48 protein-coding genes and 1 pseudogene (2 of these 49 cut by a window edge) are annotated in these 57,671 nt (G+C 43.4%); 20 read left to right on the top strand and 29 right to left on the bottom strand.

The window, feature by feature from the left end:
- Both glnL and glnG read left to right on the top strand, forming a co-directional pair.
- A protein-coding gene (gene glnL, locus QR722_RS16550) for a nitrogen regulation protein NR(II) (protein WP_286284053.1) crosses the window boundary here: on the top strand, positions 1 to 439 show its end. The gene continues 632 nt to the left of window position 1, outside the view; 439 of the gene's 1,071 nt are visible here — the last part of the coding sequence; its start codon lies beyond the left edge, outside the window; it ends in the stop codon at positions 437 to 439.
- Positions 436 to 1,842, top strand: a complete 1,407-nt coding sequence (gene glnG / locus QR722_RS16545) for a nitrogen regulation protein NR(I) (protein ID WP_286284052.1) — start codon at positions 436 to 438, stop codon at positions 1,840 to 1,842. The genes glnL and glnG overlap by 4 nt, the downstream gene beginning before the upstream one ends.
- A 347-nt stretch (positions 1,843 to 2,189) precedes the next feature.
- Here the strand turns inward: glnG and QR722_RS16540 are convergent, their stop codons facing one another.
- From QR722_RS16540 to QR722_RS16520, 5 genes are all read right to left on the bottom strand, one after another.
- Positions 2,190 to 3,143 (bottom strand): transposase, encoded by a 954-nt coding sequence (locus QR722_RS16540; protein ID WP_286284051.1) that lies wholly within the window; start codon positions 3,141 to 3,143, stop codon positions 2,190 to 2,192.
- 331 nt (positions 3,144 to 3,474) lie between these two features.
- Positions 3,475 to 4,029 carry a GTP cyclohydrolase I FolE gene (folE, locus tag QR722_RS16535; RefSeq protein ID WP_286284050.1) on the bottom strand — a complete coding sequence of 185 codons (555 nt, stop codon included), beginning with the start codon at positions 4,027 to 4,029 and terminating at the stop codon, positions 3,475 to 3,477.
- Between the two features lie 368 nt (positions 4,030 to 4,397).
- On the bottom strand, positions 4,398 to 4,580 hold the full coding sequence (locus QR722_RS16530) for a hypothetical protein (RefSeq protein ID WP_286284049.1): 183 nt from the start codon (positions 4,578 to 4,580) through the stop codon (positions 4,398 to 4,400).
- 107 nt (positions 4,581 to 4,687) lie between these two features.
- Positions 4,688 to 5,116, bottom strand: coding sequence for a CopD family protein (locus tag QR722_RS16525; RefSeq protein WP_286284047.1), 429 nt, complete (start codon positions 5,114 to 5,116; stop codon positions 4,688 to 4,690).
- 11 nt (positions 5,117 to 5,127) lie between these two features.
- Positions 5,128 to 6,804 (bottom strand): chloride channel protein, encoded by a 1,677-nt coding sequence (locus QR722_RS16520; RefSeq protein ID WP_286284045.1) that lies wholly within the window; start codon positions 6,802 to 6,804, stop codon positions 5,128 to 5,130.
- Positions 6,805 to 6,935: 131 nt separating this feature from the next.
- Between QR722_RS16520 and QR722_RS16515 the strand changes: the two genes are divergently transcribed.
- The 6 genes from QR722_RS16515 to QR722_RS16490 all read left to right on the top strand — a co-directional run bounded on the left by QR722_RS16515 (position 6,936) and on the right by QR722_RS16490 (position 14,612).
- The gene (locus tag QR722_RS16515) at positions 6,936 to 7,661 is read left to right on the top strand and encodes a DUF6776 family protein (protein WP_286284044.1); all 726 of its coding nucleotides are present in this window, start codon (positions 6,936 to 6,938) and stop codon (positions 7,659 to 7,661) included.
- Positions 7,662 to 7,739: 78 nt separating this feature from the next.
- Complete coding sequence (erpA, locus tag QR722_RS16510) at positions 7,740 to 8,084, top strand: iron-sulfur cluster insertion protein ErpA (RefSeq protein WP_286284043.1); 345 nt, start codon at positions 7,740 to 7,742, stop codon at positions 8,082 to 8,084.
- A 159-nt stretch (positions 8,085 to 8,243) separates the two neighbouring features.
- The gene (locus tag QR722_RS16505) at positions 8,244 to 9,341 is read left to right on the top strand and encodes an efflux RND transporter periplasmic adaptor subunit (RefSeq protein ID WP_286284041.1); all 1,098 of its coding nucleotides are present in this window, start codon (positions 8,244 to 8,246) and stop codon (positions 9,339 to 9,341) included.
- 5 nt (positions 9,342 to 9,346) lie between these two features.
- Positions 9,347 to 12,457, top strand: a complete 3,111-nt coding sequence (locus tag QR722_RS16500; protein ID WP_286284040.1) for an efflux RND transporter permease subunit — start codon at positions 9,347 to 9,349, stop codon at positions 12,455 to 12,457.
- Positions 12,458 to 12,477: 20 nt separating this feature from the next.
- The gene (locus tag QR722_RS16495; RefSeq protein WP_286284039.1) at positions 12,478 to 13,938 is read left to right on the top strand and encodes a transporter substrate-binding domain-containing protein; all 1,461 of its coding nucleotides are present in this window, start codon (positions 12,478 to 12,480) and stop codon (positions 13,936 to 13,938) included.
- A 95-nt stretch (positions 13,939 to 14,033) separates the two neighbouring features.
- A complete protein-coding gene (locus QR722_RS16490; protein ID WP_286284038.1) occupies positions 14,034 to 14,612 on the top strand; it encodes a glutathione S-transferase family protein in 579 nt (192 codons plus the stop codon).
- Between the two features lie 108 nt (positions 14,613 to 14,720).
- On the opposite strand, the gene QR722_RS16485 is transcribed toward QR722_RS16490, so the two are convergent.
- Positions 14,721 to 16,937, bottom strand: coding sequence for a TonB-dependent receptor family protein (locus QR722_RS16485; protein WP_286284037.1), 2,217 nt, complete (start codon positions 16,935 to 16,937; stop codon positions 14,721 to 14,723).
- 406 nt (positions 16,938 to 17,343) lie between these two features.
- On the opposite strand from QR722_RS16485, the gene QR722_RS16480 reads away from it, so the two are divergent.
- The 5 genes and pseudogenes from QR722_RS16480 to rsgA all read left to right on the top strand — a co-directional run bounded on the left by QR722_RS16480 (position 17,344) and on the right by rsgA (position 23,832).
- Complete coding sequence (locus QR722_RS16480) at positions 17,344 to 20,490, top strand: MHYT domain-containing protein (RefSeq protein ID WP_286284036.1); 3,147 nt, start codon at positions 17,344 to 17,346, stop codon at positions 20,488 to 20,490.
- A gap of 96 nt (positions 20,491 to 20,586) precedes the next feature.
- Positions 20,587 to 21,586, top strand: a pseudogene (locus QR722_RS16475) (HD domain-containing phosphohydrolase).
- 230 nt (positions 21,587 to 21,816) lie between these two features.
- A complete protein-coding gene (locus QR722_RS16470; protein ID WP_286284035.1) occupies positions 21,817 to 22,032 on the top strand; it encodes a hypothetical protein in 216 nt (71 codons plus the stop codon).
- A gap of 78 nt (positions 22,033 to 22,110) precedes the next feature.
- A complete protein-coding gene (locus QR722_RS16465; protein ID WP_286284034.1) occupies positions 22,111 to 22,527 on the top strand; it encodes a hypothetical protein in 417 nt (138 codons plus the stop codon).
- Positions 22,528 to 22,776: 249 nt separating this feature from the next.
- On the top strand, positions 22,777 to 23,832 hold the full coding sequence (gene rsgA / locus QR722_RS16460; RefSeq protein ID WP_286284033.1) for a ribosome small subunit-dependent GTPase A: 1,056 nt from the start codon (positions 22,777 to 22,779) through the stop codon (positions 23,830 to 23,832).
- A gap of 36 nt (positions 23,833 to 23,868) precedes the next feature.
- Here the strand turns inward: rsgA and glpT are convergent, their stop codons facing one another.
- On the bottom strand, positions 23,869 to 25,221 hold the full coding sequence (gene glpT, locus QR722_RS16455; RefSeq protein WP_286284032.1) for a glycerol-3-phosphate transporter: 1,353 nt from the start codon (positions 25,219 to 25,221) through the stop codon (positions 23,869 to 23,871).
- 266 nt (positions 25,222 to 25,487) lie between these two features.
- Between glpT and QR722_RS16450 the strand changes: the two genes are divergently transcribed.
- Complete coding sequence (locus QR722_RS16450; protein WP_286284030.1) at positions 25,488 to 26,678, top strand: IS4 family transposase; 1,191 nt, start codon at positions 25,488 to 25,490, stop codon at positions 26,676 to 26,678.
- Positions 26,679 to 26,791: 113 nt separating this feature from the next.
- Here QR722_RS16450 and QR722_RS16445 read toward each other — a convergent pair whose 3' ends face one another.
- From QR722_RS16445 to QR722_RS16425, 5 genes are all read right to left on the bottom strand, one after another.
- Positions 26,792 to 27,367, bottom strand: coding sequence for a hypothetical protein (locus QR722_RS16445; protein WP_286284029.1), 576 nt, complete (start codon positions 27,365 to 27,367; stop codon positions 26,792 to 26,794).
- 9 nt (positions 27,368 to 27,376) lie between these two features.
- Positions 27,377 to 27,856 (bottom strand): RNA polymerase sigma factor, encoded by a 480-nt coding sequence (locus tag QR722_RS16440; RefSeq protein WP_286284028.1) that lies wholly within the window; start codon positions 27,854 to 27,856, stop codon positions 27,377 to 27,379.
- A gap of 38 nt (positions 27,857 to 27,894) precedes the next feature.
- Positions 27,895 to 28,584: a hypothetical protein gene (locus QR722_RS16435; RefSeq protein ID WP_286284027.1), complete on the bottom strand. Its 690-nt coding sequence runs from the start codon at positions 28,582 to 28,584 to the stop codon at positions 27,895 to 27,897.
- A gap of 333 nt (positions 28,585 to 28,917) precedes the next feature.
- The gene (locus QR722_RS16430) at positions 28,918 to 30,348 is read right to left on the bottom strand and encodes a serine hydrolase domain-containing protein (RefSeq protein WP_286284026.1); all 1,431 of its coding nucleotides are present in this window, start codon (positions 30,346 to 30,348) and stop codon (positions 28,918 to 28,920) included.
- 222 nt (positions 30,349 to 30,570) lie between these two features.
- Complete coding sequence (locus QR722_RS16425; protein ID WP_286287713.1) at positions 30,571 to 33,126, bottom strand: excinuclease ABC subunit UvrA; 2,556 nt, start codon at positions 33,124 to 33,126, stop codon at positions 30,571 to 30,573.
- Between the two features lie 237 nt (positions 33,127 to 33,363).
- Here QR722_RS16425 and QR722_RS16420 point away from each other — a divergent pair, with 237 nt between their 5' ends.
- Positions 33,364 to 34,179, top strand: coding sequence for a DUF2071 domain-containing protein (locus QR722_RS16420; protein WP_502872483.1), 816 nt, complete (start codon positions 33,364 to 33,366; stop codon positions 34,177 to 34,179).
- A 170-nt stretch (positions 34,180 to 34,349) separates the two neighbouring features.
- On the opposite strand, the gene QR722_RS16415 is transcribed toward QR722_RS16420, so the two are convergent.
- The 3 genes from QR722_RS16415 to QR722_RS16405 all read right to left on the bottom strand — a co-directional run bounded on the left by QR722_RS16415 (position 34,350) and on the right by QR722_RS16405 (position 37,906).
- Complete coding sequence (locus QR722_RS16415) at positions 34,350 to 34,730, bottom strand: DUF2750 domain-containing protein (protein WP_286284024.1); 381 nt, start codon at positions 34,728 to 34,730, stop codon at positions 34,350 to 34,352.
- A gap of 1,121 nt (positions 34,731 to 35,851) precedes the next feature.
- A complete protein-coding gene (locus QR722_RS16410) occupies positions 35,852 to 36,835 on the bottom strand; it encodes a GGDEF domain-containing protein (RefSeq protein WP_286284023.1) in 984 nt (327 codons plus the stop codon).
- A 135-nt stretch (positions 36,836 to 36,970) separates the two neighbouring features.
- On the bottom strand, positions 36,971 to 37,906 hold the full coding sequence (locus QR722_RS16405; protein WP_286284022.1) for a D-2-hydroxyacid dehydrogenase: 936 nt from the start codon (positions 37,904 to 37,906) through the stop codon (positions 36,971 to 36,973).
- Positions 37,907 to 38,057: 151 nt separating this feature from the next.
- Between QR722_RS16405 and QR722_RS16400 the strand changes: the two genes are divergently transcribed.
- The gene (locus QR722_RS16400; RefSeq protein ID WP_286284021.1) at positions 38,058 to 39,848 is read left to right on the top strand and encodes a trans-sulfuration enzyme family protein; all 1,791 of its coding nucleotides are present in this window, start codon (positions 38,058 to 38,060) and stop codon (positions 39,846 to 39,848) included.
- A 36-nt stretch (positions 39,849 to 39,884) separates the two neighbouring features.
- Here the strand turns inward: QR722_RS16400 and QR722_RS16395 are convergent, their stop codons facing one another.
- Genes QR722_RS16395 through QR722_RS16380 form a run of 4 tightly spaced genes read right to left on the bottom strand, consistent with a single transcriptional unit; the run spans position 39,885 to position 43,450 of the window.
- Positions 39,885 to 40,475, bottom strand: a complete 591-nt coding sequence (locus QR722_RS16395; RefSeq protein ID WP_286284020.1) for a hypothetical protein — start codon at positions 40,473 to 40,475, stop codon at positions 39,885 to 39,887.
- A 38-nt stretch (positions 40,476 to 40,513) separates the two neighbouring features.
- Positions 40,514 to 40,990 (bottom strand): Lrp/AsnC family transcriptional regulator, encoded by a 477-nt coding sequence (locus tag QR722_RS16390; protein ID WP_286284019.1) that lies wholly within the window; start codon positions 40,988 to 40,990, stop codon positions 40,514 to 40,516.
- Between the two features lie 44 nt (positions 40,991 to 41,034).
- Positions 41,035 to 42,147, bottom strand: coding sequence for an anhydro-N-acetylmuramic acid kinase (locus QR722_RS16385; RefSeq protein ID WP_286284017.1), 1,113 nt, complete (start codon positions 42,145 to 42,147; stop codon positions 41,035 to 41,037).
- Positions 42,148 to 42,157: 10 nt separating this feature from the next.
- A complete protein-coding gene (locus QR722_RS16380) occupies positions 42,158 to 43,450 on the bottom strand; it encodes a peptidoglycan DD-metalloendopeptidase family protein (protein WP_286284015.1) in 1,293 nt (430 codons plus the stop codon).
- 212 nt (positions 43,451 to 43,662) lie between these two features.
- On the opposite strand from QR722_RS16380, the gene tyrS reads away from it, so the two are divergent.
- Positions 43,663 to 44,862, top strand: a complete 1,200-nt coding sequence (tyrS, locus tag QR722_RS16375) for a tyrosine--tRNA ligase (RefSeq protein WP_286284014.1) — start codon at positions 43,663 to 43,665, stop codon at positions 44,860 to 44,862.
- A 28-nt stretch (positions 44,863 to 44,890) separates the two neighbouring features.
- Here tyrS and QR722_RS16370 read toward each other — a convergent pair whose 3' ends face one another.
- The 7 genes from QR722_RS16370 to QR722_RS16340 all read right to left on the bottom strand — a co-directional run bounded on the left by QR722_RS16370 (position 44,891) and on the right by QR722_RS16340 (position 50,416).
- Positions 44,891 to 46,222: an NAD(P)/FAD-dependent oxidoreductase gene (locus QR722_RS16370; protein ID WP_286284013.1), complete on the bottom strand. Its 1,332-nt coding sequence runs from the start codon at positions 46,220 to 46,222 to the stop codon at positions 44,891 to 44,893.
- Positions 46,223 to 46,240: 18 nt separating this feature from the next.
- Positions 46,241 to 46,825 (bottom strand): GNAT family N-acetyltransferase, encoded by a 585-nt coding sequence (locus tag QR722_RS16365; RefSeq protein WP_286284012.1) that lies wholly within the window; start codon positions 46,823 to 46,825, stop codon positions 46,241 to 46,243.
- Positions 46,826 to 46,944: 119 nt separating this feature from the next.
- Entirely contained in the window at positions 46,945 to 47,400 is a 456-nt protein-coding gene (locus QR722_RS16360; protein WP_286284011.1) for a hypothetical protein, read from the bottom strand.
- Positions 47,397 to 47,807 (bottom strand): rhodanese-like domain-containing protein, encoded by a 411-nt coding sequence (locus QR722_RS16355; RefSeq protein WP_286284010.1) that lies wholly within the window; start codon positions 47,805 to 47,807, stop codon positions 47,397 to 47,399. Before QR722_RS16355 ends, QR722_RS16360 begins: the two co-directional genes overlap by 4 nt.
- 194 nt (positions 47,808 to 48,001) lie before the next feature.
- A complete protein-coding gene (locus QR722_RS16350) occupies positions 48,002 to 48,967 on the bottom strand; it encodes a cobalamin biosynthesis protein CobD/CbiB (RefSeq protein ID WP_286284009.1) in 966 nt (321 codons plus the stop codon).
- A gap of 7 nt (positions 48,968 to 48,974) precedes the next feature.
- A complete protein-coding gene (locus tag QR722_RS16345) occupies positions 48,975 to 49,682 on the bottom strand; it encodes a 5'-methylthioadenosine/adenosylhomocysteine nucleosidase (protein ID WP_286284008.1) in 708 nt (235 codons plus the stop codon).
- 140 nt (positions 49,683 to 49,822) lie between these two features.
- Positions 49,823 to 50,416 (bottom strand): DUF2726 domain-containing protein, encoded by a 594-nt coding sequence (locus QR722_RS16340; protein WP_286284007.1) that lies wholly within the window; start codon positions 50,414 to 50,416, stop codon positions 49,823 to 49,825.
- Positions 50,417 to 50,622: 206 nt separating this feature from the next.
- On the opposite strand from QR722_RS16340, the gene QR722_RS16335 reads away from it, so the two are divergent.
- Positions 50,623 to 50,940: a Bor family protein gene (locus tag QR722_RS16335; RefSeq protein WP_286284006.1), complete on the top strand. Its 318-nt coding sequence runs from the start codon at positions 50,623 to 50,625 to the stop codon at positions 50,938 to 50,940.
- A 21-nt stretch (positions 50,941 to 50,961) separates the two neighbouring features.
- On the opposite strand, the gene QR722_RS16330 is transcribed toward QR722_RS16335, so the two are convergent.
- On the bottom strand, positions 50,962 to 51,345 hold the full coding sequence (locus QR722_RS16330; protein WP_286284005.1) for a hypothetical protein: 384 nt from the start codon (positions 51,343 to 51,345) through the stop codon (positions 50,962 to 50,964).
- A gap of 106 nt (positions 51,346 to 51,451) precedes the next feature.
- Here QR722_RS16330 and QR722_RS16325 point away from each other — a divergent pair, with 106 nt between their 5' ends.
- Together QR722_RS16325 and QR722_RS16320 are read left to right on the top strand one after the other, a co-directional pair.
- Positions 51,452 to 51,982, top strand: a complete 531-nt coding sequence (locus QR722_RS16325; protein WP_286284003.1) for a DUF2937 family protein — start codon at positions 51,452 to 51,454, stop codon at positions 51,980 to 51,982.
- A 57-nt stretch (positions 51,983 to 52,039) separates the two neighbouring features.
- Positions 52,040 to 52,696, top strand: coding sequence for a DsbA family oxidoreductase (locus tag QR722_RS16320; RefSeq protein ID WP_286284002.1), 657 nt, complete (start codon positions 52,040 to 52,042; stop codon positions 52,694 to 52,696).
- An 87-nt stretch (positions 52,697 to 52,783) separates the two neighbouring features.
- On the opposite strand, the gene QR722_RS16315 is transcribed toward QR722_RS16320, so the two are convergent.
- Both QR722_RS16315 and gltB read right to left on the bottom strand, forming a co-directional pair.
- Positions 52,784 to 54,199, bottom strand: a complete 1,416-nt coding sequence (locus QR722_RS16315) for a glutamate synthase small subunit GltD family protein (RefSeq protein ID WP_286284001.1) — start codon at positions 54,197 to 54,199, stop codon at positions 52,784 to 52,786.
- A 16-nt stretch (positions 54,200 to 54,215) separates the two neighbouring features.
- Positions 54,216 to 57,671: the 3' portion of a glutamate synthase large subunit gene (gene gltB / locus QR722_RS16310; protein WP_286284000.1), read on the bottom strand. It continues 1,011 nt past the right edge of the window; 3,456 of the gene's 4,467 nt are visible here — the last part of the coding sequence; its start codon lies beyond the right edge, outside the window — the gene reads right to left on this strand; it ends in the stop codon at positions 54,216 to 54,218.

Raw genomic sequence — 57,671 nt, 5'->3', positions numbered from 1 at the left:
ACTTGATTCAGCCTACAATATTGAAATACAAAGAGATTACGACCCAAGTATTCCGGATATGAAGATTGATCAAGATATGCTTCAGCAAGCGGTGTTGAATATGGTCCGCAATAGTGTGCAAGTCTTGTCTGAGCAAACTTATCCAGGTGAGATTTTAATTAAAAGCCGGATAAAGCGGCAACTGACCATTCATGGCGTTAAACATCCATTAGTTGCCCAAATCAAAGTAATTGATAACGGACCAGGCATTCCCGAAGAAATAAAGGACACCTTGTTTTACCCCATGGTCACTGGCAAATCAAATGGCACAGGATTAGGACTATCAATCGCGCAAACTCTTATTGATCATCACAGGGGGAAGATTGACGTGGAAAGCTGGCCTGGTCATACCGAATTCAAAATATATTTACCAATAGATAAAAAGGAATCTACTTCATGAGTGCTGAACCAGTTTGGGTCGTGGATGACGACAGTTCAATTCGTTGGGTTTTACAAAAGGCGCTGCAATCGGCACAGATTTCATGTTTTAGTTTCGAGAACCCAGAAGATCTTTTACTGCAGTTGCGCTCTGGACAAACACCCGAAGTAATAGTGTCGGATATTCGAATGCCACAAATGGATGGGATGACTTTACTCAAAGAAGTGCATAAGGACTATCCAGATATTCCGATCATCATCATGACAGCTCATTCTGATTTAGACAGTGCGGTCAACGCCTACCAAAGCGGCGCATTTGAGTACTTACCTAAGCCATTCGATATCGATGAGGCGGTTAGTTTAGTTCAGCGAGCATTGGCTCATTCTCGAGAGAAATCTTCAGTCACTCCGCAACAGCCAGAGCTAAAAGATACCGAAATTATTGGTGAAGCGCCGGCCATGCAGGAAGTTTTCAGGGCAATTGGCCGTTTGTCACGTTCGAGTATTAGTGTGTTGATCAATGGTCAATCAGGCACAGGTAAAGAATTGGTAGCCCAAGCGCTTCACCGTCATAGCCCCCGCAAAAATCAAACTTTTATAGCCTTAAATATGGCCGCTATTCCGGCTGATTTAATTGAATCAGAATTATTTGGCCATGAAAAAGGCGCTTTCACCGGTGCCCAAGCTGCCCGACAAGGACGATTTGAACAGGCAGATGGCGGCACTTTATTTTTGGACGAAATCGGTGATATGCCCCTTGATGTCCAGACTCGTTTATTACGAGTATTAGCCGATGGGCAATTCTATCGTGTTGGTGGACATAATCCAGTCAAAGTCGACGTGCGTATAATCGCCGCCACACACCAAAATTTAGAGCAGCGTGTCGCAGAAGGCAAATTCCGTGAAGATCTCTATCATCGATTAAATGTCATTAAGATTCATATCCCCCAATTAAGTGAACGCCGAGAAGATATCCCCATCCTAGCAAGACACTTTTTACAGCGCGCGGCGAAAGAGTTGGACGTCGAAGCCAAATCTTTAAGTAAAGAAGCAGCCAGTATCCTGATGCATCTGCCTTGGCATGGCAATGTTAGGCAACTGGAAAATATGTGTCGTTGGTTAACGGTAATGGCCAGTGGACAAGAGGTTTTAGTTGACGATTTACCGCCTGAGATTAATGCTCTGCCAACCACAGCTCAAAGTATTAATGCAGAAGGGGATTGGCAAACGCTGTTAGCAACTTGGGCAGATAAACAACTTATGTTGGGCCGCTCGAATATATTGGAGCAAGCGACTCATGATTTTGAAAAAATCATGCTTGAGCGAGCACTGCAGTATACTAATGGGCATAAGCAAGAAGCGGCTAAAAAGCTAGGTTGGGGGCGTAATACACTGACACGAAAACTCAAAGAGCTAGATATGTAGGTGCGAATGCTGGAATGAACTATAGGGCGATAGTTTAGCATTAAATAAAAATACAATGGACAGGCATCTTTTAAGGTAGTGAAAATTGAGGCCTATAATTTTTACTGTAGGCTGATGAAAAGTATAAAAATACAATGGACAGGCATCTTTTAAGGTAGTGAAAATTGAGGCCTATAATTTTTACTGTAGGCTGATGAAAAGTATTAATGCATTCGTAATTTAGGTAAATACCTATGCAATCATCGTTTTCTGGCGAATGAGAGTTATTGAGAAGAATTTAGTGTGGGATTAGGCTTGCCTCTTGTAAAAAGAAACGATTGAAATGAAAAGTGATTTTAGGAGAGACGTTAGCCTAATGAATTCTTTTGCCGACGTTTTCGCTTGTATCGTTTCAAGGTGTCTGATTGCCCAGCAGCCACGCTAAACGTGGTTTCAAACTCTAAAAACATATTTTGCCAAGTGTGTTCATCTAGCCCTAAGCGCTGCAATATGGGCGATTCATAAATATCAATTGCGCCTCGTTTGTTAGGTGCAATACTGCGACCAGATAGGTCAACCAATTTCATATAGTCGATTAAATCGAACATTAACCCTTGCGGTTGTGGCTGCCTAGGGTTGCCGACAAAGGGCATTAACGTAGATGGTTGATAACCTTTCTTAAAATCGTTTATACGGCGTTTCACACTGGTGTGTTTAGATGACTCTGGGGTGGTTGCCATCTTCGCTCGTATAGGGTTTAAATCTACGTACACCATACAAGCTGCCAATGCATGTTCATCTAACAGAGCTTGTGATTTGAATCGTCCTTCCCAGAAGTGACCGGTACAGTTATCTTCTTGATTGGCTTGCCGGGCTATAGGCTCATTCAATTCTCGCATGAACCAACTAATATCGGTTAATCGACTTCGATAAACCGACAAGGTTGAATGGAGTGTAATTTTTTCAGCGTCGGTGAACACTGATGCTTGCTTATTTGCTAGGGTTTGTGAGAGCAAGGTACCCTTGTGAAGCATGTGCCAGCGCTGCGCAATCTCTTTATCCGACCAGAGTTTTGCTTTGTCACAATTAACATGCAATACCACATGGGTATGATTGCTCATGACAGCATAAGCACACACTTCGATTGCAAAGGCTGTAGTCAAGAACAACAACCTGTCTTCTACCCACTGGCGACGATGCTCATAGGTTTTCCCCGTCAGTTCATCTTCCCCACACAAAAAGGCACGTCGAACACAGCGAGATACACAGTGATAGTAAGATGTGTCTGAGAGACTGATTTGGCGCTTCCTTGCCAGTGGCATAATTCACTCCTTGAAACAGAATACTAAAGCATAGCTGATTTGGTATTCTTAGGAGTCTAGTTTGTGGCTGTCCATGTATACTGGTTTGTGGCTGTCCATGTATACTGCAGTGCAGAGAACAGTTATATAGATCACGGCATCAGCAAGCAATTTCAAGCTGATTCAGTTGCACAGTGGCTTTTTAACTCAAAGTGCTGCACAAGGTGGAAGGCGAATAACCGCCTTCAACACAGTGTTCATTGCTACTAAACTGGGGCCGCTACTTAGGCTGCTTTGGTGGGGCCGGACTATCCATTATGCTCGCTGCACCATCTAAGTTAATCTCAGAGGTTTACTTGCCAATCAAGCGCAAAAATTCAGTTCGGGTGGCATTGGATGTTCTAAACGAACCTAACATAACTGAGGTAATCATTGATGAGTTCTGCTTTTGAACACCACGCATCATCATACACATATGTTTACCTTCCATTACCACACCCACACCAGTCGCTCCGGTGACTTCTTGAACTGCATCAGCAATTTGCTTGGTTAACCCTTCTTGGATTTGTAATCGTCTGGCATACATATCTACAATACGTGCGAACTTAGATAGCCCGAGTACCTTTCCATTGGGCAAATAAGCGATGTGACAACGACCAATAAAAGGCAGTACATGATGCTCACACAGTGAGTAATATTCGATATCTTGGATGATAACCATTTCATCGGTATCAGCTTCAAAAATAGCACCATTTACTACATCATGGATATTCTTCTGATATCCATCCGTTAGAAACTGCATGGCTTTTGCAGCACGTTTTGGGGTATCAACTAATCCGCCTCTATTCACATCCTCTCCGAGGATAGTGAGTATTTCTGAGTAGTGCCCCTGCAATTTGTCTGACATATAATCTCGTTCTCTTGGGTGAAACGATCCAATCTAGTGGACCACCAATTTAGGTTAAACAGCGAGATATTATAACATTGAGTCCCGCTTAATAAAAATTTTGTAGCTATAACATCATTAACGTATCTCTCACGCCTGTCGGTATATTTTCTTGTAGAAGTTGCTGCAGAAAAAAGATCCTCTCCACTGTATATCTCAACGATTAGGTAATCTTGGTAACCGGCAGTAAGTGATGGGCACTTAATCACCGAGCTTTATACATCCGATGGGACAAAAGCGATCAGTTAATGAAATTAATTACGATTATCTGGTCATGAGGCAGCTAGTCATTGTACGGACTGTATAAATGCGGAGACGGGTGAGCTAACTTAGAAGTCTTTATAACGTTTTTTCAAGTCCTCACGCATGTTGCATAGGTAAAAATCTAGCTCTTGTTTTGCGCTTTCGTAGGCGGAGTTTAAGGCAATAGAGCCTGGCTCTTGCATAAGTTGCTTAAAAGCCTGGTCGGTTTTATCGAGTAACTTGGTTAGTTCACGGTTGCTGACATCCATATCCTGTTTAAATAAATTCCAATTTGATTATTACACTGACGTAATAGTGGTCAAAAAAACTTCACTTAGCAAATAAATTATACGAATTAAATTTAAATAAATATTCCTTACCAGGTTTTGGTGATCGCAAGGGCAATAACTGCCAACAACAGGAATACCGGCGCCTCATTAATGAAGCGATATACTTTGGTTGGATAGGGGGGATCGTCTCTGGCAAATTTTCGAACTAGTACAAAAAGATAGCCATGGTATACATAAAGACAAAGTACCAATGGAATTTTCACATGTAACCACTTAGATACTAGAAACCATTCCTTGCCGTACATATATATCAAAATCAAACCCAATATCAGGGTTAGCAATGCGAAAGGCGTGACAAAATACCACAGTCGCCGTTCCATGATTTTGAATTGGTCTCGTACTTGTTGATTATCTGTTTGAGAGTGGTAGACAAATAAACGAGGCAGATAAAAAATGCCCGCCATCCAGGCAACCATGAAAAACACATGAAATACTTTGACCCACAAAATAGCCATCTAAATCCTTATTAATAATTTTCTTTGTGTAAATAGCTGCGAAGATTATTCCACGTAATTACACCAATGATACTTGATGGAGATGTTTCATACACATAAACCGCTCCATCTCGATTGGCTTGCAATATTTCATAAGCTTCGGCAAGTGTGGCTTGTGATGAGACCCCTTCCATATCAAAAAATGCCAGCGGCGCGCTATTGTGATTAAGACTTAATTCATATTGTACGAGCGAATATTTAACATCAATCTCAAATGATGAGCGCAATACTACAGGATGAGTTGGCGCGGTTTCTAAAAAGCTCAAAATGTACTTATCGGGTGCATCTACTAGCAATTTGTATTCGCTGTCCATTACCGCCAGTACCCCTATTTTCTGCAGTGTTTCTCGAATAGGTGAAATGGTATAAGACAGTTTTTGATATTCCAATTGACGGATGAATATAGAGCGATTACCCAGAAATTGAGTTGAAGTAACATAGGCTGGCACAATAACCAACATGGCTGGCAATATGACCGACGGATTATGGGCTAGCTCCATCACCGACGATAACGCTGCTAAGGGTGCATGCAAGACGGCGGTCAGCAATCCTGCAATACCCAGTAGTGCGAAATTGTTGGTGTAATCGACGGAATCGGCGATGGCGTATCCCAGGGGGATCGCCAACACCGCACCACTGAGCATACCAATTACATAGACTGGACCTATCACGCCCCCGGGCACGCCTAAGCCAATAGCAACTAAAGCTAAAATGAATTTTGCTATCAAAATGGCAAATAAAATCGCTAGGCTTTCGCCACTAATTATCGAATGGGTGACATCTAATCCAGCACTCAAAGATTCAGGTAAAAAATAGCCAAATACCGAGGTTATCAGCGCGGCAATCAAAATCCGCCAAACCATTTTCAATGGACGAAATAGCTTGATGACGTTCATTAATTGATTGTTAAACAAGGTGGCGATAAAACCTAAAATAATGCCAAACAAGATTAGGTAGGGGTAGTACCACTGGCTTATATCTTGGAAAGTTAAAAATGATAGCTCATGTACTTGACCAAACACCGCTCGCGTCATTAACGACCCACATGCGGCTGCCAGCATGACGGGAATAAAGATATGAATACGATATTCCCGCAACACCACTTCCATGACAAAGATCACTGCTGCAAATGGGGTGTTGAACGAGGCTGATATACCCGCGGCAATGCCGCAGCCAGATAGAATACGAATACTGTTGTACGGTAGTTTTAACCCATGCCCGATAAAGCTACTGCCTGCAGCGCCTAAATGCACAGATGGCCCTTCACGACCCACTACAAAGCCAGATGCTAAGGCAACCATTCCGCCAAAAAATTGATTGATGGTAGTGCGAAATGGAATGTGTCCGTAACGCTGCTTAAGGCGATGAATAACAAAAGGAATACCTAAACGGTAATGCTTAAACCCAGTTAGAAAGGCAAACAGGATAATTAATAATCCGCCACCAAGGGGCAGCAAAAGACGCGTTAGCGGTTGCAGGGTGTTAAACTGATTGAGCTCCTCAAGAAATGATAGTTGTAACCATTCAACACATAACCTAAAAATAATGATCAGCGAAGCGGCACTCATGCCACCAGCTATGCCAAGAATACATAACTGTAAGGACGTGCGAGGATTCGCTAATTCTTGTCTAAAAGATTTTAATGTCATTTTCTGTTGGGTATAAACTATCAGTGAGTGATAATAGCAAATAAAGATTAAGGTAATAACACTACCCAGTTTGGTAGCTTACCACAAGTGCTTGTAAATCATGGTGAAAACTATTTAAGGAAACCCCCTAGGTGATACCCGAAGATATTCGCAAAACTTGGAGTGCATTTAAGTTTTATACTCTGCTATTAATAGTGATTGCAGTGGTAGCTTACCTTGCATTTCACTATGGCAATACCCATTACACACAGCAGCAGCAGAAAATTAATACCTTAGGGCAAACTGTGCAGAATCTGTCGGCTGACAATCAACGCTTAACCACTCAACTGAACATTCTGGGAGTTGAGATAGAGGTGCAACGATTAGCGGCGCAGAAATCTCAGGAAACCATTACGAATGGGTTGAATAGAGAAGCGCAACTTAGACAAGAGCTATTGTTTTATCAGCGAGTCATGGCGCCGGAGTTACAGCAAGAAGGCTTTATAATTGAAGCCTTTGAACTGAAAAAATCGTTAAGTGATAACGCTTACCGATTTGAACTGGTGTTGATGCAGCAAGAAAAAATTAAAAATTTGGTCAAAGGCACTATCGAAGTGACAATTGTCGGCAGTGAAAATGGCAAGCCGCAACAATACAATTTAGCTGACTTATTAACGCATAGCTCTGTTGGACTAAATTTCAGCTTTAAGTATTTTCAGATATTAGAAGGAGAATTAATTGTTCCTAAAAGCTTTTCACCGGAAAAAGTACAGGTTAAGGCACAGGTTTATCAATTTAAACGCAAACGTGGTGAATTAGAAAAATCCTTCGACTGGAATATAGATCAATTGCCATTGAGCGAAGTTAGTACAGAATAGTTGATTAGATTACTCAGGTATTAGATAATTGCCGTCATAAGGGTAATTGCCCATGATAGTTTATTGTAGAGGTGGAATATGTCGGTAGAAACAGCGGTACCAATCGAATTTTCGGAAGCCGCATCCGTTAAAGTACGGACATTAATTGAAGAAGAAGAAAATCCGAATTTAAAATTGCGGGTATATGTTACCGGTGGCGGTTGTTCAGGTTTTCAGTATGGCTTTACATTCGATGAAAAGGTCAATGATGGGGACACCACCATTGACAAGAACGAAGTGACGCTAGTGGTTGACCCCATGAGTTTACAGTATCTTGTCGGTGGCACAGTTGACTACACTGAGGGGCTGGAAGGTTCGCGCTTCTTGGTTAACAATCCAAATGCAACCACTACTTGTGGGTGTGGTTCTTCTTTTAGCGTGTAGAGCGCAATTCGTATTAAAAAAGCCGGCAATTGCCGGCTTTTTTGTAAGTGCAAAACTATCTCGTTTAGTTAGAAACACCTGTTCACATTTGAGTTGATATTTTGTAAGGCGTTGGTGCTGAAAACATAGTACATTTGAGCATCAATCTAAGGGGTGAACATGTCTAATTTTATAGTCAAAATGCGTCAACAACCCGCGTGGATAGCGCTATTTATCTTTGTCGCATTATGCCTTTGGGTCGCATCAGGTCATCTAACCGCGCAACAAGCTGAAGACAAGTCTAAACATTCTGCAATTCAGTTGACGAAAGTCAAAGTCGAAACCTTCAACGCTGAAATGGTCAGTCGGGAAATCAATTTATATGGGCGAACCGAGCCGGATCGGATTACGAGCCTGCGTTCAGAGGTGCAAGGGCAAGTCACCGCAGTATTTGTAAATGAAGGTCAGCAGGTCAAGCAAGGCCAAAAAATACTGAGTTTGGATGCCAATGACTTGAGCGCCAAAATTCGCTCTGCTAAAGCGATACTCAAACAACGGCAGATTGAATTAACTGCCGCAAAAGCATTAAGCGAGAAGGGATTTCAATCTCAATCTCAGCTAGCTTTAGCCGAGGCGAATGTGGAGTATGCGTTAGCGGAAATCCAAGGGCTAGAGTTAGGCCTGTCTAAAACAAGCATTTTCGCCCCCTTCGATGGGGTATTAAATAAACGCCATGTCGAAATCGGTGACTTGCTCAGAGAAGGAGATGCTGTTGCGACTATAGTTGATTTAGACCCGTTAATAATAAAGGCCGATGTGACCGAGAACTGGATACAAAGCATTAAAACGGGTCAGGTAGCAAAGGGCCGACTCACCACCGGAGAAAATGTTGAGGGTGTTATTCGATATATCTCCAGTGTGTCCAATGTGGGGACTAATACATTTACATTGGAAGTCGCTGTCCCCAATCCAAAGGCGGTGCTGCTGGCTGGCATGAGCACCGAGTTGAGCATACCCTTGGCACAAGAGTGGGCTATCAAAATTACCCCAGCGGTGATGGGGCTTGATGAAGACGGTAGTTTAGGGGTTAAAACTGTAGAGCAGGGTACAGTACGTTTTATCCCCATTGATATTGTCAAAAGTGACAGTGAAGGGGTCTGGTTAAGCGGGTTGGGACAACAAGCTGAGGTGATTACTCGTGGCCAAGGTTTTGTACGTCACGGTGATAAAGTTGAGGCTATCGCTGAGTCGCCCGACAACGAATCGGCCAAGCGCTAAATCCTATGACAAATATAATCTCAGCTTCCTTAGCGCACACCCGTACGGTTTTGATGATTTTTGTGTTGTTGATAGTCTCTGGGGCAATCACTTACTTAACCATTCCCAAAGAATCCAATCCAGATGTGCCTATTCCATTTATCTATGTTTCAATCATACATGACGGCATAGCCCCCGAAGATGCAGAGCGGATGCTGATCAAGCCGATGGAACGAGAACTGCGCTCCATCGACGGTATCAAAGAGATGAAAGCCACTGCCGGGGAAGGTTTTGCGAATATCACTATGGAATTTATTGCGGGTTTCGATTCAAAAGATGCCTTAGCTGACGTCAGGGATAAAGTCACAGTCGCGCGAGCTAAGCTACCAGCGGAGACGGAAGAACCCACTATCCATGAAATTACTATGGCAGGACAGCAAGCTGTGGTTACGGTGGTGCTGGCCGGTCCAGTATCACAGCGGGCTTTGGTGTCAGTAGCTCGAGAATTGCAGAATGCACTTGAAGGACTGCCAGAGATACTTGAAGTTGAAATTGGTGGAGACCGTGAAGATATTGTCGAAATCATAGTTGATCCGCTGTTAATGGAGTCATATCGGCTAGATCAGAATGATATTTTTAACCTACTGTCACGGAACAACCGCTTAGTCCCCGCAGGAACCATGGATACCGGGAAGGGGAGCTTTGCGGTTAAGGTGCCCTCGGTTTTTGAAACGGTAAAAGATGTGATGGAGCAACCGGTTAAAGTAGAAGGTGATCAGGTGATAACCTTTCAAGACGTAGCTGAGGTTCGCCGCTCGTACAAAGATCCCAGCAGTTATGCGCGGCTCAATACCAATCCTTCGCTTTCACTGGAGATTAAAAAACGGCCCGGCGAAAACTTATTATTCACGGTGGAAAAAACCAAAGCCGTCGTTGAAGCTGCCAAGCAATCTCCGTTGTGGCCCAACAGCGTTACGGTAACTTATACCGGTGATCAATCTGTTGATGTGAATATGATGCTCAGTGATTTGCAGAATAATGTCTCAAGTGCTGTGGTGTTGGTGGCCATCGTTATTGTTGCTGTCTTAGGGGTAAGAACCGCTATTTTAGTTGGTGTATCCATCCCCGGTTCATTCCTAACCGGTATCTTACTCATATCTCTGTTTGGTTACACCTTGAATATGGTGGTGCTGTTTTCGCTGATTATGGCGGTTGGGATGCTGGTGGATGGGGCCATAGTGGTGACCGAATATGCCGACCGCTGTATGGGAGAGGGGCAAGACAAAACCACCGCATACCGCAACGCTGCTCACCGCATGGCTTGGCCGATTATTGCGTCTACCGCTACCACTCTTGCAGCTTTTGCTCCCTTGATGTTTTGGCCCGGGATGGTGGGAGAATTTATGAAGTTCCTGCCTTTTACGCTAATTGCGGTTTTATCGGCATCACTTCTAATGGCATTGATTTTCGTGCCTACACTAGGGGCTGTGTTTGGCAAACAAAGGTATATCAGCGAGCAAGATAGGCGTCAATTGATCCAAGCTGAATCTGGTGATATAGGTAGTTTGCAAGGGTTTACTGGCAAATATATACGCTTCTTAGCGGTGGCGATTAAGCACCCACTCAAGAGTCTGCTGGTGGCGGTAATTGTTGGCATTATTTCAATCAGTGGTTACTACGCTTCAGGGCTTGGAATGGAGTTCTTCCCCCATGTCGATAGCACAGGTATTAATGTAACCGTTCGTTCAACGGGTGATTTCTCGATTAATGAAAAAGATGACATTGTCAAAGAAGTCGAAGCACGGCTTATTGACATGCCAGAGATCAAAACCCTTTATGCCCGCTCCGGTGGACGAGATCAGGTGGGTTACCTGCGTTTGAATCTGGTTGATTGGCATTTGCGACCCCACTCAGATGAGGTGCTCAAAGATGTGCAACTAAGGTTAGGCGCTATGCCGGGCTTAGATATTGAAATCACGCCGGACCAAAACGGTCCGCAGGCCGGTAAGGATTTGCAAATTCAAGTATCCTCCAGGTTTCCGGAGTTACTTAATAATGCGGCCTTAAAGTTGCGCCAAGCGCTGGATCAAAATGATAAGTTTACCTCGGTGGGAGACACCGCTTCCAAACCGGGCATCGAATGGCAGCTTAAAGTCGACCGTGCAGATGCCGCTCGCTTTGGCGCAGATGCTGCGCTGGTGGGCAGTACAGTGCAGTTTGTCACCAATGGATTGAAGATTGGCGAATACCGCCCTGATGATGTAGACGATGAGTTGGATATACGGGTTCGTTTTGGTCAGCAAGATAGAAATATTGGAAAACTTGATGAGCTGCGTTTGAAAACCGTAAATGGATTAGTCCCTATCAGCAACTTTGTGGAACGCCTTGCGCAACCTAAAACTGACTTGATTAGACATGTAGATAGTAGGCGCGTACTTACCGTTGAAGCGAATATGGCTACCGGGGAGTTACTTAGTAAAGCCTTGCCAGAATTTATGCAGAAACTGCCTTCTTTGAATATAGACCCCCGTGTAGAGATAGTCGTAAAAGGTCAAAATGAACAACAAGAAGAGTCACAAACCTTCTTGTTGAATGCCTTCATGGTCGCGCTGTTTGTGATGGCGATTATTCTAGTGACGCAATTCAATAGCTTTTATCAAGCTTTTTTGATTTTAAGTGCCGTGCTATTTTCTATCGTGGGTGTTTTTTTAGGATTGCTGATCTTCCAGAAACCCTTTGGTACCATTATGTCTGGTGTGGGGGTGATAGCCTTGGCTGGTATAGTAGTAAATAATAACATTGTGTTAATCGACACCTATAATATTCTGCGCAAAGAGGGTCTCAATGCAACAGAAGCTATTTTACGCACAGGTGCGCAACGGTTAAGGCCAGTGATGTTGACCACAGTGACGACCATTTTAGGCTTGCTGCCCATGGTGATGGAAATCAATATTGACTTTATAGGACGTAATGTTGACGTGGGAGGGCCATCTACCCAATGGTGGTCACAATTAGCTACTGCAGTCGCTGGCGGATTAGCCTTTGCGACCTTGCTTACACTCGTTCTCACCCCTTGTATGTTAGCGCTCAAAGTTACAGCAGACGATTATTGGCTGCGACGAAAAACAGCAGTATAAATTTGTAGAGGAGAATAGCATTGTTGCCCAGCAATAAGCCGGCGTTTTTTTATCTCACCACATTTGGCAAGATCCTTATCCTGTGGTTAGGCCTGCTTGCCAGTGCCAGTGGCCAACATAAAACCATTGAACTACCTACCACACTAATATTAGATGGCCCAAGTGAAACTCCCGAGGCATTGTACGTCCAGCGGGTGCTTGAAACAGCCTATGCGCAAATTGGTTATACTGTAACTTATGGGAACGTACCCCTTGCACGAAGTTACATAGAGGCCAATGCAGGTCGTCTGGACGGCCTGCGTGCAAGGGTTGACGGCGCAGTAGAAAATTACAGCAACCTAATGAAGGTGCCATTTGAGATATTAAATTTTGAAATGGTACTGATCGCAAATCGCAGTAAATGTGGAGCATGTTCATTATCAAATATCGGTAAAGTAGCCGTAGCGCGAGGTTTCAAAGCATTTGAGGATTATCGACAAAGTCAGCGTTTTCCCATCGACGTTCTTTATCTCACCACGCCGGAACAAGCCTTTAATTTATTGATCAGCGGAAAAGTAAATGGCGTAATAATGAGCACCACCAATTTACCGAAAGCTTATGACTCGTTAGATCAAAATTGGATTAAAACCACCTTGAGTACACTCCCAGACTTTCACTATTTGCATAAAAAGCGTCGCACTTTGATCCCCCAACTGCTTGGTGTACTAAAGCAAATGGATGCATCTGGGCAATTATTGCAGTTACAACAAAAATACCAAGTCAATTCACCGTCGCTCCAAAGGGAAACGCCAGAATTTGGCACTATAGGTTTGGTGACTGACAGTTGGGGAGGATACACCGATACCCCTGAATCCACTTACATTAAAGCAGTGCGACAAGTCTACTCAACAACGGCGCAGGGAGTGACAACTAAACGGGTTAATTGGAAAAGAGCAAAGCAGCTTTTCTACGATCAAAAGGCTGATATATTGGTCGGCGCTTATGCATTCGAAGAAGGCGAAAATGGGCGCCGTTCAGATATCCATATTGACTATGAATACCCTGTGATTGCCTTTGCCAAGCAACCCCAAAGATTGGCAAAATTACTCGCCGGAGACGGCACTGGTACTGCGTGTTATTTATTGGGCTATGGTCTGGATTCAGTTTTGCCCGATAATATTATCAGCTATGAAGTTGGGCAACCGGCTGATTGTCTGCGCTTGCTTGAAAATGACCGAATCGATATGATTTTGAACTACGAAGTTGACTTGCCTGCGCAACTTGTTCAGCAATACGCTAAGCAGCAGGTTCTTGATGCTCAACCATTGTTCGTTGTATTTCACAATACACCTAGGGGGCAAGCACTCAAATCTGTGTTTGAAACAGGTTTCCGAAAGTTGATTAACTCTGGCCAGCTACGGACCTATTTTCCCAGCAATAATGAGTATGATAACGCAAATTTTGAGATATCGACCGCCGAACAAATAACCAATAAAAAATAAGTTGGAAATAGCGTTAGCCTTGCAAATTTTGCTAGATAATCTAAAAACTAAATAGCATAGAGTGAATACACCGGTTCAGTAATATGGAATTTAAAATGATAAAACTTTACGGCTCAACAACTTCTCCATTTGTGCGTCGCCTCAGAATGTGGATGGCAAATATGGACCACGAGTTCATAAATTTGCAAATTTTTACTGGTAAAGATAGAGAAACGTTAGCCAATCGCAATCCCACCTTAAAAATACCTATGATTGAATGCGAGGGCGACGTTATTTTCGACTCGCGGGTTATCTATCGTTATTTGACTGAAAAGTTTGACTACCCAAAGCCCAGTTGGGAGCAGGAAAATCAGTTAACCCTGATTGATGCTGCGACCGATTCGCTGGTACAGATGTTATTGTTGGATCGCTCTGAAATCGACACTTCTGAAGATAAAATGTACTTCAAATTACAGCGTGAAAGGGTTAATTCAACCCTGAGTCATTTGAACATGTTGGTCGACACAGGAAGCTTCAGTGATTGGAATTACCCGGCTATTTGCTTATTTAGCTTAATTGATTGGATTGAATTTCGTCGACTTCATGACTTAAATGATTTGGCAGGTCTGCTTAGTTTCCATGAAGATAATGCACAAAGGATTGAAGTGACGGCTACCGATCCAAGAAAAGGCTAATAAGGATTATGACAGCAAGTTAGCCTCAAAATTAAACAAGGATCTGCATAACAGATCCTTGTTTACACGACCGTGCGTTAGTGGTCGTTTTTCAGACTTCCACTTTGCTTAAAAGCGGTATTGCGCACCGACAGAAAAAGTACGGGACTTATTAGGTCTTGCCCCGTAAGGTTGACGTCCAAGAATATCTTGTTCGTCAGTTAAGTTCTCAACACGAGCAATCAGCCGAAGGGCGTCATTTACCGAGTAAGAACCTGATAAATCGATAGTGAAATTACTATCTGTTTTTTCAAACTCAGCGCAAGAACCACGGCTGCAGACTTCATCTAGGTATACACCATTCAAGTAAGCGTTCCAATTATTGCCTTCCAGACCAATGGAAATCTGACCTTGGTTTTCAGCAATATATGGAATGGGATCACCGGCGCTAACATCACCGAAAAATTCAGTATCGGCAATATCAGTATCAAATTCGCTATCTATGAAGGTATAGGTGATGTTAAGCGGTACAGCAATACCATTAAATTCAGCCAACTGAGTTTGCAACACAAATTCGACTCCCTGAACGGTTGCCGCATCGCCATTGAAGGCATCGCCTATTTCGCAATTACTACCAGATGACGAAGTGCATTCGCCGATAATATTTTTGTAGTCGCTCAAGAAGTAAATGACTTCAGCATTTAGACCGTTGTTTGCGTACCTGAAACCAAATTCATAATTGACCGCTTCTTCCTCTTTCGCACCAGGTGAATTGCTCGGTGCGGTAAAACCTTTATGCACACCTGCAACTAGAGTGGTGGTTTCGCTGATTTTATAAAGCGCGCCAATGCCAGGTAAAACTACATTGGTTTTATTCTCACGATCATCACGGAAAACCCGCTGCGCGCCATCAGTGTAACGAGTTCGTTTCTGATCAATATCTTCAAATCTGACCCCAGGGGTGAATGTCCAGTCGCCTAACTCAATGCGGTCATAAATGTGTACTGCCATGGCTTGGGCTTCTTGCACGCGATTTCCGGCATTACCGAGGATCCCGAGGTCGTTCAATACCAAGCTACCATTTAACTGTTGATAATTGCTATTGCGCTGCAAACGGTCTTCTTCGTCTTCATGGAAGCGCACTCCCACTTCTACATTATGTTTTGTATCACCGACTTGCGTTTTCCATTGCATTCCAAACTGAATGCCACGAGAAAAGTATTCTCTGGCGTTTGAACGCAGTTGGATACTGCCTTCTGGTGTATCAACTGTGCCTTCGAGTATACCTTGTAGTTGTGCCACAGAAACGTCGCTGATGGCAGTACCACTATTTACGGCGCTGATCACACTAGACCAACTGGTGCCAGCGAATGACTCGGCATTATCACTGCCGCTAAAATCAATTGCCTCGGTCTTGAACCAATTTCTTTCATGTTGGTTGTTGTAGACAACAGCTGTAAACGACAAGTCTTTATTCACTTCAAAGCCATAACGAAGGATCATCTGGCTGTGGTCTGTCTCAATGTTATCTAGCTCAGATAAACCGTAGCGTCGGTTCGGGTCTTTACGGAAGTCTGCATCGGTTAGCCCTAAATAACTTTGATTTGATTGTTGATCAGCAAATTGCAATTTTAGTTCAACACTATGGGCTGAACCCTTTGGCGCGTAGGCTAATTTCAAGGTGTAGTCAGTGACATCCAGCCCAGTATCTTTATCGCTTCTATCGATATGCTGAAAACCATCAGATTGCCACTGATGAGCTTCTAGCAGGTAGCCAAAGCCGTTCTCTTGCTTATCACCGAAGGTGCCGTGAATGCGGTAAGTTGCGTCTTCACCGACTTCAGCGGTAATCTGTCCACTTTGAGCATCAGGAATCGGTGTAGATATCATATTCAAGGCCCCACCAATAGTGTAAGGCCCCTGTGTAATGGCTGCGGGTCCTTTTACCACCTCAAAGGCGCTCATTCTTGCCGCAGTTGGAAAGTAATAAGCCGACGGCGCTGAGTAGGGAGCAGGCGCAATAAGTACGTTGTCTTCCAGCAGGGTAATGCGACCACTTCGCTCCGTTGCCACACCGCGAATACTGATATTTGGACGCAGGCCGTAACCGTCTTCAATTTGAATCGATACGCCAGGGACTTGCCGAATGATCCGCTGAATATCTGCATAAGCGAACTTTTCTAAATCAGCTTCGCCGATATACTGTGCCGCTCCAGTTACGCCTTCAGCTTGAGTCTGATTTGCATAAATAGTGACAGTTTCTACTGCTTTTTGTAGCGGCTCTGCGTATGCGTTTAAATTACAAAATGCTAGCGCCACAGCGGCTGATGCTATACTTTTTTTCATCTTAAATAAGACCTTAAAAATTCCGTCAGTGAACCTGAATGTTCTGAATATTTATCTAGGCGCAATTTTACCCATCCTTAATAGCTAATGCAAATCATTATCAATTGGATTGTCAATTAGTATTAGATTGTAAAGTTAACGCACAATTAGAAAAGTTTGGATAGCTATATTTATCGCTGATGTAGCTCAAGTTCCTTGGCAGTCATAGAGTATTGATAAATCACTAGGTAAAATAACCAGAAAATGCGTTGCAACAATTGACCTAATTGCAATAGTTATGCTGTAGTTCACCCATGTGGTTTAATAAGTTGTTTCAATGTTAAATTGGATTTATACGCAATTCTCAATCTCTCCAGAAAGTGTTCTATTGTAAGGTGAATACAGTCCTTGGCTGACAGTGCTGTCGGTGTCCATCGCTATCTTCGCATCATTTATGGGGCTGCAAGTTGCGTCACAGGCATCCCAAAGCACTTCCCACCGACGCAATCAGTTAAGTCTGCTTATCGGCAGTGTCGCACTTGGATGCGGCATTTGGTCGATGCATTTTATCGGGATGTTGGCGTTTGATTTATGTACACCTGTAGAGTATGCACTAGGCTTGACGTTGCTGTCTTTACTGCCAGGTATTGCAGCCTCTTGGGTAGCATTAAATTATATCGTCCACAATCGCAAAGAGCCGCTAACATTATTGGTTGGCGGCGTGTTGGTTGGCGCTGGAATCGGTACTATGCATTACATGGGCATGGCGGCCATGCAAATGGGACCAATACTGCGCTATGACCTTGGCATGTTTTTATTGTCGATTATGGTAGCCGTTGGCTTTGCGGTATTGTCTTTATGGGTGCGTTTTGGTTTAACCAACCTGAAACATCATCCATTTTCCAGCTGGCAAGTAAATGGTATTTCGAGTCTGGTTATGGGCTTGGCCATTTCAGGGATGCATTATACCGGTATGGCCGCTGCGCGATTTGCGCGTCCGCCCGGATTTGAGACCAGTGCTCAAACCGAATTCACCACCTTGTATCTGGCAACCGGCGTATCCATTGCCACTATTACTATTATTGTGCTGGTGATGGGGTTAACCCTTATTTTTAAATACAAGGACATTTCGGCTAAAGCGGCCGAGGGAGAGCGACGTGTGCGGGCGATGATGGATACGTCAATTGATGGCATCATTATCATCAATGCCAGCGGAAAAGTTGTTACCGCCAATAAAGCCACCGAGTCTGTTCTAGGGTGGTCACCAGATGAAATTATGGGTGAAAATGTCAACCTGCTGATGCCTGGTCCTTTGTCAGCAGAGCATGACGGCTTCTTAATGGATTACTTGCTCACCAAAGAAGCAAAAATTATCGGTAAAGGAAGAGAAGTAGAAGCTGTGCATCGAAATGGCAGAATGGTTTCGGTGCGCCTTGTGATAGGGCATTTGAGCATAAATCGGCAGGACTATTTTGTTGGTTTTATTTCCGATATCAGTCAGCGATTAGAAATGGAACAAGCTATCAAGGACAGTGAGTCTAAATTCCGCTCGTTGATCGGTAATATTCCAGGCATAGCCTATCGCTGTGCTACTCAACCCCCATGGCCCATGCTGTTTATCAGTGACGCTGTGGAAGAGATAACCGGCTATCCAGCCAGTGACTTCACCTTACCCCATCCTAAACGCAGTTTTTTAGATCTGATTCACCCTGAGGATCGTGAAAAAGCCATAAATTTAAGCTCCAGCAATAAAGATTTCAATTTGGAATATAGAATCTTTAATCGAGAGGGGCAGACACTGTGGATGATGGAATATGGTCGTCATTATACCGACGAACAAAATGGAGAGGTTTGGTTAGATGGTTTTATCATGGATATTACTGCAAGAAGAGCAATGGAAGAGGAGCTAAGGCTTGCAAAGGATACCGCAGAGCAGGCAGCTTCTGCACGGGCCGCGTTTTTAGCCAATATGAGTCATGAAATCAGAACGCCAATGAATGCTATCATCGGTTTTAGCGATATTTTGTTAGAAAGTCATATGGATGAAGAGCAGTGTCGGCATCTCAATACCATCATTAATTCTGCAAAATCGCTGCTGCATTTACTTAATGATGTGCTTGATAGTGCTAAGTTGGACAAAGGCAAGCTTAATTTGGAGATGCGCGAATTTTCGCTTATTCAAGAAGTCGATGCGGTCATATCAACGCTGTGGATCCAAGCCCGAAAAAAAGGCCTAGATCTTCGCTCTGAGATTCCTGACCAATTGGCTGAAGATTATATCGGCGCGCCAGATAGGATCAGGCAAGTACTAACCAATTTAGTTGGTAATGCGGTCAAGTTTACCCAAAGGGGTTACGTCAAAGTTAAAGTTCGTGCAATTGACTCACAGCATATTGAATTTATCATTGAAGATAGTGGTATTGGTATGACGCCAGAACATTTGGATAAAGTGTTTGATGCTTTTACCCAAGCCGATGCATCGATGAGCCGTAAATTCGGAGGTACGGGTTTAGGTACAACGATTAGTAAGCAATTAGTAGAATTGATGGGCGGCAAAATTGAAGTCTCAAGTGAAGTGGACAAAGGGACTGTTTTTCAGTTTGTGTTGCCCCTAGAACGAGCGACCAAGGTAAAGCGCATTGCGGCAAACTTGAGTATTAGTTTACCGCCATTAACTATTTTAGTGGTGGACGATATTCAGCAAAATATAGATTTACTCACCCTCTTACTTCGCCGCAATGGACATAAGGTCATCACCGCTAGGGATGGACAGCAAGCGTTAATTCGCATGGCGGCAAAAGAGCCCATAGATATTGTGTTGATGGATATTCAGATGCCAATTATGGATGGTCTCAGTGCTACCGTCGAAAGACGTAACTATGAAAAACAGCATGATTTATCGCCTATGCCAATAGTTGCCCTAACAGCCAGTGTACTGCAGGAAGATCGAGCTGCTGCTGAGAATGCTGGCATGCAAGGCTTTGCGAACAAGCCGATTGACTTCAACGTTCTCAACGCTGAAATAGCAAAGGTCATGGGGTTATCGTTGGCAACGCAGCAAAGTTCGGAAAGTGAAACCTCGGTTGAGCTACTTTTAGATGTAGATAAAGGAGTCGAGATTTGGGGAAGTCGCGAAGCTTACTTTCAACAAGTTAAAAACCTTCTCGATGCTCAGCAGGACGCAATGGCAGAAGCGGTAAGAGATTGTCAATCAAGTGATTGGCAAGCACTGAAAGCCTACTCCCATAAAATGAGAGGGGTTTGCGGCAACTTGAGTATCAACTTGCTGGCAAGTCACTTTGAAAAATTAGAAGTACTGGCAGGTGATAACAATGGGCAATGCCGAGTTGTACTAGCAGCCATTAGTGACTGTATTCAAACTGTTTATTCAATTGTTAAACAAAAAACTGGCACGTCAAAATCTTCTGAAGTAGAGGTTGCAATTGATATCAGCAAGCTGACTGATCTGCTGCAAAATATATTGACTTCAGCCGAGCAAAATGAAGTCGATGAAACTATGTTAAGCCAACTCTTAGCCTTCAAAAAAGTGAGTTTGCTGCATCAATTGAAATGATTTATGAAGCGTTAAAAGACTTTGAGTTTGTCCAGGCTCAAACCTACATAAGCGAGCTTCTACAAACAATAAATAATCATCAGCGGGGTGAACAAAATGGGTGAAGCGCAAGCAACGCTATTATTGGTAGATGACGAGCCCGCCAATTTAAGAGTGTTGAAGCAAATATTACAAGACAGCTACAGGTTGATGTTTGCAAAGGGGGGGGAGTGAAGCGCTGCGTTTGGCCAAAGCGCACAGCCCTGACTTGATTTTGCTGGATATCATGATGCCAGATATGACAGGTTTAGAAGCCTGCAAGCGACTTAAAAGTGATCAAACTACAGCAGCAATTCCAATTATATTCGTTACCGCCTTGAGTGATGCAACCGATGAAGCCCAAGGATTTATGGCGGGTGCGGTAGATTATATTAGTAAGCCCGTGTCGGCGGCAGTTGTCAAAGCCCGGGTAAAGACACATTTGTCTTTGGTACAGGCTGACGAACTCCGACGAACAAGGCTACAAGTGATTCAGCGACTTGGTAGAGCGGCTGAATATAAAGATAATGAAACCGGCATGCATGTGGTACGCATGAGTCATTATTCTAAAGTTGTTGCTTTGGCCTATGGTTTTACTGAAACCCAGGCTGATAACTTGTTTCATGCTGCGCCTATGCATGATTTGGGTAAAATAGGTATTCCAGACAATATTATGCTCAAGGCGGGAAAACTCACTGACGAGGAATTTGAGGTGATGAAGAGTCATCCGCAAATTGGCGCTGAAATACTCGGAGAAGATGATTCAGATTTAATTCGCTTAGCAAAAATAGTTGCATTAACCCATCATGAGAAATGGGATGGTAGTGGTTATCCCAGAGGTTTACAAGGAGAGGAAATACCCATAGAAGGTCGTATAGTCGCGCTAGCCGATGTGTTTGACGCTTTGACAAGTATCAGACCATACAAAAAGGCATGGACGGTAGATGAGTCCGTAGCTTACATACGAGCGCAAAGTGGCAAGCACTTTGACCCAAAATTAGTTGAGCTATTTGAGCAGCAACTACTGCAAATACTTGAAATTAAAAGCCGTTGGAAAGACGAATATAACCAGTTTTAATGAAAATTATGAACGAGCACTGAGTGCGTTACTCGCCCGCTAAATTGTCCGCTAGATTTATTCAGAAAAATTCAGCTTGTCACTTGGACTCGTTGGATATGGTTCGGGAGTGGTAAAATTAATTCCCGTAATAATTCCTAATCAATAGTTTATTGGTTAACATATCAAAATTGATTACTGAAGATGTCTAGGTTGATGGTGGCGTTTTCATAAAATAAGGACTTTAAATAATGGATCTAAATGCCACACTTTTCGGCGAATTTATAATGATATTGGCTGTGTTTATGGCCGCTTTTAGTTTCTATTTAGGTAAGCGCAAAACTGAAACTCCAATACTCACGTCCGTTATTGGTTTTTTTACGGCAATAATTCCTCCTGTAGCGATTATCTTTCTAATCGTTTTAGTATTCAAACGGGATATTGAGCCAGTCCAAGCAAAGGGCTAACCAATCAACTTTTAGACAGCCACTCGTGCTAAAACACTCGCAAAGGCGCCTAATTGGAGCGCTTAGCTACGGAGGAGTATGCGCAATTATTTACTGATTTGGCTAACTGTGTTTAGTTGCGTTCTCATACCAGCAACTATGTTTCATCTGATTTATGTGTATTTTTACCATCATTGCGATCCTAAGTTTGGCTGCTTTGCCACTTTAGAATTATTAACCCTAGTAAATGTCATCTATGCTTTATTAGCTTCAATTTCCGCATTGTTCGCTTTCAAAATGGCTGATTATTCAAAGCAGGTTAACTTTCAAAAATCGTTGTTCCTAGGTTTGATTTTCTTCAGCGGTTTAACTGCCCTTATCTCCAGTGCTTTCGGTCTAAAATTAGCTGAAACGTTCGGCATTCCAACGGCAGTTATTGTGTGGTTAGCCTTAACTTTTCTAATCTCGCTATGGATATTAAAAGTGGTCAAGAAACAGAACATGACGGGAGCTTGATATTCAAAAATTAGTGCATCTGAAGTTATCAGGCTAGCAACGGATTCCTTACTAACTAAATTAGAATTTATCTCTGATGAATCCCATTCCATTCATTAGAAGAACACGTGAATATGAGATCGGCAAAATTGAAAACTGCTGGTTTTCAAGGCACAGTAGACATAGACATAAACTGATGGAAGTGCGGGAAATGCGTAAAAAAAGCTGCCCTTTAGTGCAAAATGGTCATTAAAATTGTGAGTGATTACTATGAGTGAAGGGTTAAATAAAATAGGGCTTGTACCATTTTTCACTCAACAACTACTTGATTCGAGTATCTCACACAATCAACTTGGTCGGGTTACCTCTGTGCAACGCTCGAAATGGACAGTTGTCTGTAATACCGGTGAAAAGGAAGTTGCACTTTCACCCACCTTGAGAGAGTCAGCCGCAATTGAACGGCCAACCGTAGGTGATTGGGTTGTGCTGGATGAATCACTTGTGAGAATCGAAAAGGTGCTAGATAGAAAGAGTTTATTTAAACGCTTAGGCGCAGGCAGCAGTGCTGACGTCCAACCAATCGCGGCAAATATAGACACGCTGTTCATCGTCACATCCTGCAATGAAGAGTTTAAAGAGTCTCGCATAGAGCGTTACCTTGCACTGTGCGCAGAAGCCGGGGCAATGCCAGTTATTGTTCTTACCAAAACCGACCTTACCGATGATACAGATATATATGTGGCTCGTGCTCGCAGCCTTCAAGCTGGTGTGCCCGTAGAAACCGCTAACGCTCTTGACCCCTCGACTCTCGAAGGGCTCAGAGCTTGGATCGACCAGACCTCTACCGTTGCGCTGGTGGGTTCTTCAGGCGTTGGTAAGTCTTCACTGTTAAATGCCCTTGCTGGTCATTCAATGGCTGCGACCAGCGATATTCGTCAGCAAGATAAAAAGGGGCGGCATACAACCACCCATCGACAACTGCACCTGTTGTCCTCAGGTGGCTTGATAATTGACGTTCCGGGTATGCGAGAGCTTAGAGTGGCTGAAGTAGAACAATCATTAGGAACTGTGTTTGCTGACATTGAGGTATTGGCGCAGCAATGTCAGTTCGCTGATTGTAACCACGAGGCTGAGCCTGGGTGTGCAGTTTTGCAAGCCATTGAAGACGGCAAAATAGACAGCCGCAGGTTGGCAAATTACCAGAAATTGCTGCGCGAGAATGCTGTGGCAACAGCCACGCTAGCTGAGAAACGTGCCAAGGGGCGTGATTTCGCAAAAATGGTCAAGCAGGTTAAGCGGCTGAAGGATCAAAAAGGGTCGGAATGAGTATTGGAATATTCAATCCGACCCCGTTTTGTTTTTCTAAGATGTAACGCGCTGATGACTCTCGTGGGCTACTTCATGTTTCAGGGTCAGTGCAATAAGCAATATCGCGCCTATACAGCCGCCAACAAGCAAGATGAATCCGCCGTCCCAACCGAAGTAATCAACCGTATAACCCAGCGCAATGTTCGCCACCACCGCGCCGCCTAAGTAGCCAAATAGGCCTGTTAAGCCAGCTGCTGTGCCAGCGGCTTTTTTAGGAACAAGTTCAAGGGCAAATAAACCTATCAACATAACGGGGCCGTATATGAGAAAACCAATTGCCATAAGCGCGGCAATATCCACTCCGGGGTTACCGGCAGGATTCATCCAATACACTATGACGGCCAACAAAACTAACACCATATATAGAATGGCAGCTGGAGCACGGCGACCTTTAAACCAACGATCACTTATCCAACCGCATAGTAGTGTGCCTGGGATCCCCGCCCACTCATAGAGAAAGTATGCCCAAGAGCTTTTGTCGAATGAGAAGTCTTTAACTTCATACAAATAGGTTGGAGCCCAATCCAGCACTCCATACCGAATTAAATACACAAACGCATTGGCCACAGCAATAAACCAAAGCAGTTTATTATTCAGCACATACTGCATGAAAATTTGCTTCGCGGTTAGTTCTTCTTCGTGGGCTTTGGAATACTGTGCAGGGTAGTCATTGCGGTACTCTTCAATAGGCGGTAAGCCGCAAGATTGCGGTGTATCTTTCATGGTGAAATAAATGAAAACGGCAATCAAGGTCGCGGCAGCAGCTGGTAGGTAAAAAGCACTGTGCCAGTCGTTAAACCATGCCATACCAAGAATGAAAAGGGGTCCAATTAAGCCTCCTCCAACATTATGAGCAATATTCCAAAAGGATACGGTTTGGCCCCTTTCATTGCCAGAATACCAATGCACCATAGTGCGGCCACAGGCCGGCCAACCTATTCCTTGTGCCCATCCGTTGATAAATAGCAGCACGAAGATAGTGGCAACACTTTGGGTCGCCCAATCGGTAAAGCCAAACAAAAACATAACGCCAGATGAAATCAGCAAACCCGTCATCAAAAAATAACGGGGATTACTGCGGTCTGACACGCTGCCCATCAGAAATTTACTCAAACCATAGGCAATAGATACCGCTGATAAAGCAACACCAAGCTGACCTTTGCTAAAGCCTTGCTCCTCGATTAGAAATGGCATGGCCAGTGAAAAGTTTTTTCGCACCAGGTAATAACCAGCGTAACCAACAAAAATGCCAATGAACACCTGCCAACGCAGAACTTTATACTCATGGGCTATTTCTTTTTCGGGCAGCCGAGGTTGATGAGGGGCGGGTTTAAAAATACCGAACATAGAATACTTGCTACCACTTTTAGTTTTATTAATTAAAACAGATATTAAAGGTTAATGGTATGTTAACGGTGTGACAATTTGCTTGAGGTTATTTGGGGTCAGAGTAAAATAGTCTATGAGGGACAGCTTTGGTGGCTGTGTTTGTATTTTACTCTGACCCTGAGGTATCCCCACGAAATAAACAGAGAAGTAATTTAAAATAATTTGGAACATTCACGGTACTTGGTGATCAGATCAATCGCCAAACATCACTAAAGACCAATACCATGAATGAAGTTGTTATTTTGAAGAAGTTCCTTAGAGCTGTCACGCCCAAAATGCATAAAGTTAGACGAGCGTCATTAACGAGTTGTGTGAGCAGTTTGCTAAATGGAGCTAAAGCCAGTGTTACCAGCATGGGACGCGGTATTTCATCTTCAGCATATGAAAAACATCGCATTAAACAAGCGGACCGCTTGTTGTCTAATAAACACATTATTAATGAACAATTACCTATCTATCAAGCCATCTATACGCAATATACGAATGCTTCATCACGCCCTATTATTCTGATTGACTGGTCTGACTTAGATACGCATAAAGGCTGTTTTTTGCTAAGGGCTTCGGTAGCTTTTAATGGCCGAGGAGTGGCTATTTATCAAGAAGTTCATGATATGAGCACGAAAGAAAAACGGTGCACGCACAAGGCGTTTTTAGCAAAATTAAAGACGATTATCGATGACGATGCTAAACCGATAATTGTGACAGATGCTGGCTATAAAACCCCTTGGTTTAAAGAGGTCATTGCTCTGGGGTGGGACTTTGCAGGAAGAGTCCGCAAGCCTATGATGTATGTTAATCAAAAAGAAGACTGGGAGCATACCTCTGAGTTATATAAGCGAGCTACCAGTCAACCTATAGGGTTTACTAGCCATATTTGCCGCAGCCAACCTTTAGCATGTACCTTGGTGTTATTTAAAGGAAAAAGCAAAGGCCGACATAGCTTAACGCAACATAACATTGCCCGCCAATCTAAGTGTTCCAAGGTCCATGCAAGAGGTGCTACAGACCCTTGGTTAATTGCCACATCACTTCCTCGCACCAAAAGTTTAGGTAAAAAAATAGTCGCTATTTATCGACTGCGTATGCAAATTGAAGAAGAGTTTAGAGATATCAAAAGCAGTTTATTTGGATTGGGTTTTGAACACCATAAAAGCCGATGTATACACCGCATTGCAGTACTCATCCTTATCGCTACACTTGCCAGTATTCTGGCCAACATTATAGGTCTAGCAATGTTCACGGCTGGTTTACACCGTCGCTATCAAGCGAACACAGTTAAGGTTAGACGAGTATTATCGTTTCACTATTTAGGATTGAGAGGCTTCGTAGATAAGCATTTCAAATTGCTCAGCGAGCAATTTGAAACTGCGGTATTAAATATCAGAACTATGATAGCAGACAATTTTAATGATTGAATATTCGTGGGGATCCCTCAGGGTCAGAGTAAAATAGTCTATGAGGGACAGCTTTGGTGGCTGTGGTTGTATTTTACTCTGACCCCAGAGTTCGCGGTTCCTTTGCTTGTATTTTACTCTGCCCCCCGAGTCCCTTCTAGCAATGCTGCAATGTCGTTTGAACGTTGCTCGAATTTGCTGTTTAAATAAGAGAAGCGAGCGACTGTGGCAGCTAGCACCACTGCATTGACGCACACAATTACGAGCCATTGGCTGCCATTATCAAAATAAGCATAATCAAACACTGCGAACACCAACAATGCCAACCATAACCCGCTAACGATAGCCGCATTCACTCGCCAGTAACGCAGTTGAGTGTGCAATTGTTGGCGTTTTATAGCTAATAATTGGTTAACGTCGACACTTTGCTGTTGCCAATTATTTTGTTTTAGTTTGAAAGACCAGAGACTAAAGCCTATTGGTACTGCGCTAAGAGCAACAAATAGCGCTGAACTGAGCAGACTAGCAGCGAATACTAGCGCAACATAAATGCAGTACAGACTAACTCCTGCGCCCAAAACTAGTTCTAACCATGCTTTTGTTTGCTCTTTTTTTTGCGCTTTGGATACTTGTTTAATCAGCGCGCTAGTATCTACATCAGGTGTGCTTTGTTGGTACTGCTGCTGCCAATTTTTAAATTTTTGGTCCATGATATTTCTCTACAAAAGTGATTCTAACTGCTGGCGAGCGCGACTTGCACGTTTTGCTACTGCCGTTTCATTGATACCTAGCACATCGCCTATCTCTGCTTGGGTCAAGCCTTCTAGTTGCATGGTTATCACTTGACGATGACCCAAAGGCAAGCGATACAAGGCAGACATAAAATCTAATTGCCTTTCGTTGTTTGCTTGAGTGTTGTGGCTAGGTAATTCGTCAATAGATTGCTGATCATTGATGGCCTCATGGCGGCGAGTTTCTCGCAACACATGATCAACCCCTCGATTATGTGCAATACGGGCGATAAAGGTTTTAATGCTGGCTTCCTGTCTATAACCTTCTAAGGCTCTCCATACCGCTAGACTAATATCTTGCAGTAAGTCTTCTCTTAATGATGGATTAACTTCGTGGGTAGCTGCTATCCGCGCCAAAAAAGGCGCGTACTCGGTTAACAGGCTTTCAATATTGAAGGATTGAGTCACATAGCGTCCTTGCTGTTAATACTATAAAAGTGCATTGATTAGTGATTGCGTAAAGATTGATAAGCACAATAATTTATGCAAATTAACAATGGGGTTAGAAATACCGCACTTAATGCGAAGGTGTAGGGTGCCAAAAATAGTATCACTGCATTTATTATCACAAATAATAGCATTGGCTGCCAAGCGTTCAAAACCATTTTTAGGCCTTTTATCAATGCGTTAGTTGGTGATTCTTGATTGAGCATTAACAAAGCAGGAACAAACATTAATAGCACCAACAATGGAGCGGAGGAGGCGAAAATACTAGCCACTTGTAGCGGTGTGATTGCGGCTATTTCGCCGAATATAATTAAATTAAAACCATCATTACCTAGCATTGCAGTTGCTACTCCAACTTGGAAAACGAAAGGTAACATTAGGACCAACGCGATAGTGGGTACATATTTCCAGCCCGAATAAGCTGATAAGCCTTTAAATGAAAAACGACCGCTGGTAGCTAGCTGATCTAATATTGGCCAAAGTAGCGCAGCGAAGCAGGCTCCAACCCACTTTGAAATTAATAGACCATATGGCGCAGGCAGCACTTGGAATAGGCCAGCGACTATCATCATAGCCAGTAAGCCAAAAAATAATTTAATCGGAGCGTGTAAAAATAGCTTCCAACCGCTGGAAACCCATTGGGTAAATAAAGTGGTGTTTGTCTGATTAGATAAAGTAATAGTTGTCATGGAAATAGTCTCTTTGTTGTTTGCTTACCTCCTTAGTCGATGAGTATTTAGAAAACCTGACAAATTAATTTAAATTTTTTTGTGGTGTCAATCTCAGTATCAATACAAGGCTATCCTTGAGCGCAGATGACAACCAGAATGAAACTCAGATCCTCCGGTCATTTTTAGCGGCTGCGTTAAAAATAAGCGGCTAGATGCAGTGCTGATATGGTTCAACGTATATGGCTGCGCCTACAGTAGTTGGTCCTGTATACCCGTTAGGATTACCCTAAGTTGCAACCACTCTGATAGACGTGGCTAGTTAAGCTTGCAAGCATCATATAATTCACTCGACTAACTATCCGGTACACGAACAGCAGTGATCCCGCGCCAATTTAAAATTTCAGGTTGTCCGTCTACAAGTGTGAAAGTTAAATCTATGCCGTTTTGCTGTTCAAAAAACACAGATGAGCTCTCTGGTAATATTTGCATTGCGTATTCATAATCCACTGCAAAGATAGATAACCTGCTTTCAGACAGGGAAATTTGAAAAGTCCCGCTCTCTTCTGAATGGTAGTTTCCAACAAACTTTTTCAATTCATCGACGGGCAATTCAACCAAGTTTTTAATGGTAGGCTCAACCCCTGGTAAATTATATTCGGTCGCAATTGCCTGAATTATTTCTCTGATAATGGCCCCGTTGTCCGAATTCACCATAACCACAGCAGTATAGGGAACATCCTTCCATACCATCAATGATGCACGGAAGCCTTCATCCGCCCCTCCATGGTTAAAGAAATGCTCTTTAACAACTGGCCCTAAGCCGTGATCATTGTCGCCTGCGGTAAGCATCTCAATAGCAGTTGCATATTTTATAATGCCATCTTGCTTTGATCTGAGAAGCCGTTGTATTTCAATGCCGTATTGGACTAGTTCCTCAGGGGTTGTCCACAATCCTGCCGCTGCCATCTCTGGGTAGATAGGCCATTTTCCTTCTACTTCTTCGCCAGACTCACGATACCCCGTAGCTGCAAGTGTATGGTAATGAGATGGCAGGGGATTTTGGTAAGTGCTTTTGTCCATATTGATAGGCTTGAGAACATTTTGCTGCATACTTTCAGCAAAACTGAGTTTTTCGATATTCTCGATCGCAAGTTGCATAATCGTATAACCACCACCTGAATACTGCCAGTCTGCACCTGGCGTTTTATGCACTCTAACTGGGTCAGTGTTGCCTTTACCCTCCAAAACTTCAATTACTGAAGGGATATCATCGCCTTTGTCATAACCAGGAAATCCCCATACCGTTAGGCCCGCTGTGTGATTAAGAATTCGCCGTAGAGTCACCTTTTCGGTTTTAGTAAACTCGTTATCCGGCAGGGTCCACGACGTTAAGTAAGTATTGATGTTCTCATCAAGTAAAAAACGCCCTTGATCGTGTAATTGCAGTGCTCGAAGGGCTGCCAAAGGTTTACTAATGGAGCCAGCAAGTAACATAGTGTTGGTAGACATCGCCCTAGACTGTGCAATATCAGCCATGCCGTAAGCTTTGCGCCAAAGTACCTTACCTTCATAGGCTACTGCCACGCTAACGCCGGGCACATTATAGTGTTTGAGCCGAGACTTAATGCTGTAAGCCGGATTTTTTTTACCAACAATTTGCAGAACTTCCGTTAATCCATTTTCAATACGCACTATACCTTTTTCGGTATCGTTAGCTGTCTTTTGGAATGAAGTACAGGCTGAAATTAGGGTACAAAAGAGCAAAAACATGACAGTTTTCATCGAGGATTTCCCTATTTTTATTTTTATCCGTTAACAAATATAGCGTTAATATACTGGCAATTAACCACAATTACCTGGCTTTAAATAATATTACCAAGATTCGGAAAGCGTGCCGTTGATCAGTGGCAAGGAGAGAATCAAGGGGCGAGAAAAGGTAGAGCAAGCATAAATTGGTTTAAACGCCCTATACTTGCAGCTCCTCTTGTCCCGTGATCAACTAAGTTACTCTGACCCTCTTGAAACTTTTTCTGGTGAGACGATTAAGTGGGGAGCGGTTCGGCTATTTTTAGACATCGCAACTTTCGATGGGGGGCCTTGGGAGACAACACGCCCTCCTTCATCGCCCGCCCCTGGGCCGATATCGATAATCCAGTCGCTGTTGCTGGCCACTTGCATGTCATGTTCGACCATGATGACAGTATTGCCAGCGTCAACCAGACCGTTCAACTGCGCCATCAACATAGAGACGTCTGCGGGGTGAAGGCCGGTCGTCGGTTCATCCAGCACATAGAGTGTGTCACCGCGCTGGGAGCGCTGCAGTTCGGTGGCCAGTTTGATCCGTTGAGCTTCTCCGCCTGACAATTCAGTTGCTGGCTGACCGAGTTTCAAGTAACCCAAACCGACCTGCAGCAACGCGTCTAATGCACGCAATACAGGCGGTTCATTTACAAAAAAACGCTGTGCTGATTCAACGGTCAAATCCAGTACATCTGCGATATTTTTATCCCGATATAAGATTTCAAGGGTATTGTCATTGTAACGCTGTCCGTGGCAAACCTGACAAGGTGAGTAGACGCTGGGTAAAAACAGTAGCTCCACAGAGACAAAACCTACCCCTTCACAATTCGAGCATCGCCCTTTAGCTACATTGAACGAAAACCTACCTGCATCGTACCTCCGTGTTTTGGACTCCGGGGTCGCCGCAAACAATTTACGTACATGATCAAACAAGCCTGTGTAGGTTGCTAGATTTGAACGCGGGGTACGACCGATTGGCTTTTGGTCAACTGTTACTAAACGTCGGACGTGCTCGAAACCGCTAACAATAATACCGCTGGTGGCTGTATCTAGGTCCTGCTCCAACAAATCCGACTCATCACTGGGTGCTTCTTCGGCTCTACTTACTCCCAATGCGCCCTGAACAAGTTCAACTAGAGCCTGACTCACCAAGCTGGATTTACCCGAGCCGGATACGCCTGTAACTGTGGTCATCACAGCCAGCGGAAACTTGATATCGAGTTGTTGAATATTGTTACGATTAATTCCAGATAGGCTAAGCCAAGCCGTCGGCTGACGAGGTTTATATTCGGTTTTGGCGGGGCTGCTGAAAAGGTATCGACCTGTGTGTGAGTTGCTAATATTGCGCAAACCCTCAGACGGGCCATTGTAAATCACTTCGCCTCCATGGGTTCCTGCATCTGGGCCAACATCAACAATCCAATCAGCATGACCAATGACACTGATATCATGCTCAACAACAAACACTGAGTTGCCCGCTAATATAAGTTCATCCAGCGCCCCCAGTAGGGCCTGAGTATCCGCCGGATGTAGGCCAGCCGAAGGTTCGTCAAGAACATAAACGACTCCAAATAGCTTCGACCGTATCTGGGTTGCCAAGCGCAGACGTTGTAGTTCTCCAGGCGACAAGGTGGGAGTGCTGCGTTCGAGGGAAAGATAGCCCAAACCCAGTTTTGTAAGTGCTTCCACGCGAGCCAAAATGTCACTACTGATTCGTTTAGCAACCACTCCTTTTTCCGGGTGGTGCAGGTTGTCTGGGCGGGGAAAATGGGCTACTTTGCCCAGCAGTTCTGCCATCTCAGTTAGTGTTACTTTCGACATCTCACCAATATCGAGTCCAGCAAATGTCACCGACAAAGATGCCCTTTTAAGTTTTTTTCCATTGCACTCAGGGCACTGTGAAATCTGCATGAACTGAGAAACACGTTTCTTCGTTTGAGCGCTTTGGGTGGTCGCAAAAGAGTTTAAGATGTAGCGTTTAGCACTCGAAAAGGTGCCCATGTACCTTGGTTCTTGCCGCTGTTTAATGGCTTCTCGCGCTTGCGCAACAGTGTAATCCGGATAGACAGGTACGACAGGTGTTTCATCGGTGAACAAGATCCATTCGCGAGTTTTTTTCGGTAAGCTTTTCCATGGTGTGTCGATGTCATGGCCGAGTGAAACCAGTATGCGACTCAGGTTTTTACCTTGCCAGGCTGGTGGCCAAGCAGCAATGGCTCGCTGGCGAATCGTTTTTGTATCGTCCGGAACGAGAAGCTTTTCAGTCACTTCAAATACTCGGCCAATTCCATGGCATCTGGGGCAGGCTCCTTCAGGTGTGTTTGGTGAGAACGAGTCTGCATACAATATATCCTGACCCGGCGGATATTCCCCTGCGCGAGAATAGAGCATGCGCAGGGCATTGGAGATTGTTGTGATACTTCCCACAGATGAGCGAACGGACGGAGCTCCACGTTGCTGCTGAAGCGCAACCGCCGGGGGGAGCCCATCTATTCCATCTACTTCGGGCTCTTCAACTTGGTCAATCAACCTGCGCGCATAGGGTGATACTGAATCAAGGTAGCGATGTTGGGATTCGGCGAATATTGTCCCAAAGGCCAGAGATGACTTACCTGAACCTGAGATGCCGGTAAAAACAACAAGCGCGTTGCGAGGCAAGTCAACATCGATATTCTTCAAGTTATGCACACGGGCACCTCGTACTTGAATGCAATGCTCGGGATCGCAGGGTATGTTGTTTACTTTTTCTCGAGTGATTATTGGATCTCCTTATGAATAACCGTAAAAATGCTCAATGAGGTATACGTAAAGAACCCTAAAAAAGCTCAACAGTTTTCTGGATAGACGCCATTGCTAGCGTCATTAGTTTTTAGCGAGGTGGATTTTCAATGGCATTCAGAGTATTTTTGTTAGGCGGAAAAAATTTAAATTATAAGACTCGAACATCAGATTTTTCATCATGTTGCAGTTGCCTTGAAGTCGGCATTATTAGGAGTAATGACGTTGGAATCACTAAAGTTAGCCAACTTCTTACACCCAAAACCACTCCCTAATGGACTTGATGTGCAATGTAAATTGCAGCACTTTGCCATAATTACGTATGCAGCAGATCCCGCTAAGTTTGAAGGACTTTTTCCAGATAGATTCAAATTAGATACTCTAGTGGTAGATGGAAAGGTCAAAGCGCTAATTTCAGTGGTACCTTTTATTGACCTCGATTTTACCTCTGCAGTCTTTCCATTTCCGAAGTTTACAATGGGACAAACTAACTACCGGATTTACATTATCGATCGAGAATCAAACGAAAGGTGTGTTTGGTTCTTAGGTACGACGTTGGATTCATGGACACTAGCAGTACCTAAATTTGTTTGGAATTTGCCTTGGTATAGTGGAGAGGTTAAATTTGATTGTGTTTTTGATAACTCACAACAAATATATCTCAAATATAAAATGACAACTGCTGCAACTTGGGCTCCCGCGACTGTTGAGTTAAGCCAAACTAAACACGCTGAATTATCTTTACCTGGATTTCCTGATACGGAAACAGGGCTTGTCTATTTAACCCATCCGCTAGCCAGTTTCTATTACCGTCGGGATGGTAAGTTGGGGACTTATCGGGTGTGGCACAAGCGACTTGACGTTTCCGCAGCAAACCTCAAGTTTGCTAGTTTTGAATTGTTATCACGATTAGGATTAGTGTCACAAGAAGAGCAACAGGTAGCGCACAGTGTCCTCATAGAGCCTATAAATGAATTTACTATTTATCTGCCCTCTAAAGTGGTGAAGTCCGAGTCACCCAATTTCGATATTTGACACCTCATCCCCATATAGTTGGCTTTACTGTTGGTGAGGAGTTCAGCTAATTTTAGCTTAAAGCCGTTTCTATAGGTTTAGGGGTAACTAGGGTAGTCATTATGTTTAATGCTTGCTATTGACTATAAAGACTGAATATAGGCCCTTAAACCAATGAGGGCCTGCATTAATTAATTCAATTTGGTTTGTTCTTTTTTACGCAGCTCAGAATCAAATACGTCGGGGAAAACCACAATCCCTTCTTCCTCTGGGTTGGGAAAAACTGCGATACAAACGCCATCACCTTCCAAGCCTTTTGTCCAACGTTCGTACCAATCATTCAAGCTTATTGCTTTGGGCTCACATTCTGCCCACTCGCCCGTAGCCCAGCTTTGTGCAAACTCACGTGCTGGCCAAACGGGAACACAATCTTCATCTTCACTATTGAGCATCACACAACCGTGTTCGTCGGTGAGGATCCAAATTTGTTTGTTTAAAGATACTTGTGACAGCAAATACGCATGGCGTTTTTCCGCCGACATTTGAACAATTTCATCGAGTTCAATAGACATAGTAGATTCCTTATAAGGTGAGTCATGTTATTCAAAAACAGCGCCGCACACCGATTTACTTTTAAATTTATCCGCCTAAACAAACACCTAGTGTATGCGCAACATCGGACATTCCATGAATAACTGGTTTATACCATTAAAAACACCGAGGCTGCTAGAGTTTGCACGCTGGTTATTCATTTCTTTTATAGATTTTTGCACACAGGAGGAGCTTGACAGATATGACCAGACCTTGAATTCACTAGCGCTAAAGGGCAATCAACTGTCGCGCTGTGTTTATCGACTCGTAGCAATAGGTAAATTATATGTTGTGTATTGGGATTTTATGCCGTACACTCAGCGACTTGTTGGTAATCCTTAACACTAACATTAATTTATACCCCCTATTGCAATGCCTTCCTTGATCCAGTCAGCATCTTTAGAATTTTTACTTATTTATTGCTTTGTTTTTAGAAGATTTTCTCAAACTAAATGTTTTTATTTAGCGCAAAACGATAATTAAGTTGTGTTTATATTTGGCGATTTAACGCCATTCATTTAGAGTTTAATTATGTCTTATTTATATAACGGGCAACAGATCCGTATCATGCAACCAGTGCATTCAATTTCTGTAAACAAAAATAATGCTGTGATAAATCACGCTCAAGGTTCAAGTAATGTTTCTTTTACCAATTCATCTGATTTTAAGAAATTTATCAGTTGGTTAGCTGAAAATTAGCACAGGCTTTACTACTGCAAATATCTGAAGGCAGTCAATAGATCAATCATCGTCTGCCACTTTAGAATTCCTCGCGCGTAATCTATCGAATTCCTTTACTTTTTGCGTTTGTGGTTGCGACCTGTGCCCCAACCTATGACTGCTGCTCCAATGAATGCGCATGCCCATGCATAAGGTAGAAGGTGGGGAAAAGTATCTTTAGCTAAGATTATTAGTAGTAAACCAGTAATGCACAATAGCCAACCTGCAATTTCAGTTTTGCTAAGGTACTTAGTTAAAAAGTTAGTGGGTGGTTTATTGGACTGATCCATTTACGTCTCTTTTTGCGATGGCGGTGGGCATTCTCACTGATTCGACTGCGTTGGGCAACTAAAACAGTTCGAACAGGATGGGTCAGCTAAAGTTAGGCAACACAGCAATTGTTTCTACCTTGTTCCTTAGCTTGATACATAGCTCGGTCGGCACGGCCCAGCCATTCAAATGCAGATTCATGAGGATTATACTTGGCGGTTCCCACTGAGATAGTTACTTCATGCTCCGCCAGCCAACCATCTGATTCAACAGCATGGCGTAAGCTTTCTGCCAATTTTATCGCTTCGTTGATAGGTGTGTTTTCTGCAATTAACACAAACTCCTCACCGCCAAATCGGTATAGCTTGTCTGTACTTCTAATTCGCTTTTCAATAGTATCCACAAAGGCGATTAAAATGTCATCGCCTTTGGCATGCCCAAAATTATCATTAACTTTTTTAAAATTGTCTAAATCCATCAATATTAGCGATGCGGGATATCCTTGTTCTCTGCGTTGAAAGGCTATGGTATCTAACAGTTTTTGTTCCATGGCTCTTCGATTACCTGCACCGGTAAGGGGATCCTTAGTGGCCAACTCGGCTAGTTGATCTTGCTGTTTGCGCATACGGTCGGAAAACGCATAGCTAAATAATAAGGTTGCAATGGCAGATACGTAGAATTCTAAGGTCAGAAATAATGTCAACTCGTCGTATAATACTAGGCCTAATCCCACTAATACCAAACCACTGAGTAATGCCGCAACATTAACTGGTAGCAGAAAAAAAATGGCGGTCAACGCGGGATAAATCCACATAAGTTGACCACTACCCTTTAGGGTAACACTGATAAATACAATCAACATTGCCAGAAATGCGAGTAATCTGGCTGGGACCTTGGTGTTGTGGGTAATGTATACATAACCAAACAAGGAGCCAATCGCAATCACTGCGAAGATGTCGAGCAGCGCGACCGCCCAGTCTTGCTGAATGAGCCGTAAAATCGCAAATGGCAGAATACCTAAACTACTAACACCGCTCAATGTCATTATAATGTATTCTTCAGCGCATCGTTTTGGCTTTGAAGTATGGTTAATCATCGTATTGCATCCTCCATGATGCGTTCATCACTAGCATTGTCACTGCCTGTTTTTTGTTCGATATGCAAAGCTGAGTATAAACTATTAATTAATTTTTAACCTAATAGATAGCGCAGGCGTGCTATCCGTGATCTTTTAGTAGCCCTTTTCCCAGTCGATCAAATAATTGAGTGAAGAGTTGGCAATGTAGCGTTGATAATTATCGATAAAAATCCGAACCAGCTCTTCTGGCTTTGAAATGGCCGCAGTATGTTGGGTGATATATAGATTTGGTAAAGACCAGAATGTGTGATTTGCTGGCAAAGGTTCGGTTTTAAATACATCCAACACTGCGGCTTTGAGTGCTCCTTGACGAAGCGCGTCGCCTAAGGCAACCTCATCCACCACTTGGCCTCGCCCGGCGTTTATCAGCACACAATGTTTAGCAAGGTTACTGATAAAGGTCCTATCAATCACGTTTTCTGTTTCTGTGGTATGCGGCAGCAATGACACCAAGTAGTCAGCTTTGGCTGCAAACACCTCATGTTGTTCAATGGCATAGTACTCATCTATGTAATCACACTCTACTTTTGAGCGGGCAACTCCGATCACATACATACCAAATTGTTTGGCCATTTTGGCCACTTCTTTGCCGATCGAGCCGACCCCTAAAATGACTATGGTTTGAGCATACAGGTTATTACAATGTATAGGTTGCCAACTCTGTTGTTGCTGCAAACGTTTATAGTCGTAAATCTGTCTTGAGAAATAGAGCAAATAGGCAAAAACATATTCTTGCATTTGCTTGCCAAATACATCTTTAACACCCGTTAACAAGATCTCACTGCGACGGCAATCGGTAATGGGCTTCACTCCTGCCCAAGTAGACTGTATCCACTTTAAATTTGGGCAGTGATCTAGTACTTCAACGCAAAGATCAGGGTCGCCAAACAAAATGTCACATTCAGCCAGTAGTGCTGTCTCTTTTGGAGCCGTTGTGCGCAACGTAATACCAAGATCGGGTAAATTGGCCGCCTCTAAACATTTTCCATAACCTTCTAGGTCACGAGTTAGTACTAGTAAATTTCTCATTTGTGCCTTAAAAGTAAATATAAGTTTCCTATGGTTGCCAATATTCCAAATATAATTCGTTTAAAATGTTTATTGTGTGAATTAAATTGGTTTAAAGTGTGAGAATAAAAATGCTAATCAATTGGCAACATTCACCTGTAAGAGTAAACATATGCACAATGATCAACAAGTCTCACAAGCGAAATTACTATCACCCAAGCGCAATACCTCTAAGGCCGAAAGCATTGAACAGCTGGCTGCTGAGCAACTAGCCCATTTTGGTATAGATGCGGATTCTGATTATGGTAAGGCTTTATTTCAAGCTGCCAGTCATTTCTATCTTGCTCAGTTAGACATAAATGCCTTGTGGAAAATCACCAATGAAACTCTCGAAGGCCTAAATAAAGAAGACAAGCTTGCCTATTTTAATGCCAAGAAGTTTTTATCTTTTCAAATAGCCAAGGTACTCGACACCTTACAAAATCCGTTTCGAGCCACTTATCAAAGTATGACTAAGCAAAATGGTTCTCAAATCTCCAAGAGTCACTATCCTCTATTTGATAATGTCACCGCACTATTTTCTGCTACTCCGGTGATCGTTAGAACTGCTACCTATGTTTATGCTTGTACTGAGTGGGTTGATGATGCCTTTCAGGGTAAGGAGTTCACCCACCAAATATATTCCCGTTTGTTGAATCCAACCAATATTTCGTTAGCCAATGCTATTGTTGATTTGGAAGCCGGTCCGTACTCTGCTGACTATCTGGCCTGGAACTTCAATTCAGGGATGGCTGCAATTGATGCGCTACTATCTAATGTATTAGGCCATGGTGATGTTTTAATTGTATCTCGAAATGTTTATGGCGGAGTCTATCAACTGCTACATGATTTCTTTGCTAGGAAAAATCGACTAGACATTCAACTCGAATGGTTTGATGGCTATTCAACCGACGAGTTCAAGCGTTTTATGGATGAGGTAAAAGATAAACACAAAGACCGCTTACAAGATGATAAGGCTTTGCATGTTTATATTGAGTCGCCGTGCAATCCCCATGGTTATGTATTAGACATAGCAGGAATTTGTGAGGAAGCTCACAAAAACGATCATTTGGTGATGTTGGATGCTACCTTAGCTACTCCTGTTCTCCATCAACCTTTGCAACAAAAAGACAAAGCAAAGCGTCCCGATTATATCGTCCACAGTTACACTAAAGATTTGTGCGGAAGTGGGGCGACAACCGCTGGTGTGGTGATTGGCGAAGGCTATCGAATGTTCCAAGCCAAAGGTGATTGTGTAAATGGTTATGATTGGTCGCGCACTATGTTTTGGGATGTGTATTACATCAAAGGAGCATTCTTGGATTCTGAGAAAGCCTTCGATGTGTTAAATGGTATGAAAACACTAGAACCACGCATCATGAACAAGGTAATCAATACGCAAGTATTCAGTCAGTTCCTTGCGTCCCACCCAGCGCTAAATGTGAATAGCCATGCTCTGCCAGATCATCCCAATGCACCGATTAAAGAAAAGCAAATGCGCCATGGCTGGCCATGTGCATTATTTACCGTTGATATGGAAAGAGCCGGTTTGCAGCGGGATGTGTTTGTGCGCTTTTTCGATGCGTTGGAGCCCGCCTTTAGTCATCAGGTCAGTATCGGACAAAATAATACCATCATCTTGTGCCCAGCTTTGACGTCGCACTCTGAAATGTCACGTCAGGAGCAGCATAAAGCTGGGATCCACACCACAACAATGCGAATTGCTATGGGCACTGATAATGTCAAAGAGTTGCTGGCTCATTTCATTAATAGCGCCAAATTGCATATTGACCCCCATCTACCCGGTTTCAGTGAGCAGTTTATGAGTGCGCAAGATCTAGATGAATTATATATGCAAACTTGTATGCGAGTGTGTGAGCAGCATTATGGCTCTGGCGCAAGCATGTCCAGCTTACTCAGTTAGACCTATACAATATGGCTGAGAGGACGGTATGTTCTCTCAGTCTTTGTATCCCCATGCAGCGTGAGGCGTTGCCACCGGATTAGTTAAATCAAAATCAACTCGGAACTCCCGGCCCTGCCGTATTAAACGATAGGTAAATTTATCAGGGTAAATATACATTTGCCATGTATTCCCTATCGATTGAGGAATGCCGGCATCAACAAATAATTGCTTGGAATATTGGTCAGCTGGAAACGACTGAACTTGAGGCCAGCCATCATCTAAAGTATGTCCGCCATATTGGCTCAACTTATCCTCACTGCCATCTTCGTGCCTATGATCATGTTTAAGACTAAGGCCTGCGACTGTTTTGCTAATAACCCAAGTTCTTGAGGCATTACTTCCCACATGAAAAGGGATATGCAGGGTATCATCACTACATTGCCTGACATGCATAATAAGTTTTTTGTTGTTAAATCCATCGCCAGGGGCATTGTCGACGGTTACCTGACCTGCAAACGCTTTGCCACACAATGCGTGCAAACTGTTGAAAAACTGTGCCTGAGCTGAAATGGAAGATGAGTTAGCAAGGGCCGTAAAATTGACAAATGCCAGTACAACGGTTGCAAGAATGATATTCAAATGCATAGATTAGACCTCGGATGTTAAGCAGTTTTAGCCTCAGGCTAATTAAAATTAGGTAATGTATGACTAACTTGGTGGTCGTATACCAAGGCGGTTTCCACATGATTAACTTCTTTTCTTGCGGTGACAGCATTAAACACAAAATCTCTTAAGTGAATGGAGTCAGATACGGTCACGTGAATTAAGAAATCATTTTCTCCGCCCATATGAAAAATACTCATAACTTCCGGCAAGGGGAGTAAATCTGTTTGAAACTGGTTCACCGTGGCGCGATTATGATCAGATAAGCGCACAGATATAAGCGCTTGAATGTGGCCGCCCAGTGCTTTCATATCGACTAACAGATGTTGACTGATAATGGTGCCATCGGCTTGTAGTCGCTTGACTCGCTCTAAGCAAGATGAGGGTGCCAGTCCCACCTGAAGAGCGATATCTTTATTTGATAGACTGGCATCCTGATACATCAGGGCCAAAATTTGCAAGTCCGTATTGTCTAAGGGGCGAATATTTTTTTTCACTGTTGATCTTATATTTGAACTGCTATACAGCCATGGTTTAAAATTTATTGCGCTGGAAAGTAGCCGCCCAAAATAGCTTTTTTGCTGGCACCGGTCACACTGGGTAAATTACCGGCAATGCCATTCTTATGGGCAAAGGCTAACCAAGCGAAAGCGACTGCTTCTACTTCATCCGGCAGTATCCCTAACTCTTCAGTCGTAGATAACTGGGCTTCGACTAATTCGTTGGCTAATAAATCCATTAAGAAGTCGTTTTGCGCCCCTCCACCACATACAAAAACTTGTTCAACATCACCCAATAGGTTTATTTGTTGAGCGATTGAGCAGCACGTTAGCATACATAGGGTTGCTTGAACGCTTTCAACAGTACATTGGTGTCCAAGGGCTGCCAAGTTGTCCTCAAGCCAAGCAAGATTGAATTTTTCTCTGCCAGTGCTTTTAGGCGCAGGTAACCCAAAGTAGTCATCACTAGCCAGTTGTCGTAACAACTTAACGTCACGACTACCTTGTGCCGCCCAAACGCCATTTTTGTCGAAAGCTTGCTGTAGGTGCTTTTTGCACCATGCATCCATCAAAGCGTTGCCGGGACCTGTGTCAAATCCAAGCACCGGTTTTCTTGGATCTTTGGGAATGTAGGTAAGGTTTGCAATTCCGCCTATGTTCAGCACCACGCGAGAATGTTGTGAATGTCGAAATACTGCCTGATGAAAGGCAGGCGCTAAAGGCGCTCCTTGGCCTCCAAGGGCAATATCTTTGCGGCGAAAGTCAGCTACCACATCTATACCCGTTAGCACCGCTAACGTATTTGGATCGCCTATCTGCAAAGTGAAGCCATTAGATCCATTTGGATGGTGGCGAATGGTTTGTCCATGGGAACCTATGGCAGTTATTTTATCCGCCTTTACCCCAATGACGGCAAGCAACCTATTGACTGCCTCGGCAAAGCAAATAGCTACGGCACGGTCGGCGTGCCCCATACTAACCACTTCATTCTCAGAGCTCGAACACAGCCGATGCAACTGACTAAGCAATAATGTCGGATAGGGATAGCTTTGATATGCGATGACGATAGGTTGAATTTTTGAAAAGTCTACCAGAGCAACGTCGACACCATCCATACTGGTGCCAGACATTAACCCAATATATAGGTCTGACATAGCTCTCCTATTAATTCATTGCTAGCATGATACGTTTTGTGTTTCCTAACTGTTCAACTCGTTTAGCAGCGATTTTTGCAAACGCCTGAGCTTCATCCTTAGCAATGGGTTTGGCTTGGGGTAGCGCAACGGTTCGTGGATTGCGGTGAACACCATCTACTAAGAACTCATAGTGTAGATGAGGACCCGCAGCTAATCCAGTCGCTCCCACATAACCAATGACTTGACCTTGTTTAACACTTTGTCCTTTTTTAACTGCACGTTTGGTGAAGTGCAGGTATTTGGTCACATACTTTTCACCATGCTGAATGAATACATGATGACCATTAAATTTATCGTAAGTCGCACGAATCACGCGGCCATCTCCTGCAGCAATAACAGGGGTGCCGGTATTTGCCGCGTAATCTACGCCGCGATGCGCCTTCCAACGTTTTTGTACTGGGTGGAAGCGCTTTTTCTTGAAACTAGAGCTAATATATTTAAAGTTAACCGGTGCGCGCAGAAAACTTTTACGCATACTGCGGCCCTGTGGCGTGTAGTAATTGCCATCTTCATGCAATATCGCGGTAAAAACTTCGCCTTGGTTAACAAACTCTGCGGCCACAATTTTACCTGACTCGACAAATTCACCGTTGCTAAAATGTTCTTCATATACAACATTAAAGGAATCGCCTTGGCGTAACTCTAAAGCAAAATCAATGTCCCAACCAAATATACCGGCTAGATTCATAATTTGGTTTTCCGGTAGATTTGCCTTAACAGCCGCATTCCAAAAGTTACTGACAATTTCGCCTTGTGCGAAATTAAATCGAGTATCGAGGTTTTGTTCCAGGATTTTACTGGCAAACTTGTTGGTATCTTGACGGTCAATTTCTAGGGTTTTGGTTGAAGATAACTGGTAGCGTATTGACTCTAACTGGCCTGCCGGATCAATTAATAATTCAAGTTGTTGTCCTGGACGCATCTTTAAAAGCTGTTTTGCATCTTTTCCCGCCGTGCTTACATAGTGGGTTTCTTGTGGTGTTAAACCAGCTCGATGTAAAATTTTAGCCAGGTTGTCGCCTTGCTTAATTTTAAACACTTGCCAATCAGGCGTGTCTACTTCTAAAGCCTGCTGCAACTGCTCAGGACTATCAATGGATACAGGAATGTCGTAACGCTTGCCAACTTCTAGGATCTGGCTATTCTTTGATGCCTGAGCCTGTTCTGATGGAATGAAAATCAAAACCAATAAAAATAATGCTAGGCCAGACAACAGGGCCTTATGCTTGATGGGTAATTGTTTAAGAGTCTTTTGTACCACGTTCTATCAAATCTCTGCTTACTTCGCTAAAGTGAGAATATAACGATTTGCGTTAAGTTTCCACCCGCAGGTCAAAAAATGTACAGATTGATGGGTATGAAACTAAATAACCTGTTATATAAAAAAATACATAAGTCCTTTCACTATGGAGCCTGCATGCGTAAAATGCGCGCCTTAATAATATTTATTTTCCGTGCTCAAGAGGTAATGTAATGACAAATTGGCAAGACGCAATTAACGAAATTAAACGCGGTGCGGATGAGATTTTGATCGAAGAAGAGCTTGTTGCCAAGCTAAAAGAGGGTAAACCTCTAAAAATTAAAGCTGGCTTTGATCCCACTGCACCGGATCTGCATCTAGGCCATACCGTTTTATTAAATAAACTGCGTGCTTTTCAATCGCTTGGCCACGAAGTAATCTTTTTGATTGGCGATTTCACAGGCATGATCGGTGATCCTACTGGTAAAAATGTCACTCGTAAACCCCTCAGTAGAGAAGACATTCTGGCCAATGCGCAAACCTACAAAGAGCAGGTGTTTAAAATTCTTGATGAGAGTATAACAACGGTCAGATTTAACTCTGAGTGGATGGATACTCTAGGCGCGGCAGGCTTGATTAAATTGGCCGCACGTCAAACCGTAGCACGGATGCTAGAAAGAGATGATTTTAAAAAGCGTTATGCCAATGGTCAAGCTATAGCGATACATGAATTTTTATATCCTTTGGTTCAAGGCTGGGATTCTGTTGCGCTGCAAGCTGATGTAGAGCTAGGTGGCACAGATCAGCGTTTCAATCTATTGATGGGGCGAGAGCTGCAAAAATCGGAAGGGCAACGTCAACAAACGGTACTGATGATGCCGCTGCTAGAGGGCTTAGATGGTGTGCAGAAGATGTCCAAATCCTTAGGTAATTATATCGGTATCACGGATGCACCCAATGACATGTTTGGCAAAATCATGTCTATTTCAGACGATTTAATGTGGCGCTACTACGAGCTGCTTAGCTTTAAACCAATAGAACATATTGCTGAACTTAAGGTGGCGATAGAACAGGGCGCTAATCCTCGAGATGTCAAAATTGAATTGGCCAAGGAAATCATCGCACGATTTCATAGTGACGCCGACGCAGAAAATGCCCATCAAGACTTTATTCAGCGCTTCCAGAAAAATGCCATTCCAGATGATATTGCTGAACTGACCATTGACTCAGCTGCTCAAGGTTTTCCCATCGCTAATTTGCTCAAAGAAGCCAATTTGGTTGGCTCTACGTCAGAAGCGATGCGGATGATTAAGCAAGGCGCGGTGAAGATTGATGGAGAAAAAGTTGAAGATGCGAAACTAATGGTGAAAGCGGGCTCTACAGCTGTATTTCAAGTTGGCAAACGTAAGTTTGCCAAAATTAGCTTAAAATAGTCTTACGTGAGATCTGGCTACGCATTGGCTAATCTCTTAAATTAGCCAGTGCGTAATAAGCCCTTAACCCTAAACGTCGGAAGGGGGAAAAGGGGAATTTAGGCGGAGGCGACTGCCAAAAGGGCAAAGAAGGCAAAGCTTCTGGTTCGCAAATACTTTGGGCTAAACGCTTACCTGCCAATGTCGAGAATGCCAATCCTGAGCCACAATACCCCATTGAATAGTGCACCGAACTGTCTTCATTAGCACCAATTCTAGGATAATTGTCATAAGTCGCACTTACCCAGCCGCTCCAAAAGTAATCCGCATTGATGTTCCCTAAAGTTGGGAATGTACTTTTTAAACCGGCCAATAGTCGCTGTAGATGTACAGTTTTGTCAGCATCTTTTCCTGCTATCGCGCCACGTCCACCGAACAATATGCGATTATCCGGTAACAGACGATAATAGTATTTCATCTTACGGGTATCCATCGCCAAGAGACCGGTTCTTAGATTCACCGCTTCTAATTCTGTTGCGGTCAAAGGTCTAGTCACTATGATGCTAGACAATACCGGAAAGTGGCGATTATCAACTGTGGTATGCAGCTTTTTACCCGTGTAACCATTGGTGGCAATTATGACTTTTTCAGCGGTGACCCTGCCATTTGGAGTGTACAAACAATGCTCATAAGTTTTGTGTTGCCAATTGACGACAGGGGAGTTGCAATAAAGCGTAACACCCGCTTTTTCAGCTAGATCTTTATAGCCCAATACTAACTTCAATGGATTGACACCGAAACAGTCACCGAAATAGATCCCGCCGAACATATTGGCGCTTTTCAGATAGTCATGCTCGACTTCTTTGCTGCTAACAAACCGTACTGATTCGCCAAATTTTTGATGCAGTTGCTCTGCTTGATATCGCAAATCAGCGACTGAAGCGCGGCGATGGGCAAGTTTGAGATAACCTCCTGCTGTTTTATCACAATCGATATCGCCTGCCGTTATCATATGTTCAACTTGCTGAATAGACTGCATATATTCTTCAAACACTTGGGTGGCAATACTACTGCCCCACTTGCGCTCCATGTCGAATAATGAAAGCCTACCTGTCCCAGGTAAGACAAAGCCCGCATTGCGACCGCTGCATCCCCAACCTGCGTCATTCGCATCCAATACTATTACTTTTTTATTATACTGTGATGCTAGATGATAAGCGGCAGATAGGCCGGTATAACCGGCTCCGATTATGGCGATGTCAGCATGGGTGTCTGAGGTTAGTTGGTTAGTAGTGGGTAATGCTTTGATCGATCTAGACCAATAGGAATCAGGGTATCCCTGCGATGGTTTTGGGTGGCTCTCAATTAGCGGGTCGTACATATTTAATTTATCTTATTTTTAAAATTCAAGAAGCATTTCTGCGGCGACACATTCACAAATATCGTTACAAACAGGGCAGCAATATCCTTCTTCAATACTGAGGTGACGCCACTTTCCAGGATGTTCGGCTATTAGCTTGCCACCACACTTGGAAAAATATTTATAAGCACTGTTACCGGGACTAGCTAGCCAGATATGTGCCAGACCGGCTTTTGCCCCTTGGTGTCGTGCTTTTTCAATCGATAAGGATAGTAACTTAGAGCCAATACCTAAGCCTCGGTAGGCGTCATCTACGGTATTACACTTAAAATAACAAACCTGTTCACTTGGCAATAACCATTTATCTGCAGAGCACCATTTATCCATTTTCCACTTTTTAGCTGCAATGGTCAGTCGAAAACCAATCAGTGTGTCTCCGTCAAGAGACACTAAGCTGGCATTAATACCATGCTGAAATGAGTTAAGGTATAAATCTTGAAGGCTGGCGACATCGAGATAATTATCGCCGTGTACTTGATTACCAAGAGCGATAATTCGTTCAAAATGTTGAGGAGCTAGCGGTTCAAAACGGATTTCGGTCATTGTCTTATTTTGACTTTCCATTAACGTGTCTTTGCTATGTATGTGAGATTAAGATAAAAATTTATTATCCCACATTTAGATGCTAATTATTAAACGTGAAAAATAATTGATGGGTTAGGGCATAGAGCTGTATTGTGTAATTAGACTGCATAATCCTCATCGCTTATTATACGCCTTTTTTTTTCGAGCTTGTTAATGATGAATAACGCAGCCTTGGCACATTCATCTATGCTGCCATACAAATGGTCTTCAAGATCACTTTCTATTCCAGACTGTTTACGAATTCTGATTAGCTGTGCCTTTGATACTGCCGTACCAATACAATAAGTATCTATTACGCTACCAGACTTCATCGCCAGATTATGGGTCGCTAGGACATATACTTCAGCTTCAGTTGTATAAGCCTGCAATGCAGTCATATCGCCTACATAACCCCAGAATGGTACATCGATTGTGTTGACTAACTCGGTAAAGTCTTTAGCAAATTGTTTTGCTAAACTTTCACCCACAGCACCTGTAACAACCGCATGCATTAATTTGTTTTCATAACTAAGCTGGTAGCTGCCATACTTGTCCTTGCGCGAATAAACTTTCATTGCTTCTCGATGCTGTTAACGGATTTCTCAATGGTGTTTCCGTCCTGTTGCCAACCCTGCATGTCTCCTTGCAAGTGCTTTATCTCGGAGAATCCATATTCTAATAGGATCTTAGTTGCTTTAGCTGCTCGCACTCCTGAACGACAATACACTACCACCGGCTTATCTTTATGCGTACTCAGTAGCGGTATATTCTGTTCAATCTCAGTGTGAGGGATGTTTATCGCATTGGGGACATGCCCTTCGCTGAATTCTTCGGCTGAGCGTACATCCAAGATCAGCCAGTTAGCGTCACTTTGTTTAGCCAGTTGTTCGGCATTAATATCTATCACTTGATCGGCTAATACGGACCAGCTAGCAAGGCTCAAGAAGGAGATGACCAAGGTATTTATAAACTGAAATTTCATTGAATTACCTAACGCTTGAAATGAAAAGAAAATTAACATCTTGCAATAGATTCAAAATAATTTTTTTGATAACAAATGCTCAATATTCGTAATTAATTGACCTACTGTATAGCTAACATTTGAAGGGACCCGTTTAGCGCAGAACAATAATTGCACGATACTTTCAACCTGTTACAAACTGCATACTGTTTGATTCAAGTGTAGGTTAGGCTAATGACTAAAGCAAAGGTTAAACCGATCAGGGTTAATAGGGTAATTACGGCAAAGTTTACAGCATGTAAAGTGCGATCCATATCACCAAAGCGCACTTGCCGATCAGCGCCTACTTTTGGGTATCGAACTTTATTGCCTTTATAAATCGCTGGACCACCTAACTGGATACCCAAACTGCCAGCTAAAACTAACTTGAGCATATGCTGAAAGGGCAAATTGTTGGGACGCTGTTTAAATGCTTTAAACACACTAGTGATACCATTTAGTAGACTAAATACAACGGCAAAAATACCAGACGGAAGATAAAATAGTATTTTACTGATTCTGGCAGCCGCTAACCCAAAATCTTGATAACGACGTAATTTAATATTCCAGCACTGTGATAATTCATATATGAGGCGGACAGATAGAGCAGTTAATCCGCCGCCAATCAAATACCAAAAAACAATACCAACTTGTTGATAGTTGAAACGTAAAACTAGTGCTTCAATTGCCGCTTTAGCCATTCCCATCGGTGAAAGGGTTTCCGTCTCACGTAAAACTAAATAGGACAAATGGTGTCGAGCGAGCTGTTTTTTTTCGGCTCGAATCGATTTTTTAACAAGTTTAAAATGCATCAATATGGGTTGGAATCGAAGCGCGATAAGGAGCATCAAGCCATCAAAAAAAATAGGGTACTGGGCAATAAATAACGAAATGGCGACAATGATTATCATCGGCAAAAGCAGCACTATAATCGCCAAGCTGCCGGATAATTGCCGTTGCATCGAACTTCTAGGCTGATTTGGATTAACTTTAGCGGCTAAGTTTAGCGCTATCAGGCGAAACAGCGTTAATGGATGATATTTATCCTGCCATGGCAACACACGCTCTAGCATTATCACTAAGGTGACAAGAATAAAGGGTTCCCAGCCTGATGCGCTAAGCCAACTTAATACCGATGACATCTAATGATTAACGTCTATGGTCAGCGAGTTGGGCTAACATCCCCATTACTAACTGGGCAGAGTTTTTGGCTGCTTGTTCTATATAAGACTTGAATGAAACCGTTGAGGTTTGACCGGCAATATCCGACAGTGAACGGATCACTACAAAAGGAATGTTGAGCATATGGCAGCTTTGGCCAATTGCGGCTCCTTCCATTTCAACTGCGCGCATGTCAGGAAATGCCACCCGTAATCTAGCTGCGGCATCATCACTGCCAATGAAGGAGTCGCCGGTACAAATCAAACCACGTTTGGTTTTTATATGTTTAAGTTCTTTTGCTGCAGTTTCTGCCGCTGCTATCAGTGTCGGTTCGCAATCGTAAAAGGTTGGCATTCCAGCCACCTGACCGGGTTCGTAACCAAAGTGGGTAACATCAACATCATGGTGTTGAACCTGTGTGCCAATTACCAGATCACCAATATTTAAGTCAGCATCAAATCCGCCTGCCGAACCGGTATTGACCACTACATCAGGTGTGAAACGATCAATCAAAATAGTGGTGGCAACCGCAGCGGCAACTTTGCCGATACCACATTTCACTACTGTGATGTCGGAGCCATGGAGTTGACCTGAATAAAAAGTAAATGAAGCATGCTTGGAGACGGTAACATTCTCAAGTGATGCCTGCAATAATGCCACTTCTTCATCCATGGCGCCTAAGATTGCTATTTTCATATAAATAATACGTAAATCAAATTTGTGCGAATTTTAATATTTACTGGCGTAAATAGCGAGTGAAGACGCACATATGCCATACAGAAACTTACAACTTAACGATTCCTGTAATGGCACTACCAAATTAGCACAAAGTTAATTTAAGCCGCCACAGGACGGCTAGAGCGTATCGGACGCTTGGGTTTATCCGCCCGTGGATTGTCAGGATTATTAGTGCCCGGCATCAACGGCTTTGGTTGCTTGCGTTGAATTGGCCCTAATTTCCCATCGATACATTCTTTTATCTCTTGGGCGGTGTAACCATTTTTGACCTTTATACGCAGATGAGGAATACGAGCAGCATCTAAGGCACTGGTTACGTACCAATCTCGTTGGGTTTTATAACCTTCTTTTCCTTTCGGGTTGACTAAATCAACCGCGATCACCGGACTCATGTCATCTTTATTGCACAATACGAAATCCAACTGCCTGCTTGAGGCTTTCAGCAAGGCACTTTTAGCCGTTCGCTTGTCAGTATTTTGACGTAAAGACAGTACTTCTGATAACCTCACTCGACACAGCACTCGATATTTACTGCCGACTGCGCGCTCGATAAGATCCAAAAAAGTGACTTCTGTTTGACTCAGCAGTGCCGTCTTGCGCTTAAACGGAAAAGAAAGCCCATTGTCATTGAGTTTCAAAGCGACCAAAGCTACTACAATTAGTAGCATCATTAGTATTATAGCCAGTTCCATACAGACTCCATGAATAGACAAAAAATTGACGTTAACTAGGGTAACCTTGAAGATTGCAAAGACAGTGCCATTCATTCCCGTAGATCAGTTACACCCAATGTCCGCTACAGCCTTGGACACTTCCTTACAGTTTTTCGGGGAAGCAGAGCCTATTATCAGCCTTTAGTTTTTTAACGTCCTGAAAGCAGGTCATTAGGGGTAAGGTCATGGGAAAATCAATTATCATGCTTGGCGGGGTTGTATTGTTGGCGGGCTGTGCCACCCAATCTTTTAAAATCAATGATGGCATTGCAGATCGGCCAGACTACCATAAAATGCAGCACTTTTTCTTCTCTGGTGTGGCTCAAGAACAGCAAATAGATGCGGCAAAGATATGCTTTGGAGCGGAGAATATAATTAAAGTTGAGGTCCGACAATCTTTCCTAAATGGCGTATTGGGCTACTTAAGCTATGGGATCTACACGCCTAGGGACATAAAAATATTTTGTAAAAGCTCAACAAGCAAAGCTGATTCAAAGCCTTAGCTCACAGATGCTGATAAGAGCCTATGATTTGACTAATATATCCACTTGAGTTCCGCCACCATCTTTGGAAATAATAATGATTTTATTGTCATTATCATATGCCATAAGTATGCGTCCTTGGTGGGTCTCCATTCTTTGGGCCTGCCCCAGTTGCTGTAAATAAAAATCGCTGGTGGTTTGCTGATTTGCTTGGGCATGATAGGTCATACTTGCAGGCAAATCTTCAGCAAAAATCTGACACATACGAGCTTCTTTGAACAGCGGAATCGCATAGAAATCTGCAGGGCAGGAAACAGCCGACAAATCTGTTTGAGCTGACTCTTGAGCTTGGCTGGCGATTGACAGCGCAAAATACAACAAACATGAGCTTGTTATTTTCCAATCTCGTTTTAAATTAAACTTCACCAAAGATCACCTGTCTTACCTACAATAATTAAGACACTATAGAAGTTGTGCCGGTTTCCAGCAATAACTAATGCACGGCTTAAGGTATGTAAACAAGGGGAAAAGTATGTTCTCGTGGATCCTCAAGGTGATAGGAAGCTACCTGCGACTCTGTATATTTGCACTGGGTTTGTTGATTGGCTTACAAGTGCCGGCGTTTATCGATCAATATGAAAAACGCGTAGACGCCCATTTGTTAGAAGCGCGGCTTAATCTAGCGGGCTTTCAAGGGACCGCCAATCGATATTTCGCTGGGGATATACAAAAGCTCATTGCCTACTATCGTGCGAGCGATGATAAGGTGTTTAATCACGACGCCAATAGTATTGAAGGGATATATTCAAGGGTCATAGCATTGCAAAAAGAACGGCTCGAATTACAGACTCATCCGGTCAAGCAGGCGTGGCATGTCTTTGTTAAACCCCATCGAAACCTGTTCGACGAGACGGTTAAGGAGTATTCTTATACGGTTCCGATTAACCTATTTGCGCTAATTTGGGGGCTAAGTTTAGCTATGTTGATGGCGCTAACTATAGATTCAGTTTCTGGCGGATGTCGCTGGAGTGTAAGAAAATTAAGACATAGCGATTCTTATTAACAACAACAATACTCGTTGGCGTTTTGGCAGGGTAAATGATAACAATCAGGAGTGAAATTGAAGAATTTAAGCATAGATATTGTCTCAGATATATCTTGCCCATGGTGCATCATCGGCTATAAAGGTTTACAAGGCGCGCTGGCTAATCTTTCCGACCAACTAAGTGCATCTATAACCTGGCATCCATTCGAGCTAAATCCCGATATGCCGCCCCAAGGTCAGGAAATTAACGAACACATTACGCAGAAATACGGTATTTCATCGCAGCAAGCGCAGCAAAATCGCGAAATGATTAAGCAGCGTGGCTTATCTGTGGGCTATGAATTTGGTAATCGAGGTGGAGGTAGAATTTATAACACCTTTGATGCTCACCGGTTATTGCATTGGGCCGCTGAGCAGCATAAACAGACAGAGCTGAAATTAGCGTTGTTTGATTTGTATTTTAAGCAAAATGGCAATCCAAGTGATCATCAACAATTACTGGACACTGTTGCAGCTGTTGGTCTTGATGTGGATAGCGCTCGTCAGGTATTGAGCTCAGATCAATTTTCTCAGCACGTTCGTGCCGAACAACAACATAACCATAAAATGGGGATAAGTTCTGTGCCTGCTTTTATCATCAATAAAAAATATCTGATCAGCGGGGGGCAGCCGGTCGAAACATTTGAAAGTGCATTGCAGGAAATCGCCAATAAAGAGGCCGACGAGGGATAAAAAACAGCTGATTAGAATGAAAAAAACCATGCCTGCGATGTAATTGCAGACATGGTTTTGTGTGCGCTCACAAGGCTTTAATCAGGGCTAAATACCGATATAGTCTAGTATACCGTCTGCTGCTCTGCGCCCTTCATCTATAGCCGTTACCACTAGGTCTGAGCCTCTGACCATGTCTCCGCCTGAGAAAATTTTAGGATTAGAGGTTTGGAAAGGAAATTTACCTTGAGAAGGCGCTCTTACACGACCCTTCTCGTCCAAAATAATCCCAAAATCAGCAAACCAGCTTGCAGGGCTCGGTTGGAAACCAAAGGCAATGATCACCGCATCGGCTTCAAGCACATGCTCTGAACCTGGGATTTCAACAGGGCGTCTTCTACCTTGGGCATCCGGCTCACCCATTTCAGTTTTAACCACCTTTACACCACAAGCTTTACCAGACTCGTCAACGGCAATATCTAGCGGTTGCAAGTTGAACTGAAACTCTACGCCTTCTTCTTTGGCATTCACCACTTCTCGGCGTGAACCAGGCATACTCTGCTCGTCACGACGATATGCACAAGTTACATTTTTTGCATTCTGACGAATCGAGGTGCGAACGCAATCCATGGTTGTGTCACCGCCGCCCAACACCACTACGCGCTTATCTTTCATATCTACGTAATCTGCAGGATCTTTTTCGATACCCATCACACGGTTGGTGTTGGCAATCAAAAACGGCAGTGCGTCATACACACCATCCACATGCTCGTTTTCAAACCCACCTTGCATTGATTTATAAGTTCCCATGCCCAAAAAGACAGAATCGTATTGATCCAATAGTTTTTGGAAGGGGATATCTTTACCAATTTCGGTGTTCAACACGAACTCAATACCCATTTCAGTGAATATTTGCCGGCGCAGTTTGATCACATCTTTTTCCAACTTAAAGGAAGGGATGCCAAATGTTAACAGGCCCCCGATTTCTTCATATTTATCATAAACAACAGCTTTTACCCCGTTTCTAACCAAGACATCAGCGCAGGCTAGTCCTGCAGGTCCTGCACCGACAATGGCGACCTTCTTATCCGTTTTAATCACCCCAGACATATCTGGCCGCCAGCCCATTTTAAAGGCAGTGTCGGTAATGTATTTTTCGATACTGCCAATGGTGACGGCACCAAAATCATCATTTAGGGTACAAGCGCCTTCACATAAGCGATCTTGAGGACACACTCTGCCGCAAACTTCTGGCAAACTATTAGTCTTATGTGATAACTCAGCTGCTTCGATTATCCGCCCTTCATTGGCCAACTTTAGCCATTGGGGGATATAGTTATGCACAGGGCATTTCCACTCACAATATGGATTGCCGCAATCCAGACAGCGATCTGCCTGACCTTCTGTTTGAGATTGCGATAGAGGTTGATAGATTTCGCCAAAATCCTCTTTACGCATAATGATCGGTTTTTTCGGCGGATCTATGCGCTCTACATCTACGAATTGGTATACATTTTTAGCCATATTTAAACCCTACCTATTACTGAGCTTGAATGCGAAGTTCTGCTGTCGAACGGCTGATATGGCCAAGCAGATTCTTAACATCACTGGTTTTAGGTTTAATGAGCCTGAATTTCTTCAGTTGTTCAGCAAACTCGGTTAATAACGTCAAAGCAAATTCACTTCCGGTTTCTTCATAATGTTTATTGATTAACCCGCGAAGATGTTCTGATAAAATACCTTTGTCTTCTATTGGTAGAATATCTAATAATTCAGGATTGACTCGATTTACGATATCTTGATGTTCATCGTAAAGGTAAGCGAAACCGCCTGTCATACCTGCACCAAAGTTAACTCCTACGCTGCCTAGAACCGCAACGATACCGCCGGTCATATATTCACAACCGTTGTCGCCGATCCCTTCCACAACCGCTATAGCACCAGAATTACGCACACCGAAGCGCTCTCCGGCCCGACCAGAAGCAAATAGCTTTCCACCAGTAGCGCCATAAAGACAGGTGTTACCCATAATAGTACTAACGTGAGGGTCATAGGTTACATTACGCGGCGGATGAATCACTAGCTTGCCGCCAGCCATACCTTTACCAACATAGTCGTTAGCATCGCCGCATAAGGTCATTTCTAAGCCGCCGGCATTCCATACTCCAAAACTTTGTCCTGCAGTGCCGGTTAAGCTAACTTTGATCGGGTGATCGTGCATTCCCATATTGCCGTGTTGCTTAGCAATTTCTCCCGACACAGATGCGCCTACTGAGCGGTCAGTGTTGCGGATGGAGAAAGACAATTTTAATCCCAACTTTGTTTTTATCGCTTGCTGGGACTGTTCCAACAATTGTTTGTTCAACACACCTTTATCCAGCGGCTCATTGGTTGTTTCGGAACAGAATAGACGAGTATGGCTGCCTTCTTCGGGTTTCGCCAAGATAGGCGATAGATCGAGCCTGTTTTGACGGGCAGTAATACCGTCAAGAACTTTAAGTAACTCAGTACGGCCGACTAAATCTTCAAATCTTGCGATGCCAATAGAGGCCATAATCTCCCTGACTTCTTGCGCGATGAATTTAAAATAATTCATCACCATTTCAGGTAAGCCAATAAAATAGTTGTCTCGTAACTTTTCATCCTGGGTTGCTACACCAGTCGCACAGTTGTTCAAGTGACAAATTCGCAAATATTTACAGCCTAATGCCACCATAGGACCAGTACCAAAACCAAAACTTTCAGCCCCTAAAATACCGGCTTTGACAACATCTAGACCGGTTTTTAAACCGCCATCTGTTTGCACGCGAACCCTATGTCTCAAGCCGTTTTCAACTAAGGCTTGTTGGGTCTCAGCCAAACCTAGCTCGAAAGGACTGCCGGCATATTTCACTGAGGTTAGTGGACTTGCGCCTGTGCCGCCATCGTAACCCGAAATAGTGATGAGATCAGCGTATGCTTTAGCAACACCCGTGGCTATGGTTCCAACACCAGGTTCTGAGACTAGTTTCACCGAAATCAATGCACTTGGATTGACCTGCTTAAGATCGAAAATCAACTGGGCTAAATCTTCAATAGAATATATATCATGATGTGGTGGTGGTGAAATAAGGGTCACACCAGGCACTGAGTAGCGTAACTCAGCAATGTAATTATTTACTTTGTCACCTGGCAGTTGGCCGCCTTCTCCGGGCTTGGCCCCCTGGGCAACCTTAATTTGAATAACGTTTGCGTTGACCAAATAATGTGGTGTCACGCCAAATCGTCCCGAGGCAACCTGTTTAATCTTAGAGTTTTTTTCGGTGTTAAAACGAGCAGGATCCTCGCCACCTTCCCCAGAATTGGATTGTCCACCCAGTCTGTTCATCGCAATTGCCAATGCTTCGTGAGCCTCTGGACTAAGTGCACCGATAGACATCGCCGCACTATCAAACCTTGGGAATAGACTTTCTGCAGGTTCAACTTCACTAATATCAATAGGATCACTGCTTGGATTCAAGCCGAGTAAATCTCTAAAGTGAGCGGGAGACCGACCATTAACCAGTCCAGCAAAAACTTGATAGTCTGAATATTTACCAGATTTCACAGCAATTTGGAGGCTAGTGACCACATCTGGATTATAAGCGTGATACTCACCACCATGGACAAACTTAAGCAGTCCACCGTGAGATAATGACTTGCGCTTCAACCAGGCCACTCTATTTAGATTGATTTGGTCTTGCTCGAAATCATCAAAACCAGCACCTTGAATACGACTAGGGATACCCTTGAAGCATAACTCGGTGACGTCTTTGTTAATCCCTATGGCTTCGAATAATTTGGAGCTACGGTAACTTGCGACCGTGCTTATTCCCATCTTCGACATGATCTTGAAAAGACCTTTGTTGATTCCTTTACGATAATTTAATGTTGCTTGCATAGCAGACATGTCAATTTCGCCGTTCTCAACCAATTGTTCAATGGTTTCATATGCCATGAAGGGATAGATCGCGGTGGCACCTAAACCAATAAGTACAGCAAAATGATGAGGGTCGCGGGCCGAGGCCGTTTCCACCACAATATTTGCATCACAGCGCAGTGCTTTATCAATTAATCTGCGTTGCACTGCACCAACGGCCATCGCTGCTGGGATCGGTAAGCGATTAGGTTTGATATTGCGGTCTGACAAAATCACAAAGGCCGCATGTTTTTGTTTGACTAAATATTCCGCTTCATTACAAATACGTTCGATGGCTTTTTTTAAGCCTTCTTCTGGCATGTAGTTTAGATCAATTATTTCTGAATAATAATATTCTGAATCGTATTCACGTAGTTGTTTAAGATCGGTGTACATCAAGATCGGCGAGTTGATCAATACGCGATTCGCATACCCTGATGTTTCACTGAACACATTTTGCTCTCGGCCAATACAAGTAGCCAACGACATAACGTGGTTTTCACGCAAGGAGTCGATGGGTGGATTAGTCACTTGAGCAAACTGTTGTCTGAAATAGTCATACACTGTGCGTTGTTTGGAGGACATCACCGCCATAGGCGTATCATCGCCCATGGAGCCCACAGCTTCTTGACCATCGCTGGCTAGCACTTTTACAATTTGTTGGATTTCTTCATAACTGTAGTTAAACAGCTTATGGTAAATCGCCATAGTGTCATTATCAAAAGCCCGTTTACCGATTTGGCTGGCATCACATTGTTCAATAGGTAAAATCTTTTGAATGTGTTGATCGATCCACTCTTTATAGGGGTGACGTTCTTTTAGATCTTGGTCAATTTCATTGGAGCGCCAAATTTTGCCGTTATAGGTATCAACCGCAAACATTTCACCCGGTCCTACTCGGCCTTTTTCGATGACATCTTCGGGTTTGTAATCCCATATACCCACTTCTGAGGCTAGGGTTATCAAGCCATCTTTGGTCAATACGTATCTGGCCGGACGCAATCCATTCCTATCTAAGTTACAGGCTACATGCCGACCATTAGTCAAAACAATACCCGC

This window comes from Aliiglaciecola sp. LCG003 (assembly GCF_030316135.1).
Classification (GTDB): Bacteria; Pseudomonadota; Gammaproteobacteria; order Enterobacterales; family Alteromonadaceae; genus Aliiglaciecola.
This window is presented reverse-complemented; position numbering and strand designations above follow the sequence as displayed.

What these genes read in the sequence shown, in the direction of transcription:
- glnG (WP_286284052.1), top strand. Translation starts at nt 436, where the DNA reads ATGAGTGCTGAACCAGTTTGGGTCGTGGATGACGACAGTTCAATTCGT.
- QR722_RS16540 (WP_286284051.1), bottom strand. Translation starts at nt 3,143, where the DNA reads ATGCCACTGGCAAGGAAGCGCCAAATCAGTCTCTCAGACACATCTTAC.
- folE (WP_286284050.1), bottom strand. Translation starts at nt 4,029, where the DNA reads ATGTCAGACAAATTGCAGGGGCACTACTCAGAAATACTCACTATCCTC.
- QR722_RS16530 (WP_286284049.1), bottom strand. Translation starts at nt 4,580, where the DNA reads ATGGATGTCAGCAACCGTGAACTAACCAAGTTACTCGATAAAACCGAC.
- QR722_RS16525 (WP_286284047.1), bottom strand. Translation starts at nt 5,116, where the DNA reads ATGGCTATTTTGTGGGTCAAAGTATTTCATGTGTTTTTCATGGTTGCC.
- QR722_RS16520 (WP_286284045.1), bottom strand. Translation starts at nt 6,804, where the DNA reads ATGACATTAAAATCTTTTAGACAAGAATTAGCGAATCCTCGCACGTCC.
- erpA (WP_286284043.1), top strand. Translation starts at nt 7,740, where the DNA reads ATGTCGGTAGAAACAGCGGTACCAATCGAATTTTCGGAAGCCGCATCC.
- QR722_RS16505 (WP_286284041.1), top strand. Translation starts at nt 8,244, where the DNA reads ATGTCTAATTTTATAGTCAAAATGCGTCAACAACCCGCGTGGATAGCG.
- QR722_RS16500 (WP_286284040.1), top strand. Translation starts at nt 9,347, where the DNA reads ATGACAAATATAATCTCAGCTTCCTTAGCGCACACCCGTACGGTTTTG.
- QR722_RS16490 (WP_286284038.1), top strand. Translation starts at nt 14,034, where the DNA reads ATGATAAAACTTTACGGCTCAACAACTTCTCCATTTGTGCGTCGCCTC.
- QR722_RS16485 (WP_286284037.1), bottom strand. Translation starts at nt 16,937, where the DNA reads ATGAAAAAAAGTATAGCATCAGCCGCTGTGGCGCTAGCATTTTGTAAT.
- QR722_RS16470 (WP_286284035.1), top strand. Translation starts at nt 21,817, where the DNA reads ATGGATCTAAATGCCACACTTTTCGGCGAATTTATAATGATATTGGCT.
- QR722_RS16465 (WP_286284034.1), top strand. Translation starts at nt 22,111, where the DNA reads ATGCGCAATTATTTACTGATTTGGCTAACTGTGTTTAGTTGCGTTCTC.
- rsgA (WP_286284033.1), top strand. Translation starts at nt 22,777, where the DNA reads ATGAGTGAAGGGTTAAATAAAATAGGGCTTGTACCATTTTTCACTCAA.
- glpT (WP_286284032.1), bottom strand. Translation starts at nt 25,221, where the DNA reads ATGTTCGGTATTTTTAAACCCGCCCCTCATCAACCTCGGCTGCCCGAA.
- QR722_RS16450 (WP_286284030.1), top strand. Translation starts at nt 25,488, where the DNA reads ATGAATGAAGTTGTTATTTTGAAGAAGTTCCTTAGAGCTGTCACGCCC.
- QR722_RS16445 (WP_286284029.1), bottom strand. Translation starts at nt 27,367, where the DNA reads ATGGACCAAAAATTTAAAAATTGGCAGCAGCAGTACCAACAAAGCACA.
- QR722_RS16435 (WP_286284027.1), bottom strand. Translation starts at nt 28,584, where the DNA reads ATGACAACTATTACTTTATCTAATCAGACAAACACCACTTTATTTACC.
- QR722_RS16430 (WP_286284026.1), bottom strand. Translation starts at nt 30,348, where the DNA reads ATGAAAACTGTCATGTTTTTGCTCTTTTGTACCCTAATTTCAGCCTGT.
- QR722_RS16420 (WP_502872483.1), top strand. Translation starts at nt 33,364, where the DNA reads ATGACGTTGGAATCACTAAAGTTAGCCAACTTCTTACACCCAAAACCA.
- QR722_RS16415 (WP_286284024.1), bottom strand. Translation starts at nt 34,730, where the DNA reads ATGTCTATTGAACTCGATGAAATTGTTCAAATGTCGGCGGAAAAACGC.
- QR722_RS16410 (WP_286284023.1), bottom strand. Translation starts at nt 36,835, where the DNA reads ATGATTAACCATACTTCAAAGCCAAAACGATGCGCTGAAGAATACATT.
- QR722_RS16405 (WP_286284022.1), bottom strand. Translation starts at nt 37,906, where the DNA reads ATGAGAAATTTACTAGTACTAACTCGTGACCTAGAAGGTTATGGAAAA.
- QR722_RS16400 (WP_286284021.1), top strand. Translation starts at nt 38,058, where the DNA reads ATGCACAATGATCAACAAGTCTCACAAGCGAAATTACTATCACCCAAG.
- QR722_RS16395 (WP_286284020.1), bottom strand. Translation starts at nt 40,475, where the DNA reads ATGCATTTGAATATCATTCTTGCAACCGTTGTACTGGCATTTGTCAAT.
- QR722_RS16385 (WP_286284017.1), bottom strand. Translation starts at nt 42,147, where the DNA reads ATGTCAGACCTATATATTGGGTTAATGTCTGGCACCAGTATGGATGGT.
- tyrS (WP_286284014.1), top strand. Translation starts at nt 43,663, where the DNA reads ATGACAAATTGGCAAGACGCAATTAACGAAATTAAACGCGGTGCGGAT.
- QR722_RS16370 (WP_286284013.1), bottom strand. Translation starts at nt 46,222, where the DNA reads ATGTACGACCCGCTAATTGAGAGCCACCCAAAACCATCGCAGGGATAC.
- QR722_RS16365 (WP_286284012.1), bottom strand. Translation starts at nt 46,825, where the DNA reads ATGGAAAGTCAAAATAAGACAATGACCGAAATCCGTTTTGAACCGCTA.
- QR722_RS16360 (WP_286284011.1), bottom strand. Translation starts at nt 47,400, where the DNA reads ATGAAAGTTTATTCGCGCAAGGACAAGTATGGCAGCTACCAGCTTAGT.
- QR722_RS16355 (WP_286284010.1), bottom strand. Translation starts at nt 47,807, where the DNA reads ATGAAATTTCAGTTTATAAATACCTTGGTCATCTCCTTCTTGAGCCTT.
- QR722_RS16350 (WP_286284009.1), bottom strand. Translation starts at nt 48,967, where the DNA reads ATGTCATCGGTATTAAGTTGGCTTAGCGCATCAGGCTGGGAACCCTTT.
- QR722_RS16345 (WP_286284008.1), bottom strand. Translation starts at nt 49,682, where the DNA reads ATGAAAATAGCAATCTTAGGCGCCATGGATGAAGAAGTGGCATTATTG.
- QR722_RS16340 (WP_286284007.1), bottom strand. Translation starts at nt 50,416, where the DNA reads ATGGAACTGGCTATAATACTAATGATGCTACTAATTGTAGTAGCTTTG.
- QR722_RS16335 (WP_286284006.1), top strand. Translation starts at nt 50,623, where the DNA reads ATGGGAAAATCAATTATCATGCTTGGCGGGGTTGTATTGTTGGCGGGC.
- QR722_RS16325 (WP_286284003.1), top strand. Translation starts at nt 51,452, where the DNA reads ATGTTCTCGTGGATCCTCAAGGTGATAGGAAGCTACCTGCGACTCTGT.
- QR722_RS16315 (WP_286284001.1), bottom strand. Translation starts at nt 54,199, where the DNA reads ATGGCTAAAAATGTATACCAATTCGTAGATGTAGAGCGCATAGATCCG.